Source organism: uncultured Flavobacterium sp. (assembly GCF_963925415.1).
Taxonomy (GTDB): domain Bacteria; phylum Bacteroidota; class Bacteroidia; order Flavobacteriales; family Flavobacteriaceae; genus Flavobacterium.
This window is the reverse complement of record NZ_CAWUTS010000007.1, coordinates 1-40834: the sequence shown is the minus strand read 5'-3', so window position 1 is coordinate 40834 and position 40834 is coordinate 1. Positions and strand designations below refer to the sequence as shown.

The following is a 40834-nucleotide window of genomic DNA, read 5'->3' as shown; positions in this document are numbered from 1 at the left end:
TTTTTTAAGAAATTTTTCAACATCTTCCTTTTTCTCGTATGTAATGGCAATAAAATTAAAGTCATCTCTGTACTTTTCTTTTATTTTATTCAAAACAGGCATTTCGTCAATACAAGGTGCACATCTTGTAAACCAAAAATTAATCATAGTTGGTTTGCCTATTAGTTTTTCGGAATTAAAGTTTTTATCTGCTAAAGTCTTTAAGTCAAATTTTGGGAATTCCTTGTCTTTAAATTCAGATAATGGTCCAGAATTAATTAAGCTGTCTTTCTTTTTGTCACTAATGGCAAAAGATATTTTAGAAATTATAGAATCCTTTTTTGTTTCGGTATTCTCAATTGTCAAACTTCCAAATAACTGTTTTCCGAGTATTTTGGTCATTTTGTCAACCTGTTTAATTAACATTTCCTCTGCCTCTGATTTTGTAATTCTGTTTTTTCCATCAGTTGTATAATATTCTGTTTGGCAATAAGAATAAAAAGAAATTAGTAATAAAAATGTTGTCGTTAATATTTTCATAGTTTATGGGTTTTAATTGTGGCTAACGGTATCGGGCTAGGCCTAGTACTGCCTTTTGGGGCAGCATTAGGCTTAGCCCGTGTTATGTGCTGTTATTTCTTCTCTGCTAAGATAAGAAAAATAGGAACAGTTGAGCTGTAAGAAAAATAGATAAATGATTTTAAAATATTGATCTTATCCAGCCGGACGGATAGGAGCAGTTTTTTAAAATCTTAGACTATATAATTTCGCTAAAATCTAGAGTTTAACCAGTTAAGATTAAAAAAAGCTTGACTTTCTCATTTTTTTCTTATAACTTTAGCAAGCCTTTTAGCGTATTCGCTTTGAAAATACATTTTCAGCAAATCTCTTTTGCAAGGCTTGTCGAAAAAATAAATTCTTTTTCCGATGCTAAACTCTAGATTTTCTACAAATTTTTAGGCTATTTATCAGGTTTCGAGCGCTCAATTGCTCATAACTTGTATATATGTATGACAAAATCATACATAGCCACCCAATATGAGGTAGACATGTATGACAAACGTCATACTTTTTTGTTGTTTCAAATATATAAATAAATTAGTACAAATCGTTAAAATTGCTTTATAAGATAGCAGTAAAACTTTATTTAAAATGTAATTTTAATTTATAAATGATAATTTGTAATAATTTATTAAATATTTTAAGAGCTAATTATTGTTATATTCTATAAAGGGATAGCGTAACAATAAAAAAGGATAGAAAATTATGGAAATAAAAATTTCTAACTTACTTATATAAAACAAATTATGCTTTTGAAAAAGCAATAAATAATATTGTTATTTCACTTTTTAATTAAATTATTCAATAAAACCTAATGGTTGGTTTGAAAATAAGTCAATTGCGCTCGCTTTTTAAAATGCAAACACCTTATTTTAGGGTTTATAATCTAAATAGTAAATTGAATAGTTTTCAAAATTGTACTTTTACTCATGTTTGTCAAAGGTTAAGTGATTACAATGGCTTGTGTTTTATTAAAAAAAAATAGTTAGCTTAATCAATTAAAAAAAGGTTTATATGTCCATTTGTGCTTGTTTGCTACTTAATTTAAATTCCAAACCAAAGGCAATATGTAATAGCCAAAAATAGTAATAATAAGTATAGAGATGATGTTCATCCAAAAACCATTTTTGATCATATCTTCTATTTTTAAATACCCAGATCCAAACACCACTGCATTGGGTGGTGTTGCCACAGGAAGCATAAATGCACAAGAAGCCGCCAAAGTAGCACTAACCAATAAAATGTAAGGATGAACGTTTAAAAGGCCTGCTAATGAAACCAACACGGGCAGCAGCATAGCCGTTGTGGCCATGTTAGAGGTTATTTCGGTTAAAAAATTAACACAAACCACTAAAGCCAATACCAACACCAAAACCGAAACGCCCTCTAACAGGCTCATGTGATTGCCTATCCATAAGGCCAAACCGCTCGTTTCAAAACCAAGGGCTAGCGCCATGCCTCCGCCAAACAAAAGTAAAATGCCCCAAGGGAGTGTAGTGGCATCTTTCCAGGTCATTAAGGCTTCGTTATTTTTTTTGCTGGGAATGATAAATAATACCACAGCACTCAGCACCGCAATAATGGTGTCGTCAATTGCAGGCAGCCATTTGGCTAATAAAAAAGAGCGTGTAATCCAAGCTGTCGCGGTGCTCAAAAAAACGAACAGAAGTACTTTTTCTTGATAGCCTATTTTTCCTAATTTTTGCAATTGATTTTGAATTTCTTGTTTGCCTCCAGGAAATTCTTTTTGATCAAATTTAAAAGCAAATTTTGTAAGGTATATCCAGCAAATATAGAGTAATACAATGCTTAAGGGCAATCCAAAAGTAAACCACTGCAAAAAGGTTATTTCTGTGTGGTATGCTTTTTCAACAATGCCGGCCAAAACCAAATTAGGCGGGGTGCCTATTAGGGTTGCCATGCCACCTATAGAGGCGCTATAAGCTATAGCCAGCATAAGTGCTTTGCCAAAAAGTGCGTTTTCATTTTGCTTGGTTTTAGGATTATTATTCAGTTGGGCTATAACAGCTAATCCAACGGGTAATATCATAACTGCAGTTGCGGTATTGGAAATCCACATCGATAAAAAAGCAGTGGCAACCATAAAACCCAGTATAATACGATTCATATTGCTGCCTACTAGTTGAATTATACGAAGAGCAATGCGTTTGTGTAAATTCCATTTTTCTATGGCGATGGCTAATATAAACCCCCCAAAAAATAAAAAGATGTATTTATGCCCATATGACGCTGTAGTGGCAGCTAACGACAACCCACCGCTTAACGGAAAAATGACAATGGGTAATAATGAGGTTATAGGAATAGGGATAGGCTCTGTAATCCACCAAATGGCAATCCAAAGCGTAGCGGCTAAAATGCCGTTTGAGGCATCATTTAATCCTTCAGGATGAAAAAATAATTTAATTAAAATAAACAAAATTGGACCTAAAAATAAACCTATTTTTTTCTTTGTACTCGTCATGTGTATTTTATTTTAATTAAAAATTAAATGTACTGCATTTTCAGATGCGTTTATATAGTTGTGATCGGCATTATCGATCAAGTGAAAACTCCATTGAAAAGTACTGCCGCTTGTAAATGCCTGCGCTTGGCAAAATTGAAAATATGCAATTGCGCGCTCCTTTCGGTTTAATCCTTGTGCATCGGCAAAGACATTATGCCTAAGGCCTGCATCATTTGGGTTATCATCATTTGCGCCTACTTGAACACATACTTTTTTAGAAAAAAAGACAGGCAGATCAAGGTTTTCAAGCGAACTTTCATTAAGCCCATACGGAAATACCACATTGTTTGGAAAAGTATACCATCCCGAACCCGATACTACTGCTTTGTTTACTCGAGCATTGGGTTTAAACATCATAAAACGATGGACAAATTGTCCGCCTGCAGAATGTCCGTATATATTATAGGTAAAATTTGTGTTGTTTATGTGGGTTTTTATATGATCAAATAAGGGTTCTATAATTGAAAAAGTCCATCTGTCTTCTGCATTTATGGTGGCTGCCGATGGGTTGTCTCCGTCTATAAAAACGTTGCCTAAATTATAAGCATCACCGCCCGGAAAATTTACATTAGAAAACTCGGGCGCAATAACAATAAAACCCAAGGCAGTTGCTTTTGTAATCATCGTGTTTCTGTAGTCTTTTGCGTTTCTGTCTGACCCATGAAAAACAAATAAAACAGGACTTGTGTCTGTTTTGTTTTCTGGAATAAAATAATAAACATTTATAGTTTTAGCATACCCAGCTGTTGTATAGCTATAGCTAAATAAGCCACTGCCGGTGGTTAAGCTGTTTAACAGAATGTTTTGATCGCTATTAAAATCGTCTTTTGTGCTACAAAAGTTAAATGCAAATACAAATATGATAAATAAACCTTTATTTTTAAATTTAATATATTTCATTTATATTTTTTTTACATTTACTATAATAACATACAAATTAATAGGAATTATAAATATATTTGTCATACCAATTATTTTAAAAAATGAATACCAATCATGATTTTGCTATACACAGAATTCAAAAAGAATACGAACGTCAAAAAAACATAAAACCTTTTAACAAATACATTGTTATATATAGGGCTATGAAAACGTGTATTGAAAACAATGAATTTCCAAATGATTGGCTGTTGCCCTCTACACGAATATTAGCCAATGAATTACTTTTATCGCGCACCACAGTAATTAAGGCCTATGAGTTGTTATTGCTCGAAAAAACAATTAGCTCTAAAACGGGTTCAGGTTATAGGGTTTCCTATGATAATGTGGCCATCACCAAAAAGCAAAACGTAAATTTAAACAACACAAATCAAGATCTATATCCAGCAATTTCTGGCAAAGGACAAGCCTATCTTGAAAATATTTCTTTATTAAATAGATTAACAACAAACAATTTAGCTTTTAAGCCTGGTTTGCCTCCCATTGATGTTTTTCCTGTTCATCAATGGAAAAAATTATTAAATACCTACTGGCGTCATGTAAAATCTTCGGGGTTATCATATTCTCAATCAACAGGTCTAAAAGAGTTAAAAACAAGTATCAGTAATTACTTAAAGGTAAGTAGAAATATTAGCTGCAACTCAGAACATATAATAATTGTTTCGGGATCGTTACAATCTTTGTATTTGATTGCAAATACATTGATAGATAAAAACGATTCGGTAATTTTAGAAAACCCTTTGTTTCCTAATGTGCATTCTGTATTTAAAAGTTCACAAGCAAATTTAATTCCTATTGACATAGATGATCAAGGCATTATGATAAAAGACATGAATAGTTTTATTCATAAAAAGCCAAAACTCATACACGTAACGCCTTCCAATCATTATCCGTTGGGTACTAAAATGAGTTTGAAAAGAAGAACAGAATTAGTGCATTGGGCTTCTGCAAATAAAGCTTTAATTATTGAAAATGATTATGAAAATGAAATAGCCAATACCACAAGTACCATGCCTACCATATACAGTTTAGATACCGAAGATCGAACGATTTACATAGGCACCTTTAACAGATTATTACACCCTTCTATTCGTTTGGGTTATATGATTGTGCCCAGCTATTTAATTGATGTTGTAGAGGGGCTTCAAGAACATTCTCATCGTTTTATTTCACCATCGATTCAAACAGTAATGAATCAGTTTATTGAAAAAAATTATTTATATCAACATGTTAAAAATTGTATTGAAACCGCTAGGGTGCGACATGATTTATTTTTGACAGAATTTGAAAAAGAATGTAAATCCATGTATATCGAATCAAAATCATTTTCAAGTTTTCATGTTGTAGCATACTTTAAAGAAGCAGTAGGTGAAAAATTTGAACTTGATATTATAGCCAAATTAAACCAAATTAATATTACCGCATTTTCATTAAGTAAATGTTATATCGGAATTTCAAAAAGACAAGGCTTAATTTTTGGATACGCTTCCATTCGTTCAAACTTAATGAAAAAGGAAATAAAAAAAATGGGTGATATCATCTGAATTAATTAGTTTTCAAATTGGTATTGTTTTTTTTTATAAACTGGTATCTTTCATACTGTGTTCTTTTAATTAATTTTATAATTATATAAATATTAACTATTTAAACATATAATTATGAAAAAAATTTACTTTTTATTATCAATTCTTTTTTCAGTCTTGACTTATTCACAAAACATTACGGTTACTGTTGATGCATCCGAAATGCCTGAAGGGGTTGTTAACATTGTTCACAATTTTGGAGGCAGTTGGTCAGAAGTTGCTGCAACGCAAATAGGTGGAGCAACAGGCACCACTTGGTCATTTGACTTTGTAGGTACTTCTACAGAAGTAATTGAATATGTATGGAAAATTTATTACACTGCAGGTGGTGATTCTCAAGAAAACCTAGGGCCTATTGTAGGCGGTGGTGGTTTAAACGAGGCTATCTTGGTTGGAGTTCCTACAAATGAAGCAGTAGTTACAGACTATTCTTCATATGGTAACCGTTCAGTTCATGCTGATGGAACAACTTGGATTGCAAAAACGTATTTTTTTGGTTCTGTTAGACAAAAGTCAGTTGGTTATTCTCAGCTTACTGTGTCTACGGGTACTGCGGGACAAAACGTAGTTATGGATTACAGTCAAAACAGTTGGTCACAATATCATGGGCCTAAAGCAAAAGACAATGGAGACGGAACCTATACAGCTGTTGTATTGCCTACTCAAGCTTTTGAATACAAATGGAATAATTTGACCACATCTTCTATTGAAGATCTTTTGACTTGTTCAAATGATGGGGTTTTGATCAATACAGATGGCTCTGCCTATGCCAATAGAATTCATGCAGCCGGTAAACACGGAAGTGATGTTTTTGCGAGTTGCCCAGTTTCTACTTTTTTAGCACCTGGTGATGTTGTAGTTACGTCATTAATTGCTGATGCAAATGATAGATTTCAATTCATTCCTTTAGTAGATTTAGCCGCAGGAACTGTTATATATTTTACAGAATCTGGATGGATATCTGCTACTAATTCATGGAGAAATGATGATTTATCAGAGGGTGTGCTTAAGTATACGGCGCCAACAGCTATAACTGCAGGAACTGTAATTACAGTTGAAGAAGATGCCGCTACAGAAGGTAGTTTTGTTTTACCTACTGATGGGTCGGTTATTACCTCAATTTATGGTAATTCATGGGGATTGTCTGCTTCTGGAGATCAAATTATTGTTTTTCAAGCTACTGCGCCAAATGTTTGGGATAACGTGATGACAAATCCTTTTCCAAATCCAAATTTTATTTTTGCTGTAAATTCAAGCAGTTTAAGTTGGTATGATGCTACTGCTACTACAAATACTGGATTGCCATCAGGTTTAACAGACGGAACTACTGCAGTATCTGTAGGTGCTTCAACAGCTGATAATGACGAATTTGACAACATATATTTTAATGAAACGGTTTATCCATTAGCAGGATTAACTAAAAATGAAATAATAGTCTTAGTTGGAAATGTTGCCAATTGGTTAGGAAGTAATACAGAGCTTACAGGTTGGGAAATAGCTTCTTTCTCCCTTTTATCATCTAATACGTTTGTTAATTCTGAATTTTCAATTTATCCAAATCCAGTGAAAGATGGTCAAATTAATTTTAACATAGATGGTTTAAAAAACATCACAATTTACGATGTTAATGGTAGATTAGTTTTTGAACAAAATACGGCTTCAAACAGCCTAAATATAAGCCAAATAAATCAAGGTTTTTATATTGTAAAAGTAACAGCAGATGCCAAAACATTTACATCTAAGTTTCTTGTAAAATAAAATATCCATAACTTAAAATTATTAACAAAATGAGTCTTAAAACCATGTTTGTAAAATTGTCATGTTTTGTTTGTATTGCTTTTTTATTGGCAAGTTGCACCACTGATGACATCAATCCAACGTTAATTGAATTTAAATCAAGTGCGTTAACCTTAAGTGAAAATGGAGGTAGTATCACAATAAGTGCAAAACTAAATGCGACTGCAACAAAGCAAATAATAATACCATTAACACTAACAGGAACGGCAATTTTGGACAGTGATTATGCAGTTTCCTCTTCTCAATTGGTTATTGAAAAAGGAGCATCTCAAGCAGAAGTTGTTTTAACAGGCATCAATGATTCAAATACAGAAAGTATAGAAACGGTTACTATTACTATCGAAAACAGCAGCAGCTTTATTCAAATAGGCAGTTACCAAATTTCAATTGAAGTATTAGACGATGACACAGATTCAGACAATGATGGTGTTCCAGATTCAGATGATAATTGCCCAACAGTAGCTGGTGAAATTGCAAATAATGGTTGCCCTTACTTGGGTTTCCTTATAAACGAAGTTCATTATGATCCTGAAGCAACCCTTTTGGGTGATGCTAATGGAGATGGCACTCGAGAAGCAAACGAAGATGAGTTTATAGAGTTTTATAATTCAGGTATAGCTTTAGACATAAGCGGTTACAAAATTTTTGATGCAACTGCTTTGGCAAACAATACCCCTCGACATGTTTTTTTAGCCGGAACAGTAGTGCCTGCAAATGGTGTTATTGTGGTTTTTGGCGGAGGAAATCCAACGGGAAATTTTGGTGGAGCAATAGTTCAAACAGCAACTGGCGGACAAATTAACATATCAAATTCGGGAGATCTTATTACGGTTCAAGACGCAACGGGTACTGTAGTTCTAGTTTTTGATTCTGCAACACTGTCTGCAAACCCTGATGAGTCCTATACCAGAAATCCTGATTTATCGGGAGACTTTGTTCAACATTCAACCATAATAGAATCTAATGGTGCTTTATTTTCTCCAGGAAAAAAAATAGACGGATCTTCTTTTTAATTTTTAAAAATAAAAAATGAATAGTAGTATTATTGGTTCTTTGTTATCATTAGCTTGTATTTTGATAACAACTCGATTGTTGCTTAAGAAATACAATCCTCATGCAGTATTGTTGTTTTCAGGTTTAATAATGCTATCATTTTCTTTTATATTAAATTATAAAATGCCAGAATTATCAGATTCGTCTGGTTTTTCTGGTTTTGATCTTTTTAAATACATAAAAGAATCATTTGCAAATACAAACTCAAATGTGGGTTTGATGATTATGGCTATTGGCGGATTTGTAGCTTATATTGACAAAATTGGCGCTTCAAATTGTTTGGTTTATGTTGCCATGAAGCCCTTAAAATTATTTAAAAAACATCCCTATTTGGCCGCTTCTTTAGTTATTCCAATAAGTCAAGTTTTATTTATTGCAATACCCTCTGCAGCAGGCTTAGGATTACTGTTAATGGCTTCTCTTTTCCCTATTTTAATAAACTTAGGAGTCAGTAGAATTTCTGCTGTGTCTGTTATTACGGCCAGTACAGCTTTAGGCATTGGACCCGCTTCGGCTATTACGGCCAGCGCATCAAGTATTGTAAAATTAGATATCGTTTCTTTTTTTTTAAATCATCAAATTGTTTTGGCCTCCATTTTAAGTGTGTCTTTAACGATTAGCTATTATTTTGTAAATAAGTATTTTGATGCTAAAAGTTTAGACACTCAAAGCAAAATTGAAGTACAAGAAAAAACAATAACAGCACCTATAATTTATGCCATTATACCCGTTATACCGATCATATTATTGTTGGTTTTTTCAAAATTATTCAACTTTTTTGAAGTTCCAATTACTTTAGATACTACAACTGCAATGCTTATAAGTTTATTTATTGCTGTTTTATTTGAACTCATTAGAACCAAAGACATTCGTTTCGTTTTCAATTCATTAAAAACATTTTGGGACGGAATGGGTAATATTTTTAAAAGCGTAGTAACCTTAATAATTGCAGCAGATATTTTTGCAAAAGGACTTATAAGCTTAGGCTTTATTGAAGGTTTATTATCGTTGTCCTTAAATTTAGGATTAAATGCCGTAGGCGTAAGTATAGTAATGACTATCATGATTTTTTTAGCCTCTATGCTTATGGGTAGTGGTAATGCAGCATTTTTTGCCTTTGGTCCTCTAGTACCAAAAATAGCAGCTAAACTAGGAGTAAGCAGTACTTCTATGATTTTACCCATGCAATTATCTGCATCTATGGGGCGAACGGTTTCCCCCGTGGCAGGTGTGCTTATTGCAGTTGCAGAAATTGCAGGTGTTTCAACACTTGAAATAGTTAAAAGAAATTTAATTCCACTAATAGTAGCAATGTTTATTATGCTTTGTTATCAATTTATATAATTTATGTTAAAACTAATAAAAAATGCTGAGGTTTATGCTCCAAATTATTTGGGCAAAAAAGACATTTTAATAGCTGGAGAAAAAATTGTGGCCCTAGAAAACAATTTAAATGAATTTTCAAATCAAGCAACAGTTTGGGATGCTGAGGGTAAAATAGTAACCCCAGGTTTTATTGACCAGCATATACATGTTAATGGTGCAGGTGGTAAAGATGGTTATTCGTCTATGACTCCAGAAATATCTATGAATGAGCTTATTTTATGTGGCTCAACAACTGTTGTGGGACTTTTGGGAACAGACGGAACAGCCCGAAGCATTAGATCGCTTTATAGTAAAGTTAAATCTTTAGAGCAAGAAGGTATTTCTGCTTATATGTTTTGTGGTTATTATGGTGTCGATACGGTTACTATTACAGATAGTATACAAGGTGACATGATTTTTATTGACAAAGTAATAGGTTGCAAAATAGCCATTAGCGATATTCGTTCGTCTTATCCAACTGCTCTAGAATTACTAAGAAAACTTAGAGATGTGCGCGTAGGGGGTTCTATAGCAAATAAAAAAGGAATTCTTCATGTTCACCTAGGCAACCTTCATACAAAAATGGATTTGCTTTTTGAACTTGTTAACACCTATCAATTCCCTATAGAACATATTTCGCCAACCCATGTGGGTCGAACGAAAGAACTATTTGACCAAGCTATTGAGTTTGCAAAACTAGGGGGTATCATAGATATTACTTCAGGTGCCTCAAAATATACAGATCCTTATAAAATGGTTTTATATGCTTTAGAACAAGGTGTCTCTATTGATAAAATGACGTTTAGTTCTGATGGAAATGCGGGTCTTTCGTTATTCGATGAAAAGGGTAAAAACATAGGTGTAAAAAAAGCAGCCATTGACCAAAACCTTTTTCAGGTTATTGAGTTGATACAAAAGGGCGGTCTTGCTATTGAAGATGCTTTAAAAATAATCACTACAAATCCTGCAAAAAATTTAGGTCTACAATCAAAAGGAAAAATAGAAGTAGGATTCGACGCAGATTTATGTGCCTTTGACAAAGATTTTAAATTGCAAGATGTTTTTGCAAGAGGACAACACATGATGAAAAATTCTGAATTAATAGTAAAAGGAGTGTTTTAATAATAGCTTAAAAAATTAATATACATATGAAATTTTTAAAAATAGTTGCAGCATTTTGGCTTTTATTTACACTGCCAGAAGTATATTCTCAAACCATTCAATTGGATTCGTATTCGTTTGGCGAAGGGTTAAATTTTAAAACTACAGATGGCAAAGAACTAAAAATAAGTGCTTATTTACAGCCCTATTTTGAAAGCAAAACCTTTTCAAATGATCAAGCAGAAGACGCAAACAACAGGTTTAGAATGCGCCGTTCACGACTTAGGATTGACGGAAACTCCAGCAACAAAAGATTCAGCTATCGCCTACAAATTGATTTAAGCGGGTCTTCAGAAACCGAAGATGCTGTTGGAAATTATCTTATGGATGCATACATTTCTTATGATGTTACAAAAAAAATAAACATAGCCTTTGGACAAAGGGCTACCTACACAGATAATAGGGAGTTATTCATGAATTCCAATGCTCTTCAGTTGGTGGAAAGAAGCAGGTTAACTTCTGCTTTTGCTTCCATAAGAGAGTTTGGCTTTTTTGCTCAAGGTAACTTTAAAACAGGAGCCAATTCAAACTTAAGACCCTATTTAGTGCTTACAAATGGAGATGGCGGCAACGTAGTTGGCAAAGACCATGGAGGATTAAAAGTGGGTGGACGAGTAGATTTTCTTCCTTTTGGATTGTTTACCAATTTGGGTCAGTTTAGACAAGCTGATGTAGTTAGAGAACGCACACCAAAATTTATAATAGGAGTAAATTATAGTTTAAACAAAGGCATGAGCAGTAGAAGAGGTAGAGAAAGTGGAACCATTTTGTATTTAAATGATGCCAATCAAGAGTCTTTGCCCGATTTTACAAAATATGGAGTAGATTTTTTATTTAAATACTACGGGTTTTCGGCCTTGGGTGAATATATAAAAACAACAGCTTCTGTACCTTCAAACATTACACAACGTGTACGAGTTGATGGATCTACTTCTACAACATTTGATGTCAATGGGATTCAAAACATGGAGTCTTATGTAAAAGGAAGAATGATGCTTGGAACAGGTTATAATTTTCAATTGGGTTACCTGTTTAAAAACGGTATTTCTGTAGATGGACGATATACACACTTAAAAGCAGATGCAAGTTCTTTTTTAAATAATGCTACTTTTTACAACAGACCAAACTACTATACTGTAGGATTAAGTAAATATTTGGCTCGAAATTATGGAGCAAAAATTCAAGCTTCTCTAACCTATGTGGATGGTAGTGACGGCATAAATAACAATGCCGGAATTCCAATTGACAGTAATGAATGGATGGGAAGATTAATGCTAACTTTTTCTTTATAAAATGAAACAAAGCTATATTTTTATTTTCTCTTTTTTGTATGCTATGCATGGCTTAGCGCAAATAAACCCGCAATCCAAAAAAATTACGCAACGCTATTTTCCAGATAACGAACTCATACAAAATGTAACTCCAGCTTTAAAAAAAGACAAAGGTTTTACAAATTACGAAGAATTAATTTCTTTTTTAAACGAATTAAAAACCAATCATTCAGACTACGTTACCATTAGTTATATTGGTGAAAGTCAAAAAGGAAAAAACATACCATTGGTTAGCCTAACAAATCCAAATTCGAAACAAGAAAAAACTAAAGTTTGGATGCAGGGAGGCTTACACGGCAATGAACCTGGTAGTTCTGAAGGATTATTGTATTTGCTGCACACGCTATTAACAAATACTGAAAACAGCTATTTGCTTGATAAAATAGAGCTGGCTGTAATTCCAATGGCAAACATTGACGGATATTTAAAACAAGACCGTTATGCAGCAAACGGACTCGATTTAAACCGAGATCAAACCAAGCTAATGGCTCCAGAAAGCATTTTATTAAAACAAACTTTTTCAAATTTTAAGCCAGAAGTGGCTCTTGATTTTCACGAATACAAAGCCTATAGAAAAGATTTTTCAAAGTTGGGAAATTTTGGTATTGCGGGCTACTATGACGTGATGTTTTTATATTCGGGAAACCTAAATGTACCCCAAAATATGCGTACCCTTACCGACTCTTTATTTGTTCAAAAGGCACGAGATGTAATGGATCAAAATAAATTATCGCATCACAACTATGTTACAACAGATGAGCTACAAGGAGATATTGTTTTCAATCAAGGATCAACTAATTCGCGTTCAAGTGCTACTTCTTATGCTTTAACCAATAGTATTTCTACCTTAATAGAGGTTCGCGGTGTAGACATTGGAAGAACTTCATATAAAAGACGAATAAATACTACTTTTTTAATAGGAATGTCATATTTAAAAACGGCTTATGATCATGCTGCATTGCTCAAAAAAGAAATTATAAAAGCACAAAACAAAGCAAAGCAAATAACAATAACAAGCACTCGAAAGATCTATAAAGACACCATACAAGTAATTGATTTGGATACTTATGAAATTTTAGATTTTGAAATTACTACCCGTGATGCCTTAAAATCTATACCAAAATTATCAAGAAATCTTCCAGAGGCTTATTTAATTAGCCCAAACCAAGAGGCGCTTATTACAAAATTAAAAATATTGGGTGTTCATGTAGAAACTCTTCAAGAAGATACTGCATATGATGTTGAGTGTTATACGGTTGTTTCCTATAAAAAAAACAACATGCCTTATGAAAAAATGATTCTTCAAACTGTAGAAACAAATTTATCAGAAAAAAATATTCTTTTTTTAAAGGGCACATACATCATTTCAACACATCAAAAAAATGCACCTGTCTTAACAGAAGTATTAGAGCCTGAAGCGCCTAATAGTTTTGTGAGTTTTGGCGTATTAAAAACAGAATTAAACCAAAATTTACCAATTTACAGATTACCTAAAAAGAACTAAAATGAAACCAATTATGAAAAAATTACTTAGTCTAGCTATGTTTTTATACCTCTATAACGGTATTGCTCAAGAGCAAAAATCAATAAATACTGCCGATTTTAAATTAGACGATAAAGGATTAAATTTTGTATTTAATGAAGGGGCTTATGAATTTAATATCAATGGTTTTATGCAACCAAGTGTTTCTTTTGAAAAAACAGAAGGGCAAGATGATGTGCATAATTTTAATGCAAAACGCGCTTACTTCATATTGAGCGGTAAAGCCGCAAAAGAAAAAATAAGTTTTTTAATTCAAAGCGATTTCAGTCAAGCAAAGCCACTTTTGGATGCTTGGATAGCCTATCATCCCTACAGTTGGTTAACTTTAACAGGAGGTCAAAAACAGACGTTTCTTAACAACCGAGAAATGATGTATAGAGAGGATAAATTGCAGTTTACAGAACGAAGTAGGGTCAGTGGTTTGTATAGCAACACAGGTCGTGAATTTGGTTTTTTTGTGGAAAGTAAATTTGGTAAAAAAATAGGTTTTGTTCCTCAGTTTGCTGTTACATCTGGAGATGGTAGAAATTCATTTGGGGCAGACTCTAGAGATTCAGACTTAGGTGGTTTAAAAATTGGAGCTCGTTTAGACGTTTTTCCGTTGGGGTATTTCACAGATGGGAATGATAAGTTTACAGCTGATTTAGCCCACGAAAAAAGCCTAAAAGTATTAATTGGAGCTGCAACAAGCCGAAATAAAGGCGCTAGTAATGCAGTAGGTGAAGGCCATGCCGACTTTATGTTTTATGACGCATCCGGACAAAACAATTTAACAGATTATGAGCAAGTTTTTGCTGATGTATTACTTAAATACAATGGGTTTTCATTTTTAGCAGAATATGCAGATGCAAGTGCTAGCAATTTAGACATGCAGTATTTAGACGCTGCAGCAAACCAAATATTAGCTCCAACTCAAATAAGTGAATTTTTAGTACTAGGCGAAAGCTACAGTGTTCAGGCCGGTTATGTAACCGCAAAAGGATTAAGTTTTGACTTGAGATACGAAAATACGAAACCCGAATTTGCAACAAATTTAAATTCGTTATTACCCGATTCAAACAGTTATACTTTTGGAATTACAAAGTACTTTAAATCTAATAATATAAAAATACAAGCAGCCCTAACTTCTATTGAAAACGGAAATTTGGCTAAGACAACTGTGGGTGAATTTGTAATGCAAATTGGGTTTTAAAAAAAAACTGAAGCAGTTAAATGTCAATAAAAAATTGCCTTATTAGTAGTTTAAACTAGTGTTAGCAGATTTTAAGCCATAAATAAACAAGAAGTCTTGGGGCAAACACTCAGTGGCTTCTTTTTTTGTTTAGAGTTAAAATGTAGGTTTATTTCAGTTTATTCATAAATCGATTTTTTTCAATACTCACTTTAGTTTTAAAAAGTGTTCTAATTTCCCATAGATTAATGGTGTCCGAAACTAAAAACACCTTTGAGTTGTTATTCAGCGTAATTTTTGAGTAACCTAAATCAGATGAGAATGGGTTTGTATTCCAAGAATAATATAATTCCACTTTTTTTACATTTTTATTTTCAATTTTTTGGTTTGTTTTTTTCGTGTCATTTATTAAAATCAGTTTTCCGTTAACAATATTTGCCTTAATACCCTCACTGATTTCTCAATATTTTTTTCTGTAAAGTGCAGTAGTCAGATATAGATAACTAATAAATCCAAAAAGAGCTACAAATCCATAACCTAAAATCTTATTCGGACTTTCGCTGATATAAATCATAATGAATATAACAATTGTAAATCCAGAAAATAAAATCCCAATCCCGATATCAAACCAAAGAGATGCTTTTTTCTTTTCCTTCTTCATACCTATATTAATATTTTGATATTACCACTTAACGTCAAATGTATTTTTACTTATATAATGTCTTTATCTTTTCCGTCAATTTTGTGTTTCATTTTTTTTCCCATTCCGCTTGTCACATATCCAGCAACGGTTTCTGTTTTTAATGTTCCGTTTTCCAAATATTCCAAGCTTATAGAGCAATCTCCCGTAATTTTTACCCAAACAGTTTTGCTTTCATTAGGTTTTAATTCTAAAATATGTTCAGTTTGGCATCCTACAATTTTAATGTCTGTTAGTTTGTTTTGAGTTGAGTTAGTGAACGTTATTCGCATATTTCCAATTAAAAGTAGTGTCAGCCAAATAAAAAGGAACATCATCGGTAGATTAATAAGCATCAATCTGCCTGTTTTTAAAAGTCTTTTGCGATTGGCCAAGTCTGAATTTGATTTAATTAAAATTGCTATTAAAATTATCAAATTTGTAATTCCTGCAACAACTATAAATCCGTATCCGATAAACAATAAATCGCTGTTTGAAGTAACAAAGTAAAACACAAAAATTAGAGTTCCTATAATGAACGATATTAAGGCAGTTCGTTTTCCTGAAGTGATATGTTTTTCAGATTTCATTTTTTTTCATTTTTTTTGTTAATGGCTAAAGGTTTGTCTATGATTTTTTTATGTATTTTAAGCTTCTACTTTAGCAAATAAATCACAGAGAGAAAGTCAGCAAGGACTTTTGTAAATTGAATAAAACGAGCAATTATTTTTTAGGGTGTCGGGCTGTCGTTATTTATCCGTTTAAATATTCATTTCGCTTAAACTTAATTCCTTTTCTTATCAAATATGCGTGGTAGGCACTTGGTATGTCGTGAGTCCATTTTGGTAAAATTAAAGTTATTAAAATTCGGTCAACATGCGAAATCAATCCCATAATTATAGCTAATGTGAATGGAACTCCAGCGTGATTATAGCCGATTAAGGAGGTAAAAGCGATTAACAAAGTTATTCCCCATAGTTTTGACAGAAATGCGTGGGTACAAGTTTCTTTTTTAAATTTTATAATGCTAATCGCATAACAAGCAACTTCCATTACGAGAATTGTACAAATAACAATTGAATTGTCAGCAATCAGTTGTGGATATAAAATCCAAGTAGCAAATCCAATTGATAACCAAAATATCATATCAGTTTGACTGTCCATTCTTCTCAGTTTTGCAGAAGAGATATTTTGCTTTCGAGCTATTATTCCATCAAGAATGTCGGATACCAAACCAAGATACATAAGTATTAAAATTAGTGTTTTGGAGCTTTCACCTATAAAATATGCCAACGCCAATATAATTGGAGCAAGTAAAAGTCGGAATAGTATTAATGCTGTTGGAATGTTCATTTTAATTTTTGCTAACGATTAGTGAATATATTGTAGCAACTTAAAAGTGCTGCATTTTTGTTTTATCTCTTTGCCAAATTTGCAATTTGGCGCTGCCAATAAAAAGCTTTGACCTTTTTAGATTAATGAACCCAATATGAATTATACAACTGTTGTAATTAGTTTGTTTTGAATTCGAAACTATTTAAAATTTGTTCACCTATACTTTTATAGCCTGAGTATTCAGACTGTTTACAAGTCAATGTTAATATGAACGCTTTATTATTTTTTACCCAATAATATTGTTCATATTGTAAGTTAAAAATCCCTTGTTTTCCTGTATAGATCACTTTTTGAAATTCTTTACCATTTTTATTTACACGTTCGCTTGTTATTATTTTTCCTTCAGTAATCAAAGTTTTAATTTGATTTTCTGAAATTTCTACATATTTATTAAGATCAAGATTATATGCACTTAAATCTTGAATAATTAAATTAATATTTTCTTTAAAGTTGTCGTTATTGGAACTTAATGGGCTTAAAAGAATGAATTCTGAACCCATCTGACCAGATTCATTTAATTCCCATTCGTTTGGATAATTTATGGTGTAATTAACTTTCTTTAAATTATTCCACTTCTTTGTTTGTCCGCAAACAGAGATTGAAATTAAAAGCATAAATATCCCTGTTAATTTTGTGTTTTTCATTTTTAATGTTTGCCACCGTTTTGGGCTTTGCATCAGCGACTTGTTATTTAAGACAGACCATAACAAATATAGATAAAATATAGGTTTGATTGCCTAAACTTTATAAATACAAAAGCAACTTTGGGTGTTATCCCAAAAAGCGCTATTGAATATAGGCAGTGTTGGCAAGCGTATTTAATTCAATTTCTCGAGTTGTTGATCAATTTCTGAATGAATTTGTTCTAATTCTTGAGAATATTTTTCAGTATCTTCACTAATCGCTTTTTTGAACAATTTAAATGCTTTTAATCTTAATTCCGAATACTTTAGCAATATTATGTTTTGCTGTAATAATTCAGAAGTTAAGTTTTCAATATCATTTGCCTTTTTAATAATTTCAATATTCTCCTCCCATTTTGGAATTGTGTTATTGTTTAATTCTTTAAGAAGAGAATAACTTGTTTCAGTATTTATTTTGTCGTAAAATAATAAAGTCTCTGTTTCATTTTTTGAAAATTCAGCAAGTTGAGTGTCATATGCTTCGTATTCAGCAGTATCAGGCGAAAGAAATACATATCCAAATATTCCGATTGATAATACAGCCAATGCGATTAATCCAATTGCTGCTGCTTTCCATCTTGAAAAGAACTCATTTTCATTTTTTTTATGTTTGTTTAGTATTTTTCCGTGAATTTTTTCAACAATCAAATAAATAATTCCTGTATAAATTAAAGGTAAAATTTGATTTGGAACTTTATCAATAATGTTATCAGGAATCATAAATATTCCACCAAATAAAATTATGGTTGTAACTATCCCAATTAGTAGAGATTTCTTTCCTTGATCAGGTTTGTTTAAGCTTATATAATTTTGTTGTATTAAATATCCTGCGGCTAATGGCCCGCCAATAAAGGTTGCGATTCCAATTGCTTTTTGAGAATAAAATTTTAAATTTTTAGTGTTGTTTTCTTTTTCTATCATTTTTTTGTCAGCTTGCAGTAAACGTGTTTGTATATGTTTTGTTGCGTTTTTTTTATAAGTAGGCGATAACTAGCCATTAATTATACACTTCTTAAGTTTTTTTTATTGTTTTCGTCCTTTCTCAATAAACCAAATTATTAAGATTGAAACTGACAATGGTACTATTAAATAAGTCAAAATATTTTTAATATCCACAGGACTTATTCCTTTAATTCGTGGATTGAAAATATATCTATCTATTACAAAATATAAAATCAAAATTATAACTAATGAGAGAATTACTATTAAGAGAATCCGAAATGTTTTTATAAACTTATTCATATAATTTAAAAATTAGTTTCATTTTTACTCGTTTGCAAATAAAATGCTGCTAACGTCTAGTATAAGAAAAGTTGGGCAGTAAATATGCACTTTCGTTTCGGTTTATTACTTAGCTAAATAGAAATATTTTATCATTCAGTTAGATTTTCATTCATAGATTTCAGAGTGCCAATTTTCGGCATTTCAGTAATGTCCGATTCTCCGTCAATTGAGTAAAATTGTAATTCAGTAGGCATTTTTTCAGTCCCGAATACAGCTGTTCCAATTAATTCTCCGTTTTCACCTTTTCCATTTGTAATCTTTTTTTTTATTAGTTTTTTTCAGCTTGCAGCAAACGTGTTTGTATATGTTTTGTTGCGTTTTTAAGGCGCCATACTTTCCGTTTGGCTATCGTTTATTTAATTTAATTTTTTATATCAGTACTTTAAACTTAATTATGTATCGCCATTGTTATGGGCTAATTTTAATACATTAGATGTTTCTTTTCATTTTTATTCCAACCTGCTTGATTTGCATATTCGACAAAATATATTTTCAAGGTCGCTTGATTTTCATATTTAACAAAATAAATTTTCTTTTTTGCTTGATTCACATAGTCTGTAAAAAACCACTTTCCCTCATTGTCTCCTGTTTGGTTATCGTATTTTACTTTGTAAACATTTAAATCAGCTTGATTTTTATACTTTACAACAAAAACTTTTACGTCTGCTTGATTTTCGTATTCAACAGAGAATACCTTTTGAGCAAATGTATAGCTCGAAAAAAAAAGTACTAAAAGGTATATTAAAGAATGTTTCATGTTATAAGCTTTTTTTGTTTCGTTCCGTTTTTATCTACTGCCCACCCAATTAGTTGAAATTTTTTAAATTTCCAAAGTAAGTATATATTTGTAAGAAATACTGCTATTATAGACAGTAAGCAAGAAAAAAAGGTGAGCCAATTTTTTTCTTTAACTCTTTAAGAAGAGAGAAACTTTGTCTTTTAATATATTTACCTCATTCAATTTCATGTCAATGTTTTCTGTTAATAATTTTCTTTGAAATTCACAATTTTCACAATTATTAAAAGCTTTGTGTTTATCTTCATCTTTATGAAGCTTAGAATAATGATTTTTTTCTATTTCGAAATATTTGTTTCCCATTTCATAAGGCAAGGCATCTTTCAAAATATTTGTAATGTGATAAATATCATAAATCAAAAGAGCTTTCTTATTAAACAATTTATAGTAGTTAGGAAAAGTTATGCTTTTTAGTATATCAGTGTTAAAGTCTTCAAATAATTTAATCTTTATTATTCCTGTCTCATTTTCAACATTATCTTTATTAATATATTCTTTAAGTCTAATGTATTCTAATATTAGTAAAGGAAATACTTTTTCGGCAGATTTTAAATAATCAATAACAAAATTTCTATTTTTTTGTTTTATCTGAATGTTTTAAAACAGTCGAAAATTGATTTTCCAAACATTCCTATTAGTACAGAGAAAATAATTTTAAAAAAATCATACTCAGTTTCCGTTATTTGTATGTGCATAATATTATTAATTTGATTTATTAAAATTCAGAATCTGAAATAACTTTTATTGAGCCTAAGTAAGTTCAGCAGTTTTTGCTAACCAGTATATATCGTCAAATGTATACAACTTTTGTCAACATACCATAATAACGGACTACTATTAAAAATTGCCAAAACAAAAAGAGTTCCGTTTTATATCCTTGGCAAATCACCAGCGCCTTTTAAGGGTAAATTAGAGTGGCCCATTAAATAGCGGTCTACATGATGTGCTGCTTGCCTGCCTTCTGAAATTGCCCAAACAATCAACGATTGACCTCTGCGCATGTCGCCAGCAGCAAAAATTCCGCTTATATTGGTTGCATAATTTTTTTCGCTGGCTTGTATGTTGGTTCTAAAATCCATTTCGAGACCAAATTGATCGGCCAAGGTTTTTTCGGAACCTGTAAATCCCAAGGCTAGTAAAGCCAATTCGCAATCCCATGTTTTTTCGGTATCAGCCACTTCCACTAGTTCTGGGCGCTCTCCTTTTTTATAAACCCATTCTACTTCTGCTGTTTTTAAGCCTATTAAATTTCCGTTTGTATCTCCTATAAATTCTTTGGTAGAAATGCTAAAAAAGCGCTCTACACCTTCTTTATGTGATGAGCTGCTGCGCAATCTCATAGGCCAATAGGGCCAAGGCTGATGTGCAGGTCTGCCCTCGCTTGGTTTGCTTAATATTTCAAAGTTGTTTACCGATTTTGCTCCTTGTCGGTTTGATGTTCCTATGCAATCAGAACCCGTGTCGCCACCACCAATAACAATTACATTTTTGCCGCTGGCTAAAATTTCATCTTTAATAGCATTTAACCCGTCAACACGTTGGTTGTTTTGTTTTAAAAAATCCATGGCTTGTACCACGCCTTTTAAATGCGATCCTTTTATTGAAATTGCTCTTTTTACAGCTGCACCACCACACAAGGCAATAGCATCAAAATCGCTTTTTAGGGTTTCTACACGTATGTTTTTGCCCACATGCGCATGGGTTTTAAAAACAATTCCTTCTTCTTTTAACACCTCAATACGTCGGTCAATAATATTTTTTTGCAATTTAAAATCGGGTATTCCATATCGCAATAGGCCCCCTACTTTGGCGTCTCTTTCAAAAACAGTTACCCAGTGTCCTGCTCTGTTTAGTTGTTGTGCAGCTGCTAGCCCAGATGGACCAGATCCTACAACAGCAACTTTTTTGCCTGTTCGAGCAGCAGGTGGTTGTGCGGTTATCCAGCCTTCTTCAAAGGCTTTTTCTACAATGTTTTTTTCAATATTTTCAATGGAAACAGGGTCTTCGTTAATGCCTAATACACAAGCTTCTTCACATGGAGCAGGACATAAGCGCCCTGTAAATTCAGGAAAATTGTTGGTTGCATGAAGCACTTTTGCAGCTTCTTTCCACCGTCCTTTGTATACATGGTCATTAAAATCGGGAATTAGATTGCCCAAAGGGCAACCGCTGTGGCAAAACGGAACACCACAATCCATGCAACGAGCTCCTTGATTTTTAAGGTCTTTCTCTTCTAATGAAATGCTGAATTCTTTATAGTTTTTTAGTCGATCTTCAACTTTTTCGTACGTTTCGTTTTGTCGTTCAATTTCTAAAAATCCTGTTATTTTTCCCATGATCTTAAACTGTTATTTTATTTTCTTCTTCTATTCTAATTAAGGCTTGTTTGTATTCTTCGGGCAATACTTTAATAAATTGAGTCAGCTCTTTTTTCCAATTTTCTAATATGCGTTGTGCCTGCGGGCTGCCAGTTGCATCATAGTGATTGATGATCAGCTGCTTCAATTCTGCTAGGTCTTCGGGTATTACAACCCGATCCAAATTTAAACCTTCAGTATTGCAATTTTTGTGAAAGGTGTTACGGGTATCATAAATGTAAGCAACTCCGCCACTCATACCTGCACCAAAATTTCGACCTACCTCACCTAAAACTACAGCAACTCCGCCTGTCATATACTCACAGCCATGATCACCAATGCCCTCTACAACGGCAATTGCTCCTGAGTTTCTTACGCAAAATCGCTCGCCTGCTTTTCCATTAATATATACTTCTCCAGATGTTGCCCCATATAAGGCTACGTTGCCTATAATAACATTTTCTTCAGGAATCAGAGTTGCTTCATCAGGTACTTTTACCACAATTTTTGCCCCCGATAATCCTTTTCCTAAATAATCATTTGCGTTTCCGTTGATTACAAGGGTTAGCCCTTTTGTAGAAAAAGCAGCAAAACTTTGACCTGCCGAGCCTGTAAAGTTAACTTTTAGGGTATTATTTGGCAAGCCTTGTGCGCCGTATATTTTAGAGATTTCGTTGCTGATAATAGCTCCAAAAGCACGATCCATATTATTGATCTTAGATTCAATAACAATTTTTTCTTTTCTAAAAATAGCTGGATGTGCTAGTTTCATAATTTTAAAATCTAATGCTTTTTCTAAATCATGATTTTGCTTTTCTGTGTTGTATAATTTAGTACCCTGTGGAACCTCAATTTTATGCAAAATAGGCGATAAATCTAAACCGTTTGCTTTATAAAAATTGATTGTTTTGTTTCGATTTAATTTTTGTACTTGGCCCACCATTTCATTAACTGTTCTAAAGCCAAGTTGGGCCATAATATCTCTTAATTCTTGCGCTATGAAATACATGAAGTTTACAACATGTTCAGGTTTACCTTTAAATTTTTTACGCAGTTCGGGGTTTTGAGTTGCAATACCAACGGGGCAAGTATTTAAATGACAAGCACGCATCATAATACAACCCGAAGCAACTAAAGGTGCTGTTGCAAAACCAAACTCTTCTGCTCCTAACAAACAGGCAATTGCAACATCACGACCTGTTTTAAGCTGGCCATCACATTCTAAAACCACCCTGTTTCTTAAATTATTCATTACCAAGGTTTGCTGGGCTTCTGCTAAGCCTAATTCCCAAGGTAGGCCTGCGTGTTTTTGTGAGGTTAAAGGTGTAGCGCCTGTGCCACCATCGTGGCCAGAAATCAAAATAACATCGCCTTTTGCTTTGGCAACCCCAGCTGCTACAGTTCCTATTCCTACTTCTGAAACTAATTTTACATTAATACGAGCTTCTCTATTGGCTGATTTTAAATCGTAAATTAATTGCGACAAATCTTCAATAGAATAGATGTCGTGATGTGGAGGTGGCGAAATCAATCCTACATAAGGTGTTGAATTTCTTGTTTTAGCGATATCAGGATTTACTTTAGCCCCAGGCAATTGACCCCCTTCGCCAGGTTTTGCTCCTTGTGCCATTTTTATTTGAATTTCTGATGCATTGGTTAGGTAGTTTGAAGTTACTCCAAAACGGCCTGAAGCCACTTGCTTGATGGCAGAGTTTTTCCAATCGCCGTTTGGATCTTTGTAAAAGCGTTCTTCATCCTCACCACCTTCACCCGAATTGCTTTTTCCGCCAATTCGGTTCATGGCAACAGCTAAGTTTTCATGAGCTTCTTTGCTGATCGATCCATAAGACATAGCCCCTGTTTTGAAACGTTTTACAATTTCGGTCCAAGGCTCAACTTCATCTAAGGGTATAGGGTCAAAATTATCAAATTCAAATAAGCCTCTGATGGTCATCAGTTGTTTGGTTTGCTCGTTTACCAGGTCTGCATATTCTTTGTACGAGCTGTGTTTATTTTCTCGAACCGATTCTTGTAGTTTTGCAATGGTTAAAGGGTTAAATAAATGTTTTTCGCCATCGCGTCTCCACTTATATAGTCCTCCAAAATCTAAACTTAAATCGCCTTCAATGGCATCTGTTTTATATGCTCTTTTGTGTCTTTTAAAAATTTCTTTTTCAATTTCGCGTAAACCAATACCTTGAATTCGGGTTACCGTATTCGGAAAATATTCGTTTACTACTTTGGTGTTTAAACCAATGCATTCAAACAACTGTGCTCCTCTGTATGAATTTAATGTAGAGATTCCAATTTTGTTCATTACTTTTAAAACACCCGTTCCAATAGCTTTGTTGTAATTTTTTACAGCGTCTAAATAGGCTATATTTTCAATATCTTTTGCTTCAACTTGATTGTAAACAATTTCGTTTACAATATAAGGGTTAATGGCACTTGCACCATAGCCAAATAATAAGGCAAAATGATGCACTTCTCTTGGTTCTGCAGACTCAATAATCAAACTTACCTTGGCGCGTTTTCCTATTTTGTATAATTCATGATTTACATATGAACAAGCTAATAATGCCGGAATCGGAGCTAATTTTTCATTGACGCCTCGGTCAGATAGTATAATGATGTTTCCGCCTTCGTCAATAATTTTTGAAGCTTTTTTGACTAAATTTTCTAAAGCAAACTCCAATTCGTTTAAACCTTTATCTACTTCGTACAAAATAGGAATGCTGGCAACAACAAAATTAGGATTGGATGTGTAGTTTTTTATTTTATCTAAATCATGCATCGAAATAACAGGATTTTGAATTTTAAGTTTTCTACATTGTTCTTCGTTTATTTTAAAAATGTTGATGTCTTTGCCTAATGTTAAACTGATGTCTGTAATAAGCATTTCACGAATACCATCTAAAGGGGGATTAGTAACTTGTGCAAAAAGTTGTTTGAAGTAATTGTATATTAACTGTGGTTTTTTTGAAAGAATTGCAATTGGCGAATCGTTACCCATTGAGCCAATTGGCTCTTTGCCTGTTTGCGCCATGGGCTGTATGATGATTCGCAAATCTTCTTCGGTATAGCCAAATACTACCTGGCGTTTTTCTAAAGCATCTTCTTGATGCACAATAACACCTTTTTTTGCAGGAATATCTTTTAGATGTACTAAATTTTTATTCAACCATTTTTTGTAAGGATGTTTGGAAACGATAGCTTCTTTAATTTCTTCATCGTTTATAATTCGCCCTTGATTCATGTCTACTAAAAACATTTTTCCGGGCTCCAAACGTCCGTGTTTTTCAATGTTTTTAGGTTCAATTTCAATCACACCCGTTTCTGATGACATGATAACAAAGCCATCTTTTGTAACGGTGTATCTTGATGGTCTTAATCCATTTCTGTCTAAAACAGCTCCAATATAGTTTCCATCTGTAAAAGGAATAGAAGCAGGGCCGTCCCATGGTTCCATTATACACGAATTGTATTCATAAAAGGCTCTTTTGGTTTCAGACATTTCTGGGTTTTTTTCCCAAGCTTCAGGAACCAGCATCATCATTACTTCAGGTAAAGATCGTTCTGTCATTAACAAGAGCTCAACAACCATGTCCATTTGAGCCGAGTCTGATTTTCCTGGAAGAATTATGGGAAAAATACTTTTAATTTCTTCACCAAACCATTCGCTTTCCATCAATTCTTGGCGCGAAAGAGTGCGCGTTACATTGCCTCGAAGGGTATTGATTTCGCCATTATGACACATGTATCTAAAAGGTTGTGCCAAATCCCATGTAGGAAATGTATTGGTTGAAAAGCGTTGATGAACCAAAGCCAATCGAGTAACCAAAGAAGGATCTTGTAAGTCTGTGTAATATAGTTTTATGTCTTCTGGAATAAGCAGACCTTTAAAAATAATAATTTTAGTTGATAAACTAGGCAAGTAAAAACGACCGCTTTCAGATAATTTTGAATTATATATAAAATGTTCAGCTTGTTTACGAGCTGTAAATAACTTTAAATTAAAGGCAAAGTCGGTTTGCTTTTTATCGGTTTTACCAATAAAAATTTGTTTTACAAAAGGTTCAGATTCTGCAGCAATTTTACCAATTACAGAAGAATCAACGGGTACATCTCTCCATCCTAAAATATCCAAGCCTTGATTTGTTAAATAGGCTTCAAACTTTTCTATACAATATTTGCGTTGGTTTTCTTTTTGGGGCAAAAAAACATTGCTAACAGCGTAGGATCCAAATTCAGGTAAAACGAAGGTGCAATTTTTTACAAAAAACTCATGTGGTATGTCAATGAGTATTCCTGCGCCGTCTCCCGTTTTTCCGTCACTGCTGACAGCGCCTCTGTGCTCTAGTTTTTCTAATATTTCTAAAGCTTTATGAATAATAGTGTTTGACTTATTGCCTTTTAAACTGCATATAAATCCTGCGCCACAATTGTCATGTTCAAATTCGGGCAAATACAAGCCTTGTTTTTTTAGCATAATAGTCAATTTTTATTATTTTTTTTCTTCTGTACTATGCTAAAATACGACAAACAAATAGGCAATAAAAACCTGCAATAAACTTTTTCGAAATTAAAATTTTAAGCCAACTTGAATGACGATTATGTATTTTATTAACCTGTATTTTGTCAATTATTCAATTATATAATTTTCTTTTCACATGTATTTTCATGTAAATTGTTAAAAAAACTGAAATAGTTTAATCTGAAACAAGAAAATTTAAAAATCTAAATTTCAAATAATCAAAAAATTACATAATTTTTAACATACCCATAAAAAATAGGGGTCAATAATATAAAAATGATAAAAATTATACCAAAGACCCTTTATTTTATATGGTATATATGCTTTTTATATACATTTGTGCTATCAAATAACTAAAAAACAACTTTTATGAAAAATTATTTTTACTTTGTTGTGCTCTTTTTTACTTCTAGTTTAATAGCACAAGAACAAGCAGAAAAAAAAGTGTCTATAAGTGGAACTGTAGATGCTTATTTTAGATCAAATCTTAATGCCCCTAATGACGAAAATGCTATTGCCCCCGGCTCATCTTTTGCAAATTTACCCGGATTTGCCCTTGGTATGGCCAATATAGTTGCCAGCTATGAAGGAGAAAAAGTTGGATTTGTTGCTGATTTAGTATTTGGGCCCAGAGGAACAGATGCTGTATTTGCTTCGCCAATGTACTCGAGTACTGGAAATATTGTTAATCAACTATATGTTTATTGGAATGTAACAGAAAAAGTAAAGCTAACCATGGGTAACTTTAATACCTTTTTAGGTTATGAGGTTATTTCTCCAGCGCTAAACTTTAACTACAGCACCTCGTATTTATTTTCATATGGACCGTTTAGTCATACAGGTTTTAAAGCCGATGTTTCATTGGCCGAAGATTTAAGTTTAATGTTAGGGGTTATGAATGATACTGATTTAACTGAATTTAATCCAACAGGAGATTATGCATTTGGAACCCAACTGGGATATAAAAGTCAATTTCTTAACGTTTTAGTAGATCCTTCATTTGTTGAAATCGATTTTACGGGTGGTTTTGATGTTTCAGAAAAATTATTTTTAGGTTTAAATGCTGCTTATTTAAGTATAGAAGATAGTGGCCCTGGTTTTACAGGTGTTGCACTATATCCACAATATACTGTTACTGATTCATTTGCTTTAGGAATTAGAGGCGAATATTTTGTTGAAGATGGTTCATTTGGCGCTATTGGAAGTGGTGTTGAAGATTCAAGTGTATTTGCAGCAACATTAACAGCAAGTTATTCAGTAGATAATTTAATTATTAAACCAGAGCTTAGATTAGATAGTGCTTCTGAAGATAGTTTTATAGACAATGATTTAATGCCGTCAAAATCTTTAGCTTCTTTCTTAGTTGCAGCAATTTATAAATTTTAATACGTATAAATAACGAAACAAATTAATTATGATAAATTATTTATTAACCCTAGTTCCAAGTCTGTTAGCTACACAAGAAGTAGTTGTTACGGCTTCAACTAAGGATATACAGGATGCTGTATCAGCTATAAATGGCGATATGGGAATGTTATGGATGTTAATTGCAGGTATATTGGTTTTCTTTATGCAAGCTGGTTTTACGCTAGTAGAAACAGGTATGACGAGTTCTAAAAACGCCATAAACATTGCAATGAAGAACTTATTGGATATTTGTGTAGGTTCAATTACCTATTGGTTTGTTGGTTATTCTTTAATGTATGGAGAAACAACAAACGGATGGTTTTTTTGGAGTGGATTAATGCAGGGAGAAGGCGCAGATTTATTTTTTCAAACTATGTTTGCTGCTACTGCTGCTACAATAGTTTCTGGAGCTATTGCTGGTAGAACTAAATATTCAACTTACGCTATATTTTCTATAGTAATGACGGCCTTAATATACCCTATAGCCGGTGGTTGGCAATGGCAAGGTTCTGGTTGGTTAACAGACCTTGGCTTTATTGACTTTGCAGGTTCTTCAATTGTGCACTCTGTAGGTGGATGGGCTGCATTGGTAGCGGCCTTTATGGTGGGCCCAAGAATAGGTAAATTTGTTGATGGAAAAGTTCTTCCTATGCCGGGTCACAATCAAATTTTGGCAACTTTAGGTGTATTTATCCTTTGGTTAGGATGGTTTGGTTTTAACGGTGGCTCTCAACTAGCTTGGGGTGGTGCAAATTCTATAGCCGCTTCAACAGTTGTGTTGATCACAAATTTAGCAGGAGCTGCTGGTGGATTAGGAGCTTTAATAACAACATGGATCTGGTATGGCAAGCCAAATTTACCTCAAACATTAAACGGTGTATTGGCAGGTCTGGTAAGTATTACTGCGGGTTGTGGTAATATGTCTGCTGTTGGTGCAATATTTGCTGGACTTATAGGTGGTGTATTAGTTGTTTTTTCTATTGAATTTATAGAAAAAAAGCTTAAAATAGACGATGCTATTGGTGCTGCTTCTGTTCACGGTGTTGCAGGTGCCTGGGGCACTCTTGTAATTGGATTATGGGGTATTAGTGCAGATGGACCAATAGGCCTTTTAAATGGAGGAGGAGCTAGTCAATTGGGCACTCAAGCTATTGGAGTTTTAGCCTATGGATTATGGGCAATTGTATTGTCTTACATCATCTTAAAACTACTAAAAGTTACCATGGGACTTCGTGTTACTGAAGCTGAAGAAATAATAGGTCTTGACCTTGCAGAGCATGGTGATATTGCTTATCCAGGTAAAAGAGATAGAGGTTGATTTATTAAAAATTAACAATTTAAATAAAGTTTAGGTTAATTTATTATTGGCATAAAGCCTCAAAGAATATGCATCTTTGAGGCTTTTTTAATTACAATTTGTTTTGTAATACATAAAAAAAAAGGTTTTACTTTTTTACAATGCTGTTATTTATTTTTAAAATTATTTATAATTTCTTATTATACCTCGTTTTTGTTGTAAATATTAATTTAAAGACTAATTTTGAAATTATTGTATTTATATGTTAAATATGCACAAATAATTTTGAATAATAATTTACTAATAAAAAAAAATGAATAAAATTCGGGTTGCATTTTTAATTTATGCTTCAATGTTTTTTTCTTCCAAGGTGTTTTCTCAAAATGAAACAAATTATTGGTACTTTGGTCAAAATGCAGGCATCAATTTTAGTAATGGTGAAGAAAATGTTTTAACAAACAGCAGTATGACAACTCCTGCGGGTTGTTCTAGTATTTCAGACAATAATGGTGATTTACTTTTTTATACAAACGGAAGAACCATATGGAATAAGAATCATCAAATTATGATTAACGGTGATAATTTGTATGGAGATATAGTAGGAGTGCAAACCTCAATTATTATTCCTAAACCTAATGACGAATCAACTTTTTTTGTAATAGTTACCAGAGAATTTAATGTAGGTAGCCCGGAAACGATGCCAAAAGGAGTTTTTTATTCAGAAGTAACATTTACATCAAATGAGCCCTTAGGTATAGTTACTATAAAAAATGAAAGAATTGCAGACACCGCTACGGCCCGATTAGCAGCTACGTATCATTATGAGACTAATTCTTATCGGTTGATTTGTTTAACTGAATCTGACACCCCACCATTTGGGCAAATATATGATCCTTATCCTGTATTTAGGGTGTTTCAAATTACGGAAAACGGTATAAACCTAAATCCAATACTGTGGCAAATTAATGAGGCATTAGTTTCTTTTGGAGGTATGAAAGTTTCTCCCGATAGTCAATATATTGTTGTGGTAGATAATGCTCTTCAAAAAATTTATTTTTATAAGTTTAACAATGATACTATAACTTTTGAGCTACATCTTAATTTAGGTGCTGTTCCTGAATTTGGACTATTTTTCAATCCATACACTATTGAATTTTCGCAAAACTCAAAAATGTTTTATTATGCGGGTGACGATTATATTGTTCAGCTTCCTTTTACAACTATAGGCGACATAAGCCCTCTTGAAAATTATATTATTGACGAGCAAAATGTATCGTCAATACAATTGGCACGAAATGGCAAAATTTACATTACAAAAGGGGATATAGACAACCCTAGTAATACGGTTAGTGTCATACATAAACCAGAAAAATATGCCCAAGATTGTAATTTTCAAAGCGATGCCATTGAACTTCAAACAGGAAATGCTACAAAAGGACTGCCTATTTTTGCATCTACTTTTTTAAGAAATCATATAGTTTTATTTGATGATGACTGTGTAAGTGCCAGTTTTAATTTTAGTTTAGATACTTATGCTCCAGTAGATGCTGTTCAGTGGGACTTTGATGATGGCGTTTTTTCAAATGAACTAGAACCTATACATCAATTTAGTACACCAGGTATTAAGAAGGTAAAAGCTGTGATTAGTCTTAATAACAGAACGATGACTTTATATAAAAAAATAGAAGTTTTTCCTTTACCTGAGTTAGATGATGCAGCTGTTTTAACTCAATGTGATGATAATAATGATGGTTTTTCAATTTTTAATCTAGAAAACATAAGTGATTATTTAAACTTTTCGAACGCTGATTTTCAATATGCTTTTTATACCAGTATCAATGATGCAACCAATGATGTAAACCAAATTCAGAATCCTATTAATTATGCTAATGTTATAAATCCACAAGAAATAACGGTAAAAATAATAAGCCATAAAGGCTGTGTTTCAATAGAAAGTTTTTTTATAGAAAGTCAACTAACATCTGTACCTGTATTGTCAAACATGTATGTTTGTGATTCTTCTGACGGTGTTTTTGACAATGCAGAAGGCCTCTTTAATTTAAATATTAAAGCACAAGAAATAATAAGCCTATTAAACTTTCCCGAAAGTTATTCGTTAAATTTTTATGCGTCTTTATTAGATGCACAAACAAAATTAAACAATATAGATAGAAGTTTTATAACAGCAACAACTGTTATTTGGATACGTATTGAAGATGAAAACTTTAATTGCTTTGGTGTTGTAAGTTTTAATGCAGTTGTTAATCCGTTTCTCAGCATAGATATTGAAGATATTTATGTAATATGTCCCTTTGATGATTCTCCTGTAATTCTAGATGGCGGCAGCTTAAATGATACTTGGGTGTGGACAAATAGAGTAGGATCTGTAGTTTTATCTAATGAAAGGTTTTTTGATTTGACTCAAATAGGCAACTTTAATATTACGGTTACTAAACAAGAAAATGGTATAACTTGTTCAAAATCTAAAGATTTTGGAGCTATAAATTCAGAGATTCCAATTGTAAAAAAAATCACAGCCGATGATTCTACAATATATATTGCTGTTCAAGGAAATGGTAATTATACGTATTCTTTAGATGACAATTTTTACTATGGCAGCGGCACAAGTCATACCTTTACAAATCTTGAAGCAGGGATATATACAGTTTATATAAAAGATGAAAATGGTTGTAAAAACCTAGTATCTAGCTCTATTCATTTATTTAACTTTCCAAAATTTTTTACGCCTAATGACGATCAAGTAAACGACTATTGGAAAGTATCTGGAAATTTTTTAGGTTATTTTTCTACTCTAGAAATTAAAATTTTTAATAGATATGGCAAACTAGTTCACACCATGAATTTGAAAAAAAATGAAATTGGATGGGATGGTTCATACAATAAAGAAAGATTAGCGGCCTCTGATTATTGGTTTAAAATGACTTTAACAGATCTAAATAAAAATGAAGTAGTAAAAAAAGGTCATTTTAGTTTGATTCGATAATTAATTTTATAATAAAAATAGCTTGTTTTCTTAAAAGATACACGTTCAATAAAAAGGTTCTCTCTCAATTTTTTTGCTGCGTTTTACCAGCCAATTTTCACCTGTTTTTGTTACGCTGCTGGTTTTTATAAAAATACCCCCAAATAGTGTCTAACTTTTTGGGGGCAGTCTATTATCGGGATTTTTTTTGCTATTATTCTGTTCTTTTATATTGGCAACAGCCATGTAAAGCATCGTATGTTTCATCTGATGTTTTTGCCATTGCATTGTCATGTCCTGCTTTTGCAATTGCTTTTGCAACGTCTTCTTTGGTACACTTGTTTTCGTCAATTATCAAATAAATTTCTTGATCGTCTACAAGCCATTCCGCATTTTTAACCCCTTTTACTGAAAAGGCCGCTTTTTCTATCCGTTTTTTACACATATCACAATTTCCTGATGTTTTGAATACCACTTCAGCGTTTTTGTTGTTTGTTTTTTCTTGCGCTTGTGCGCCAATTCCAATTATGGAAAGAATAAGTACTAAAATTATTTTTTTCATTTTTTATTAATTTACGTATTGTTGTTATTTAATTTTAAATCGCAATCCAGCATAATACATTTGACCAAAAACAGGTCCATAGATCATACTACTATCAAAATATGCGCCAAAAGGATTATCTGCACTAACAATTGCATTGTTTTGTTTGTAATTACCCATATTTTCTCCACCAACGTATATTTCAAAAACATTAGAAAATGTTCGAGTAATTTGGGCGTTTACTACTCCAAAAGCAGGAGCATATTCAGTAAGCTTATAGGCCGGCAAATTACTAATTGTATTTGGTAATCGTTGTTTTCCTAACCAATTGTATGTAACATCAAATTTCCATTGTTGACCTTTGTCTAAAATATGGGTCTCATATGATAGATTTGCAAAAAAGCGGTTTTTTGCTTGTAATGCTTTTTGAAGATTTCCGGTGATGTAATCGGTATTTACATCATAGTATTTGTAAGCTGTCTTTAAATCTAAATGTTTTTTTAATTCAATTGAAAACTCAGCCTGAAAAGAGTTGGCAATGCTTGAGCCTTTTAAATTATAAAAAACAACTTGTTGTGGGCTAAAATCTATATCTACAACTGCTTGATTTTGAAAATCAGTTCGGTAGTAATCTAATACTATATCGGTATTTTTACCAAATAATTTAAATTTTTGAATAAAACTTAAACCTGAGTTCCATGCAATTTCAGGGTTTAATCCGTATAATGATCCATCATTATTCAAAAACGAAAAACTTCTGCTTGAGGCAAATAGTTGTTGGTTCTCAGCAAATATATTAGCAGCGCGTTTACCTCTCCCAACAGAAGCTCTAATCACGGCATCTTTCCAAGGGTTATATCTTATATGAACTCTAGGTGTGATAAAGGTTCCTAAACGGTTGTGGTTATCAACTCTAATGCCGGCAACAACTTGAAAATTATCTAAATTATCAAAATCATATTCAAAAAAGGCTCCAACTGAATTGTCAATTCTTGAAAAATCTTTAGAAAAATTGACAGCCACAAACTCTTTATACTTGTCATACGTAAAGTTAATTCCGGTAGTAAATTTATTTTTAGTGTTGTTTATGATTGAGCTGAATAGTAAATTGGAGTAATAGCTTTTTTGTTCGATGTTGTATTGGTTTAAGCCAAAATAAGACTTTTGTTTATGTGATTGAAACGAGTTTTGAAAACCAATACTTTGGTATGACATATCCTTAAAAACATAACCCGTTTTGTTTGAAACCTCTATTTTTTCGGTGTCAATTTCACTTCCCCATGCATTGGTTGTAAATTTATCTGTCTCAGGGTTAAAATCTATTTGACCTGCTTGTTTTTCATCGTTCATATACCGAACATTTAAAAAACTAACCATTCCGTTATCAACATCATTATATTGCCATCGGTTTAAAATATTTACCTGTTGTCCAATCGGGTTGTCTAAAAAGCCATCCTTGTTGTTGTCATTTTTATTATTTCTAGTATTTCCATGAAGAAATAAAGTAGAACTCAACTTATCGGAATATTTAGTATTAAAATGAGTGTTCAATTCATGTCTTCCGTCCATTGAAGTAAATGCGTTTAAAAAAAAAGGAATGTCATTTGCGGGTTTTAAAATTTCATAATTAATTTGGCCCGAAATACTTTCGTATCCATTTATAACGCTTCCGGCTCCTTTGGTAATTTGTATGCTTTCAACCCAAGTTCCTGGAACAAAAGACAAACCATAAGCTTGAGACGCTCCCCGAACCGATGGAATGTTTTCTTCAGCAATTAAGATATATGGGCTCGTTAAGCCTAGCATTTTGATTTGCCTGTTTCCGGTAACAGCATCGGAATAGTTGACATCAATTGAGGGGTTGGTCGAAAAGCTTTCTGAAATATTGCAACAAGCAGCTTTTAGCAATTCTTTTTGACCCATAGTTTGCACATTGGTCGCCTTAAACAAAGAATATTCAGTGCTCTTTTTTACTTTTGAAACTGTAATTTCAGTTAATTCTTCAACTGCTTTTAATTGTATGGTTAGAAACAAATCGTTTTTTATGTCAATTTTTTTGGTGTTATATCCAATGTAACTGATTATTAAACTTGTTGTTTCTGAAGTTTTTTTAATAGAAAATTCGCCATCTGTATTGGTAATTACACCGATGTTTGTGTTGAGCCAATAGATGTTTGCTCCAAATAAGGTTTCATTATTTTCGTCTACTATTTTTCCTTTGATTACATCATTTTGAGCTTGAGTAACTGCAGTAATCATTACAAGTAAACAGATTATTTTTTTATACATAATTATTTTTTTAATGTTATTTAATCAACTTTAATTTGACTAATAACACTAAGCGTATAAAACAAATCTGCAGTATAATTTATAAAAAGGAGGGGCATTAGATTCACAATAAAATGATGGTGTATCTATGAAAGAAGAGGCTTTTTGTTTGTTTGAAATTTTAAATAAATTATTTTCAAAAAAAACTATAGATTCAAAATTTATTTTAAAACTTTTTGAAACAACGTGATCCGTTTTTTTGTCAATTTTTACAACTTTATCAGAGCAGCATTTATTGTGTTTTTTTTCTAAAGCACAGCATGAGGTAGCCACAGGTGTACAAAGCTCTTCAATTTGTGTGTTTAGTGAAATGGATGCTATAGCATCATTGCAATAATGTATCGTAAAATTATAGCCAATGTTTGTCAAAAACATTACACTTGCTAAAAACAGACTTATATGTTTGTATAATTTCATTGGTGCAAATATATAAAACTTATTTAGTGTAACTGTTATGAAGAAGTTAATTTCTGAAAGTAAAATCCTGGTATTAAGAGTAGAATGAAAAAAGGTTGAATTAAAAACCGTCTAATATAGAATAAAAGCATGTGTTTTTCAGCAAAAAAAGTTAGGACGACAAGAGTTAAAAATATTAATATTATATATAAAACGATATATAATAATAAGCTTATTTTTATAATTTCAATGTCTTTAAAAACAATGCCGAGTAATGCAATTGAAACGACTGTGTTTAACAGATAGCGCAAGCTATTAGAAAAGGTTAATTTTATGAGATCTAATTTGGGTAAAAAACTATTGTTAAAGTCGGTTTTAAAAAAACCAATCAATGGATCATAAAACAATGTGTTTTCGAACAAACGAATGCTCGCAAAAAGGGATATACATATAAAAAAACCTATAGTTTTAAGGAGTACCGTTTTGTTTTTTTGCATGGTTAGAAAATTTTAACACCCAAATCACCCAAAGTAAAAATACTATGCCATAAATCACTAATGGAAATAAGATGTCGTGAAGAAGTACTCTTTGTTCGGGATAATAATATAAAGCATAATTCAACAAAGCAATTCTTGTAATATTCATTACATATATTAAAATTAATCCAAATCCAATATACAAGCTTGTTTTTTTTAAAGTAGAAGAAAAAGCAATGACAAAAGCCATAAACAATAACATTAAACTTATGGCATTACAGCCTTCAACTACTCTAGAAATAATTTTACCATTAAATCTCATGCCAACTGCGGGTTCGGTTGTCATATTGTACATGGATGAATCTTGATTTAAAAGTAACAAAACTTCATTTACATTTGATGCTACTGTTTTAGTTATGCTGTCTAATTCGTTTCTTGAAGCATCAAATTGATTTAAATAGGTGCTATACAGTATGATTAATGCCAAATAAGAAGCAAAAAACTTTACTAAAAAAGTAAAAAAAGGTTTGTATTGAATAAGTATTTTTTTCAAGAATAAATTTTTTACAAAAATATGTAATTTTAAACAATTTCAATTGATACTTTTGTAAAAAAATAACAACATGAATTTTGAATTATTAAAGCCTGCGATTTCTGAAATAACAGAACACGCTTTGTTGTCAAATGAAGAAAAGTTAAAAAATATTTGTCAGTTTTTACAACAAAACATATCATATTATAATTGGGTTGGTTTTTATTTTGCTAATCACGAAACTCAAACATTACATTTAGGACCCTATGTTGGTGCAGAAACGGATCACACTGTAATACCCTTTGGAAAAGGAATTTGTGGTCAAGTAGCAGAGTCAAATGCTAATTTTGTAGTGCCAGATGTAGCGGCACAAGACAATTATATTGCCTGTAGTTTTACAGTGAAATCGGAAATTGTAGTTCCATTATTTGTGGATGGAATAAATATAGGTCAAATAGATATTGATTCACATGTTATTAACCCTTTTTCTGCAGCAGACGAGCGTTTTTTAGAGTTTGTTAATGAGCAAGTTGCAACTTTATTTTAATAGTTCTTGTTTAATTTTTAAATTAAACTATCTTTGCAACCGAATTGAATTGAATCAGTTCATACATAATAATCATTTAAAACAATATTAGCATGTACTTAACTAAAGAAGTAAAAGCAGAAATCTTCACTAAACACGGAGGAAAAGCAGAAAATACAGGATCTGCAGAAGGACAAATTGCATTATTCACACACAGAATTTCGCATTTAACAGAACACTTGAAAAAAAATCGTCACGATTATAATACAGAGCGTTCTTTAGTACTTTTGGTAGGTAAAAGAAGAAGCCTTTTGGATTATTTAATCAAAAAAGATGTTTTGAGATATCGTGAGATTATCAAAGAATTAGGTATTAGAAAATAATTTATATAAGGGGCCTTGTGCCCCTTTTATTTTGCGTTTATATTTAAAAAAGTACAGTTCTTCATTGGGTTTACAACAACTACACACAACAACTACACAACTAACCCTTTGTTTAATAAAGAAAAAAAAATTATGATTCCACAATTATTTGTAGAAAGTATCGATTTAGGTGATGGAAGAAACATCACAATCGAAACAGGTCGTTTAGCTAAGCAAGCAGATGGATCTGTAGTAGTTAGAATAGGAAAAACGGTTATTTTAGGAACAGTAGTTTCTTCAAGAAAAGCAAGCCCGGGGATTGACTTTTTACCTTTAACGGTAGATTATCGTGAAAAATTTGCAGCAGCAGGTCGTTTTCCGGGTGGTTTCTTTAAAAGAGAAGCTCGTCCTAGTGATAACGAAGTGTTAACTATGAGATTAGTTGACCGCGTTTTACGTCCTCTGTTTCCAAGTGATTACCATGCTGAGGTGCAGGTTATGATTCAGTTAATGTCTCATGATGATGATGTTATGCCAGATGCATTAGCAGGTTTAGCAGCTTCAGCAGCACTTGCATTGTCTGACATTCCTTTTGAAACGTTAATCTCAGAAGCTCGAGTAGGACGAATAGACGGTAAGTTTATTATCAACCCATCTCGTGCTCAATTAGAATTATCAGATATTGATATGATGATTGGTGCTTCTTCAGATTCTATTGCAATGGTAGAAGGCGAAATGAAAGAAATTTCAGAAGCAGAAATGTTGGATGCTATAAAATTTGCTCACGAACATATTAAAGCACAGATTGCAGCACAAGAAAGATTGGTAGCTGCATTTGGAAAAAAAGAAGTTCGTACCTATGATACCGAAAAAACAGATGAAGCTATTCATGCAAAAGTGAAAGCAGCAGCTTATGATAAAATTTATGCAATTGCTAGTAAAGGTTCAGCCAAACATGAGCGTTCAGCTGCATTTGATGAATTAAAAAGCGAAGTAAAAGCGTTATTTACGGAAGAAGAATTAGCAGAAAATGGCGATTTAGTTTCTAAATATTTCAATAAAGTAAATAAAGAAGCTGTTCGTAACGTAACTTTAGACTTAGGAACTCGTTTAGACGGAAGAAAAACCACAGAAATTAGACCAATTTGGTGCGAAGTAGACTATTTGCCATCGGTTCACGGTTCAGCATTGTTTACACGTGGTGAAACTCAAGCTTTAGCAACGGCTACTTTAGGAACTTCTAGAGAAGCAAACCAAATCGATTCACCTTCGCAACAAGGAGAAGAAAAATTTTACTTACACTATAATTTTCCACCATTTTCAACAGGAGAAGCTCGTCCATTAAGAGGAACTTCAAGAAGAGAAGTTGGTCACGGAAACTTGGCTCAAAGAGCATTAAAAAACATGATTCCTGCAGATTGTCCTTATACAATTCGTGTGGTGTCGGAAGTTTTAGAATCAAATGGTTCGTCTTCAATGGCAACTGTTTGTGCTGGAACATTATCTTTAATGGATGCTGGGGTTCAATTAATTCGTCCTGTTTCTGGAATTGCAATGGGTTTAATTACTGACGGAGATCGTTTTGCAGTTTTATCTGATATTTTAGGAGATGAAGATCACTTAGGTGATATGGACTTTAAAGTAACGGGAACTTCAGAAGGAATTACAGCATGTCAAATGGACATCAAAATTGACGGTTTAAAATACGAAATCATGGAGCAAGCATTAGCTCAAGCTCGTGATGGACGTTTACATATATTAGAGAAATTAATAGAAACATTGGCTCAGCCAAGAGTTGATGTTAAAGATCATTCTCCAAAAATTATTACAAGAAGAATTCCAAATGCATTTATTGGAGCATTAATAGGTCCTGGTGGAAAAGTGATTCAAGAATTACAAAAAACTACAGGAACAACAATCGTTATCAATGAAGACCCACTTACGGAAGAAGGAGTTGTTGAAATTTTAGGTACTGACCCAGCAGGAATAGCTGCAGTTATGGCTAAAATTGATTCAATTATATTTAAACCAACTGTTGGAGAAGCATATGAAGTTAAAGTAATTAAAATGTTAGATTTTGGTGCAGTCGTAGAATATATAGACGCTCCAGGAAATGAAGTTTTATTACACGTATCAGAACTAGCTTGGGAACGTACAGAAAATGTTACCGATGTTGTAAACATGGGCGATGTGTTTAGAGTTAAATATTTTGGACTTGACCCTAAAACTAGAAAAGAAAAAGTTTCTAGAAAAGCGTTATTGCCAAGACCAGAAAGAGAAGAGCGTCCTATTGAGAAAAAAGAAAGACCACAAGGTTAATTTTATTTTTTAATTCATAAAAAAAACCCACTTCATTTATTTGAAGTGGGTTTTTTGTTAAAAAAAAAGACAAAGCAACGCATGTATGGCACAGTTGATTTAGTGTTTTCAATATTTCAATTTTAACGAAGCTACAATTTATAAAATAATAATTTCAGTTTTTTGTAACTTTTTTAACTCATCATGCGTATAAGTATATGAAAACATAATTTAGGATATAAAATTAAATGAGACAACTAAAAATCACCAAGCAGGTTACCAATCGTGAAACCGCTTCCCTAGACAAATACCTTCAAGAAATTGGAAAAGTTGATTTAATTACGGCTGATGAAGAAGTTGAATTAGCTCAACGTATAAAAGCTGGTGATCAACGTGCACTTGAAAAACTAACAAAAGCAAATTTACGTTTCGTTGTTTCGGTAGCAAAACAATATCAAAATCAAGGATTAACATTACCCGATCTAATAAACGAAGGAAATCTAGGATTAATAAAAGCAGCACAACGTTTTGATGAAACCCGTGGTTTCAAATTCATCTCGTATGCCGTTTGGTGGATTCGTCAATCGATCTTACAAGCATTGGCTGAGCAATCTCGTATCGTTCGTTTGCCCTTGAACAAAATTGGTTCTATCAATAAAATCAACAAGATGTACGCTTTATTAGAGCAATCTAACGAGCGTCCACCATCTGCTGAGGAAATTGCAAAAGAACTAGATATGACAGTAAATGATGTAAAAGAGTCTATGAAAAACTCTGGTCGTCACTTGTCAATGGATGCACCTCTTGTTGAAGGAGAAGATTCTAACCTTTACGATGTATTGCGTTCAGGTGAATCACCAAACCCAGACAGAGAATTAATCCACGAATCATTACGTACTGAAATCGAGCGTTCATTAGAAACATTAACTCCTAGAGAGGCAGATGTTGTAAAG

30 protein-coding genes are annotated in these 40834 nt (G+C 32.6%); 15 read left to right on the top strand and 15 right to left on the bottom strand.

Features of this window, described 5'->3' with window-relative positions; all coding sequences use genetic code 11:
• The 3 genes from AABM47_RS00710 to AABM47_RS00700 all read right to left on the bottom strand — a co-directional run.
• Positions 1 to 519, bottom strand: a 519-nt coding sequence (locus AABM47_RS00710; RefSeq protein WP_338409002.1) for a TlpA disulfide reductase family protein, incomplete at its 3' end; no start/stop codon positions are given.
• 1060 nt (positions 520 to 1579) lie between these two features.
• On the bottom strand, positions 1580 to 3022 hold the full coding sequence (locus tag AABM47_RS00705; RefSeq protein WP_338409001.1) for a DASS family sodium-coupled anion symporter: 1443 nt from the start codon (positions 3020 to 3022) through the stop codon (positions 1580 to 1582).
• Between the two features lie 12 nt (positions 3023 to 3034).
• Positions 3035 to 3964, bottom strand: coding sequence for a hypothetical protein (locus AABM47_RS00700; protein WP_338409000.1), 930 nt, complete (start codon positions 3962 to 3964; stop codon positions 3035 to 3037).
• Between the two features lie 83 nt (positions 3965 to 4047).
• Here AABM47_RS00700 and AABM47_RS00695 point away from each other — a divergent pair, with 83 nt between their 5' ends.
• The 8 genes from AABM47_RS00695 to AABM47_RS00660 all read left to right on the top strand — a co-directional run bounded on the left by AABM47_RS00695 (position 4048) and on the right by AABM47_RS00660 (position 15028).
• Positions 4048 to 5547, top strand: coding sequence for a PLP-dependent aminotransferase family protein (locus AABM47_RS00695; RefSeq protein WP_338408999.1), 1500 nt, complete (start codon positions 4048 to 4050; stop codon positions 5545 to 5547).
• A 114-nt stretch (positions 5548 to 5661) separates the two neighbouring features.
• On the top strand, positions 5662 to 7344 hold the full coding sequence (locus AABM47_RS00690; RefSeq protein ID WP_338408998.1) for a T9SS type A sorting domain-containing protein: 1683 nt from the start codon (positions 5662 to 5664) through the stop codon (positions 7342 to 7344).
• Positions 7345 to 7373: 29 nt separating this feature from the next.
• Complete coding sequence (locus tag AABM47_RS00685; protein WP_338408997.1) at positions 7374 to 8396, top strand: lamin tail domain-containing protein; 1023 nt, start codon at positions 7374 to 7376, stop codon at positions 8394 to 8396.
• 16 nt (positions 8397 to 8412) lie between these two features.
• A complete protein-coding gene (gene dcuC, locus AABM47_RS00680) occupies positions 8413 to 9780 on the top strand; it encodes a C4-dicarboxylate transporter DcuC (protein ID WP_338408996.1) in 1368 nt (455 codons plus the stop codon).
• A gap of 3 nt (positions 9781 to 9783) precedes the next feature.
• On the top strand, positions 9784 to 10923 hold the full coding sequence (gene iadA, locus AABM47_RS00675; protein WP_338408995.1) for a beta-aspartyl-peptidase: 1140 nt from the start codon (positions 9784 to 9786) through the stop codon (positions 10921 to 10923).
• A gap of 26 nt (positions 10924 to 10949) precedes the next feature.
• Positions 10950 to 12254 (top strand): porin, encoded by a 1305-nt coding sequence (locus tag AABM47_RS00670; protein WP_338408994.1) that lies wholly within the window; start codon positions 10950 to 10952, stop codon positions 12252 to 12254.
• 1 nt (position 12255) lies between these two features.
• Positions 12256 to 13797 (top strand): M14 family zinc carboxypeptidase, encoded by a 1542-nt coding sequence (locus tag AABM47_RS00665; RefSeq protein ID WP_338408993.1) that lies wholly within the window; start codon positions 12256 to 12258, stop codon positions 13795 to 13797.
• Between the two features lie 13 nt (positions 13798 to 13810).
• Positions 13811 to 15028, top strand: a complete 1218-nt coding sequence (locus AABM47_RS00660; protein WP_338408992.1) for a hypothetical protein — start codon at positions 13811 to 13813, stop codon at positions 15026 to 15028.
• A gap of 690 nt (positions 15029 to 15718) precedes the next feature.
• On the opposite strand, the gene AABM47_RS00655 is transcribed toward AABM47_RS00660, so the two are convergent.
• The 8 genes from AABM47_RS00655 to gltB form a co-directional block, all read right to left on the bottom strand.
• Complete coding sequence (locus tag AABM47_RS00655) at positions 15719 to 16276, bottom strand: hypothetical protein (RefSeq protein WP_338408991.1); 558 nt, start codon at positions 16274 to 16276, stop codon at positions 15719 to 15721.
• A gap of 163 nt (positions 16277 to 16439) precedes the next feature.
• On the bottom strand, positions 16440 to 17039 hold the full coding sequence (locus tag AABM47_RS00650) for a CDP-alcohol phosphatidyltransferase family protein (RefSeq protein WP_338408990.1): 600 nt from the start codon (positions 17037 to 17039) through the stop codon (positions 16440 to 16442).
• A gap of 158 nt (positions 17040 to 17197) precedes the next feature.
• The gene (locus AABM47_RS00645; RefSeq protein WP_338408989.1) at positions 17198 to 17725 is read right to left on the bottom strand and encodes a hypothetical protein; all 528 of its coding nucleotides are present in this window, start codon (positions 17723 to 17725) and stop codon (positions 17198 to 17200) included.
• A gap of 174 nt (positions 17726 to 17899) precedes the next feature.
• Positions 17900 to 18685: a hypothetical protein gene (locus AABM47_RS00640; protein ID WP_338408988.1), complete on the bottom strand. Its 786-nt coding sequence runs from the start codon at positions 18683 to 18685 to the stop codon at positions 17900 to 17902.
• Positions 18686 to 19469: 784 nt separating this feature from the next.
• Complete coding sequence (locus AABM47_RS00635; protein WP_338408987.1) at positions 19470 to 19805, bottom strand: DUF6150 family protein; 336 nt, start codon at positions 19803 to 19805, stop codon at positions 19470 to 19472.
• Between the two features lie 150 nt (positions 19806 to 19955).
• A complete protein-coding gene (locus AABM47_RS00630) occupies positions 19956 to 20225 on the bottom strand; it encodes a hypothetical protein (RefSeq protein WP_338408986.1) in 270 nt (89 codons plus the stop codon).
• 488 nt (positions 20226 to 20713) lie between these two features.
• Positions 20714 to 22180, bottom strand: a complete 1467-nt coding sequence (locus AABM47_RS00625) for a glutamate synthase subunit beta (RefSeq protein ID WP_338408985.1) — start codon at positions 22178 to 22180, stop codon at positions 20714 to 20716.
• A gap of 4 nt (positions 22181 to 22184) precedes the next feature.
• On the bottom strand, positions 22185 to 26690 hold the full coding sequence (gene gltB / locus AABM47_RS00620; protein WP_338408984.1) for a glutamate synthase large subunit: 4506 nt from the start codon (positions 26688 to 26690) through the stop codon (positions 22185 to 22187).
• A gap of 414 nt (positions 26691 to 27104) precedes the next feature.
• Here gltB and AABM47_RS00615 point away from each other — a divergent pair, with 414 nt between their 5' ends.
• From AABM47_RS00615 to AABM47_RS00605, 3 genes are all read left to right on the top strand, one after another.
• On the top strand, positions 27105 to 28121 hold the full coding sequence (locus AABM47_RS00615; protein WP_338408983.1) for a porin: 1017 nt from the start codon (positions 27105 to 27107) through the stop codon (positions 28119 to 28121).
• 31 nt (positions 28122 to 28152) lie between these two features.
• Positions 28153 to 29460 carry an ammonium transporter gene (locus tag AABM47_RS00610; protein WP_338409003.1) on the top strand — a complete coding sequence of 436 codons (1308 nt, stop codon included), beginning with the start codon at positions 28153 to 28155 and terminating at the stop codon, positions 29458 to 29460.
• 292 nt (positions 29461 to 29752) lie between these two features.
• Entirely contained in the window at positions 29753 to 32443 is a 2691-nt protein-coding gene (locus AABM47_RS00605; protein WP_338408982.1) for a T9SS type B sorting domain-containing protein, read from the top strand.
• Positions 32444 to 32636: 193 nt separating this feature from the next.
• On the opposite strand, the gene AABM47_RS00600 is transcribed toward AABM47_RS00605, so the two are convergent.
• From AABM47_RS00600 to xrtF, 4 genes are all read right to left on the bottom strand, one after another.
• Positions 32637 to 32984, bottom strand: a complete 348-nt coding sequence (locus AABM47_RS00600) for a heavy-metal-associated domain-containing protein (protein ID WP_338408981.1) — start codon at positions 32982 to 32984, stop codon at positions 32637 to 32639.
• Positions 32985 to 33008: 24 nt separating this feature from the next.
• The gene (locus AABM47_RS00595; RefSeq protein WP_338408980.1) at positions 33009 to 35252 is read right to left on the bottom strand and encodes a TonB-dependent receptor; all 2244 of its coding nucleotides are present in this window, start codon (positions 35250 to 35252) and stop codon (positions 33009 to 33011) included.
• 48 nt (positions 35253 to 35300) lie between these two features.
• Entirely contained in the window at positions 35301 to 35708 is a 408-nt protein-coding gene (locus tag AABM47_RS00590) for a hypothetical protein (protein ID WP_338408979.1), read from the bottom strand.
• Positions 35709 to 36155: 447 nt separating this feature from the next.
• Complete coding sequence (gene xrtF, locus AABM47_RS00585; protein ID WP_338408978.1) at positions 36156 to 36716, bottom strand: exosortase family protein XrtF; 561 nt, start codon at positions 36714 to 36716, stop codon at positions 36156 to 36158.
• A 70-nt stretch (positions 36717 to 36786) separates the two neighbouring features.
• Between xrtF and AABM47_RS00580 the strand changes: the two genes are divergently transcribed.
• The 4 genes from AABM47_RS00580 to AABM47_RS00565 all read left to right on the top strand — a co-directional run.
• A complete protein-coding gene (locus AABM47_RS00580) occupies positions 36787 to 37242 on the top strand; it encodes a GAF domain-containing protein (RefSeq protein WP_338408977.1) in 456 nt (151 codons plus the stop codon).
• A gap of 92 nt (positions 37243 to 37334) precedes the next feature.
• The gene (gene rpsO / locus AABM47_RS00575; protein ID WP_338408976.1) at positions 37335 to 37604 is read left to right on the top strand and encodes a 30S ribosomal protein S15; all 270 of its coding nucleotides are present in this window, start codon (positions 37335 to 37337) and stop codon (positions 37602 to 37604) included.
• 132 nt (positions 37605 to 37736) lie between these two features.
• A complete protein-coding gene (locus AABM47_RS00570) occupies positions 37737 to 39902 on the top strand; it encodes a polyribonucleotide nucleotidyltransferase (protein WP_338408975.1) in 2166 nt (721 codons plus the stop codon).
• 227 nt (positions 39903 to 40129) lie between these two features.
• Positions 40130 to 40834 (top strand): RNA polymerase sigma factor RpoD/SigA (locus tag AABM47_RS00565; RefSeq protein ID WP_338408974.1); only part of this gene is annotated, 705 nt, incomplete at its 3' end.

What these genes read in the sequence shown, in the direction of transcription:
- AABM47_RS00640 (WP_338408988.1), bottom strand. Translation starts at nt 18,685, where the DNA reads ATGATAGAAAAAGAAAACAACACTAAAAATTTAAAATTTTATTCTCAA.
- AABM47_RS00690 (WP_338408998.1), top strand. Translation starts at nt 5,662, where the DNA reads ATGAAAAAAATTTACTTTTTATTATCAATTCTTTTTTCAGTCTTGACT.
- AABM47_RS00655 (WP_338408991.1), bottom strand. Translation starts at nt 16,276, where the DNA reads ATGAAATCTGAAAAACATATCACTTCAGGAAAACGAACTGCCTTAATA.
- AABM47_RS00685 (WP_338408997.1), top strand. Translation starts at nt 7,374, where the DNA reads ATGAGTCTTAAAACCATGTTTGTAAAATTGTCATGTTTTGTTTGTATT.
- AABM47_RS00670 (WP_338408994.1), top strand. Translation starts at nt 10,950, where the DNA reads ATGAAATTTTTAAAAATAGTTGCAGCATTTTGGCTTTTATTTACACTG.
- AABM47_RS00635 (WP_338408987.1), bottom strand. Translation starts at nt 19,805, where the DNA reads ATGAAACATTCTTTAATATACCTTTTAGTACTTTTTTTTTCGAGCTAT.
- gltB (WP_338408984.1), bottom strand. Translation starts at nt 26,690, where the DNA reads ATGCTAAAAAAACAAGGCTTGTATTTGCCCGAATTTGAACATGACAAT.
- AABM47_RS00700 (WP_338409000.1), bottom strand. Translation starts at nt 3,964, where the DNA reads ATGAAATATATTAAATTTAAAAATAAAGGTTTATTTATCATATTTGTA.
- AABM47_RS00600 (WP_338408981.1), bottom strand. Translation starts at nt 32,984, where the DNA reads ATGAAAAAAATAATTTTAGTACTTATTCTTTCCATAATTGGAATTGGC.
- AABM47_RS00665 (WP_338408993.1), top strand. Translation starts at nt 12,256, where the DNA reads ATGAAACAAAGCTATATTTTTATTTTCTCTTTTTTGTATGCTATGCAT.
- AABM47_RS00695 (WP_338408999.1), top strand. Translation starts at nt 4,048, where the DNA reads ATGAATACCAATCATGATTTTGCTATACACAGAATTCAAAAAGAATAC.
- AABM47_RS00660 (WP_338408992.1), top strand. Translation starts at nt 13,811, where the DNA reads ATGAAAAAATTACTTAGTCTAGCTATGTTTTTATACCTCTATAACGGT.
- AABM47_RS00605 (WP_338408982.1), top strand. Translation starts at nt 29,753, where the DNA reads ATGAATAAAATTCGGGTTGCATTTTTAATTTATGCTTCAATGTTTTTT.
- AABM47_RS00590 (WP_338408979.1), bottom strand. Translation starts at nt 35,708, where the DNA reads ATGAAATTATACAAACATATAAGTCTGTTTTTAGCAAGTGTAATGTTT.
- AABM47_RS00625 (WP_338408985.1), bottom strand. Translation starts at nt 22,180, where the DNA reads ATGGGAAAAATAACAGGATTTTTAGAAATTGAACGACAAAACGAAACG.
- AABM47_RS00705 (WP_338409001.1), bottom strand. Translation starts at nt 3,022, where the DNA reads ATGACGAGTACAAAGAAAAAAATAGGTTTATTTTTAGGTCCAATTTTG.
- AABM47_RS00570 (WP_338408975.1), top strand. Translation starts at nt 37,737, where the DNA reads ATGATTCCACAATTATTTGTAGAAAGTATCGATTTAGGTGATGGAAGA.
- AABM47_RS00595 (WP_338408980.1), bottom strand. Translation starts at nt 35,252, where the DNA reads ATGTATAAAAAAATAATCTGTTTACTTGTAATGATTACTGCAGTTACT.
- rpsO (WP_338408976.1), top strand. Translation starts at nt 37,335, where the DNA reads ATGTACTTAACTAAAGAAGTAAAAGCAGAAATCTTCACTAAACACGGA.
- dcuC (WP_338408996.1), top strand. Translation starts at nt 8,413, where the DNA reads ATGAATAGTAGTATTATTGGTTCTTTGTTATCATTAGCTTGTATTTTG.
- AABM47_RS00580 (WP_338408977.1), top strand. Translation starts at nt 36,787, where the DNA reads ATGAATTTTGAATTATTAAAGCCTGCGATTTCTGAAATAACAGAACAC.
- AABM47_RS00650 (WP_338408990.1), bottom strand. Translation starts at nt 17,039, where the DNA reads ATGAACATTCCAACAGCATTAATACTATTCCGACTTTTACTTGCTCCA.
- AABM47_RS00615 (WP_338408983.1), top strand. Translation starts at nt 27,105, where the DNA reads ATGAAAAATTATTTTTACTTTGTTGTGCTCTTTTTTACTTCTAGTTTA.
- iadA (WP_338408995.1), top strand. Translation starts at nt 9,784, where the DNA reads ATGTTAAAACTAATAAAAAATGCTGAGGTTTATGCTCCAAATTATTTG.
- AABM47_RS00645 (WP_338408989.1), bottom strand. Translation starts at nt 17,725, where the DNA reads ATGAAAAACACAAAATTAACAGGGATATTTATGCTTTTAATTTCAATC.